Below are 57671 nucleotides of genomic sequence, written 5' to 3'. Positions count from 1 at the left end.
TAGTACCGATTTCTTCTTGTACTTTCTGCGGTCGAGGTTTCACTGGAATATCCTCTTTATGCATTTTTGGTTCTCTCTGGACTACCGTCGCTTCATCCGATAACATCGCCGCAACAATATCATTGACGACATCAAGATTAAAGACTTGCATAATCTCGCTCTCAATCAAGCCTTCTACTGTTAAAGAGAAAGAGATGCGATATAATTCTTCATCTTCATCCCAATCATCTAAGTTGACATTTTCCGTACTTTTCCAAACATTAACGACTGGTGGTAGAATGTCTACTTTTCGATTAATCATGGTCGCCATCGACGTCGAAGCAGAACCAATCATCTGATTCATCGCTTCAGAAACAGCACTAAGTTCCAACTCGCCAAATGTTTCATTTTTTGTTGTACCATCTCCACTCATCATTAAATCAGCGATAATAATAGCATCTTTAACTTCTAAAAGCATTAGGTTAGAACCAAACAACCCTTCTTTAAATTCAACTGCTGTCGCAACTTTCGGTGCAGATAAACCAGATAGAATTTCCGAAAATTCAACTTTTTTTACTTTTGGTGTCGTAATACTCACACGCCGATTAAGAATGGAAGATAAGGTAGTGGCAGCCTGGGACATCGAAATATTACCGACTTCTCCAATTATATCGATCTTTGTTCGCTCATCTACCGAAGGACCTGTTATAGTTGGTGCCTCTTGCGTTGTTGTTCCATTTAACATCGCATCAATCTGTTCTTGTGTTAAGCTTTCACTCATAAGAGTTGGTCTCCTTCCATTCGTTCAAGTAATTCAACTGCCATTTGTTGATCTGTTTGACCTGGTCGAACAAAATAATATGGCTTCCCTTCAACATAGGTTTCTAAAGGTTCCGTAATCTTTTTATCTAATTTGATTACATCCCCTATCTCTAACTGTAAGAAATCAGCAAGTTTCATCGAAACATTTCCTAACAGAATTTCTAATTCGAGTTGTACTACATTCATTCCCTTTTGTATCTCTAGTTTATCTTCTTCAGATGGTGCTTGATTTGAGTCAAACCAGTTATGGAAACTCAACTTATCCGTGATAGCTTCAAAAAATACATATGGAATACATAGATTGATAAACGTGCTTGTTTCTAAAATACGAACTGTAAATGTCACTAACACTACTGGTTCATTTGGTGACATATTCTGCATAAGTTGTGGATTTACATCTAAACCTTCAAGTACAGTATCTATTTGAATAATCTCTTTCCATGAATTTTGAAATACTTGGGCCAATCGTGCCACCACATCTTCCAAAATAGCTAGTTCAATTTCGGTAAAATTTTTCTTTTCATTCAAATCTGGTAAATCTACTTTATTGGATTGGCGAACTTCTAATCCTCCGCATAGAAGTTCGACCAATAACATACAAAGTTGCGGATTCAATTCGATTATTTGTATTCCGTTTAAAGGTGCAGACTTCAATAATCCTACCAACGTAAACTTGGGAATAGAGTGGATAAACTCATCATAACTAATTTGATCAATAGTTGCTAATTGCAAGGAAACATTGGTTCTCAGTAATGTTGACAAAACACTACTTGATATTTTAGAAAAATCTTCAAAAATCATATGTAATGTATTGATATACTCTTTGGATAGCTTGGTGGGTCTTCTAAAATCATAATTTCTTATCTTTTGTTCTGGTTCTCTGGTGGTCTCTTCTTGGTCAATTTCGCCACTTGACATAGCATTCAAAAGCATATCAATTTCTTGTTGTGTCAACACTTGGTCCATTTTTTTCCCTCACTTACTAAAAAATCAAATGATTTACGTCGATAATATTGGCTACTTTATCTGGGAAAGAAATCACTCCCGCATAGTAATCTTGGTCATCTGAACTAGTTAATTGGATGTCTGCAGGTTCAATATCAACTACTTCGACTACCTCTTCAATTAGTAGTCCTTTTTTTTCTTCATCATTTTTCATAATCAAAATATTCCGATTCTCTTTGGATCTAGTCACACCAATTAGTTCAGCCAACCCAATAACAGTCATCACTGTTCCTCTTAAATTAATTAATCCTTCAATCCAGTGATATGCAAGTGGCACCTTAGTGATTGTCACAGTATCAATCACCTCTTCGACTGAGGCTGCTGAAATTAAATAATATTGTTGATTCATGGTAAATAAAATCATTTGCATCATACTAATTAGTTCCCCTTTCTAGGAAAGAGCTTTATCGACTGCTTTAATTACCCGATCTGTATCAAATGGTTTTACAATAAAATCAACTGCGCCAGCTCGAATTGCATCCATAACCATTCCTTGTTGTCCCATAGCACTGCACATAATTACTTTGGCATTACCATCAAAATTACGAATCAGTTTTAACGCTTCTAAACCATCTACTTCAGGCATAGTAATATCCATTGTAACTAAATCTGGTGTACTCGCTTGATATTTTTCAAATGCTTCTTGACCATTCTGTGCTTCTCCTACGACTTCATAGCCATTTTTTTCTAGAATATCTTTTAGTTTCATTCTCATAAATACTGCGTCGTCTACAATTAAAACTTTTTTCATATTTGTGGTCTCCTTTATATTCCTAATGATTGAAACAGTGTCTCAAGTGCTCCCACACCTGGCACTAAAAATAATGACGTATCTAATTCTTGATCTTCATAGGTAAACTCATTACGGATGCATAAAACTTGTTCATCGTATTGATCAAACGCTAGATAAATACTGCTAATAATAGCTCCAAAATAATCTAATGAAGCTGATGGTAATGCTCCATACAAATTTACACCTATAAATTCAGTGATTGCATTCAAAAATGAATTCGATACAATATTCGTTAATTCTTGCATGGCTGAAATCTTGATTTCTTCAGCTAACGCATCATCCGTTCCCGTCAACCAACATGTCATTTGATCAGCAGCTTTTTTAGTCATAATGAATAAAAAAATACCATCGATTTCCCCTTTGATTGGACAAGCAACTGCATAAACTTCTTCATCATCTTGCCAAAGATGTTGATACAATTCATTGTAAGTCCGGATAGCTACTTCGGGAACATGCATATCAACACGCTTCTCTACTAATTGTGAGATGCTAGTTGCCGCATGTCCACCTCCGATATTAATAATTTCCTTTAGAGCATCCATTTCTAAAGCCGTATAGGTCATAATTGCTCCCTTTTTTCGTGACATATTGCATTAATATCAAGTATCAGTGCAATCGAGCCATTACCTAAAATTGTCGCTCCTTGATACTTATTAATCTGTTGCAATACACTATCGATTTTCTTGATAACTATTTCCTGTTGACCAATTAATTCGTCTGATAAAATACCATAGTATTTTTGATCAATATTTACAATAATCGCAAACTTCTTTTGCTCTTCATATGGTTCTAACTGTAATAATTCATCGGTTCGAATAATTGGAATTAATTCATCTTGAAATTCATAAACTTCTTGATTTGCTGTTTTTATTATGTCAGATTCATATACCATAACTACTCGTTCAACGATATCTAATGGAATAGCAAAAATTTCTGAACTAATACGGACCATTAATGCCTGAATAATTGATAAAGTTAACGGCAGTTTAATTAGAAAAGTTGTTCCTTTATTCACTTCACTCCTTAGTTCAATCGTTCCTCCGAGCTGGTTAATTTTTGATTGAACGACATCCATCCCCACTCCACGACCAGAGATATTGGTTACTTCTTTTGCTGTTGAAAAACCAGGATGAAAAATTAGTTGTTGAATTTTTTCATCTGATAGGTTGCTCGTATCAATCCCTTTGCTTTCAGCACTCTCTTTGATGATAACTGGATCCAATCCTTTTCCATCGTCGGTAATCGTGATAACTACTCTATTCCCTTCCTGTGCAGCGGCTAATGTAATTGTCCCTTTGCGCGATTTCCCCATTTTTTCACGAATATCTGGTAACTCAATGCCATGATCAGCTGAATTTCGTAATAAATGGACGAGCGGTTCACTTAACTCAGAGACAACGGTCTTATCTAATTCCGTCTCTTCTCCAAGAATCACTAATTCCATTTCTTTATTCAACTCGTTTGCTAAATCTCGAACCATTCTCGGGAACCTGCTGAATACTACACTAACTTGTTGCATACGAATTTTCAAAACTAAATCTTGTAGCTCCGAAGTTAAGCGTGAAACTTGTTCCAACGAATCTTTAATTTCATTTAGCTTAGAACGATTACTTGCATCTTCCAATTGATTACGATAGACTACTAATTCCGATACAAGATTTAAGAACAAGTCCAAACGGTTTAGATCTACTCGAATGGACTGATTATGTGTCACTGTATGCGTAGCCACACTTTCAACAGCTTTAGTTGCTACACCCCCCGATTGGACACTTTGCGTCATTGCTGTTGGTGCAGAATTGGTTGTTGCTGATGATTGTACCTCGCTTACCGTATTCAGAGTAATTCCTGAACTTGCTATATCAGTTACATCTTTCATATGCTCTTGAGCATCGAATGATTCAACAAATACTTCATCAATTTCACTATTACTCAAAATATTAGCTATCGTTTGTTCTTTTGTTTCTTTGGTTAAATATAATACATAAAAGTCAGACTGAAAATTGCCTTCTTCTAATTCATCTGTTGGCGGTTCCGTATGTAAGATATCCCCTTCTCGTTCTAGCTTCTCCATTACCAAGAAAGCTCTGGGCCCTTTCAACATAGATTCAGAATCAATACGGATACCAATGATAAAGCTATTGTAACCTTCTGCTTGTGCCTTGTTTACAACCAATTGATCAGCTGACTCTAAATTGAGAAAGTAATGCTGTAATTCATTGGTCACTTCCTCCTGGGCTACTACCTGCTCTTCAGTTAATGTCAAGCCAACTTCTTGCTTTACGCCAACATTTTCTACTTGATCAAGTTCAGCCAATAAATCAGTGATTTGGTTCTCTTGTAATTCTTGTTCCTCACGTAGATTTTCTACAAGCAAACTCAAACGATCCAAACAGCGAAACACTAAAGAAATATGATCGCTCGTTACTGGGATAGTTTTCTTTTTAAATAAATCAAATATATTTTCCATTTTATGGGTTAATTTTGTCATAACGTCATAACCCATAGTCGCTGCCATACCTTTTAGTGTATGTGCGGAACGAAAAATATCATCTAATAGTTCACTATCTTCAGGGTGACTTTCTAATTGTAAAACGTGTTCATTCAACTGTTGTAGATGATCATCCGTTTCTTCGAAAAAAAGTGTACGGTAAACACTGTTATCATCCAATTCATTCAACTCCCTTACTTACATTTTTTGATAAATAAATGAATCAATTTTCCTTAACCCAATTCTTTCGGGGTAATTGATGGTTTCGGTGGCTCCAGTAAATAGTATTCCTCCTGGTACTAAGGCATCACTGAATTTTTGGTACACTTGATCCCGAGCATCCACTTTAAAATAAATGGTAACATTCCGACAGACAATGACTTGCAGACCATCAGTATAGCGTTCTTTCAATAAATCGTGTTTACGGAAAGTAACTTTACGTTTAATCTCTGGTACGACTTCGTAGCGTGTCTCTTTGCTAGTGGTTTTTTGCGAAAAATAACGAATACTCATCTCTTTTGGAACATTACGAACTTCTTGTAAACGATACACACCTTGTTTGGCTCTGCTTAAAATCTTATCATCTAAATCAGTCGCTAAAATGGTTGCTTGTTTAAGCTTATTTTTTTCTAAAATCATTGCTAATGTATAAGGTTCCGCTCCAATTGAACAGGCTGCACTCCAAATTTTAATTGATGAAAACTTCGGTACAATTTCTTTTAAAAAAACTTTTTCGAATGTGTCAAACAACTCTTTATTACGATAAAATTCACTCACGTTAATAGTAATATGTTCTAAAAACGCTTGTTTAATCTCACTGTCTCTTTGAATTTGTTCACTGTATTCTTTTAAATTCTTAGCTCCAGTTGTATTCATAATATTTAAAATACGACGTTGCATCTGGCTTTCTTTATAGGACTGCAGTTGAATTCCTAAGTTTTTTTCTACCCAATGATTAAACCATTCAAAGTCTTTTTCCATCCTGTCACCTTACTATATCCCGAATTTTTTTCGCAATTTTATCTAAACTTAACACTTCATCCACAACCTTCTGTTCAATAGCGTATCTAGGCATTCCGAATACAACAGACGATTCTTTATCTTGAGCAATAGTATAGCCATCATAATTTTTGATATCCTTCATGCCTGCTGCGCCATCACGTCCCATGCCCGTTAATAAAACAGCTACAAGATTTTGACGATACCGGCTAGCAGCTGATGAGAAAAGATAATCAACGGCTGGTCTTGTTCCATGTAATTTAGGCTGCTGATTTAATTGCAGTAAATTATTTTTGATAGTCATATGATAATCCCCTGGACACAGATACACACAATTTTCGATGACCATTTGATCCGTCACTTCTTTTACCGTTACTCTTGTTTCAGCATCTAACCTTTGAGCAAAAGAAGCAGTAAATCCTTTTGGCATATGCTGCACAATAAATACGGGTATTTGTAATCGTGGTGGCAAGTGTTGAATAACTTTTAACAGCGCTCGCGGTCCTCCGGTAGAAGCTCCAATGACTAGTGCATCAATCTTTGTAGGTAACTTCTTATCACTAACAGCGGATTGTTTAAACGCATTGATTACAGATGAGTGCTCATAATCTGTCCCTCTATTTTTTTGATAAATACTCCGAATTTTTTCAGAAAAATCAGCTACCCACTCTTGATTAATAGACATCAAATTTAATGGTTTCTCAACAAAATCTGCTGCTCCTAGTGCTAAAGCTTCAATTGTTATTTCTTTGGTGCTTAATGAACTTAACATGATAACAGGAACTGCATAAGCTTGTTTAATTTTGGTTAATGCTTCAATCCCATTCATTACTGGCATTTCAACATCCATTAAAATCATATCTGTTTGATTGGTTTCTAACCATTGCAAAGCGTACTTGCCATTTCTAGCGGTACCCACCACTTCCATATCTGGAAAATCAGTAATCAAATCTGTGACAACTTTACGCATAAAAGCAGAGTCATCCACTACTAAGATTTTTATCATTTATGCGTCCCCCCTTTTAGATTATAACTACTTGGTGATTAACGATTCGAACAGCGGTCTCAAAGTTGGTTAAATCAACAATCATCGTTCTTCCTGCGCTACCACCCACTTCTTTAGCAATAATTGGAATTCTTAATTCCTTTAAGACAACCTCAACTGCTTCAATATTTCGTGCTCCCACGGCTATAGAAGTCGCTTTTGTATGAAAACCAAACATATTTGCCCCCCCAACGATTTTCGCTTTTAGTCGAGCGTTAGGTGCTTTTTTCCTAATTTCTTCTACCATTTGAGGAATAGCTAAATCAGCAAATTTTTCTATTTTTAATGTTTTTTTATTACTAAATGGTAAGCTATCTGGTAGCATAATATGACTCAAACCGCCAATTTTACTACGTTCGTCATATATAATAGTACCAATGCATGATCCTAATCCCACGGTGACTAGTTTATTTGGCGCTTGACTAATTTGATAATCCGAAATTTTTACTTTAATTTCTTCAGCATTCACCATGCATGTCATCCTTTATGTTCTCTAATTGTGTCACTAATGCTTGCTCTTGTTTCGCACTGAAAAAATAAGATAGATCTAATAACATAACTAGCGTATCATCCATTTTTAGGAATGATTGAATATAAATTTGTTTAATTGAAGCATTTAAACTGTTTTCTTCGTAAACAGCAGGTTCAAGTGAGGAAATCCCTAGAATATCTTCAACATATAACCCTAACGTCTGCTCTTTCCAACGACATAATATAACTTTAGTTTCACCTGTTGATTCAGTAAATTTTTGGAATAATTTTTTTCGAACATCAACAATAGGAACCATTTTTTCCTGAAATTCATAGACGCCTAAGATATATGGAGCTACTTCTGGCAAGGCAATAAATTGCTTTGCTTCAATTACTCGGGCCACATTTTGAACGACTATAGCAAATCGTTGATGGTTTGATTGAAAAATGACATATTGTTCCATGCGCTTCGTTTCCTTCTCTTAGATTTTAAAACTAGATACTTGAAATTCCATAATAGAGATCAAGCTTTCCATTTCCTCGACGTTCTTATTGAAATCTGTTACAACTTGAGCGAATGCATCAAGATTCGCAGCGATTTCTTGCGTACTTGCAGATGTATTATTAGCTGTATATGCTACTTGTTCAATCGATTGCCCAACTTGTTGGTTCTTTTCAGTGATTTCATTCATATGTTTTTGAACTTCTGTAATACTTTGAACAAATTTCTCAACAAGTTCAGAAATCACTTGTGCTGATGCCAATGCTTGTTCAATTGATTGCGATTGAGCTTCGCCGTTCGTATACGATTGTGTCACTTCTGAAACGACGTGTTCTGATTTTTTTTGAATGATGTCAATAATTTGTCGAATACTCTTAGTCGATTCACTACTTTGCTCTGCCAAACTACGAACTTCTTCGGCTACAATCGCAAATCCTTTACCCGCTTCACCGGCCCTAGCTGCCTCGATTGAAGCGTTTAATGCCAATAAATTAGTTTGCTCTGAGATATCGTTAATCAATTGCACGATTTTTCCAATACTTTGAATATCGGTATTCATTGCATTCATTTCTCTTACCAATTGAGATTGCGCCTTGCGCTCAGTTTCCCAACTGCTCGATATTTGATTCACCAAATCAAAGTTATCTCTATTTGATGTTTGTGATTTCTTAACATAGACATTCATTTGTACGATATTCTTACTAATAGCTTCAATACTTGTGGAGAGTGAAGACATCTCTGCTACCGTTTGTGAAGCTTCTTCTGCTTGATTGTATGCATCTTCTGTAATATTTGCCATGGATGATTTAATATTTTCCATGGTATTGACAGATTCATTAGTCGCTTTTTGTAAATCTTTCGCAAGAACGCTCATACGGGTCTCTTCATCCTGCATGCCAATAATCATTGCCCTAAATGTATTTAACAGTTTAAAAAATGCTTCTCGCAAAGGTGTGTTCTCCGAATTCTCGTTGGTTAAAGTAGAAAAATCTCCCTGTGCTGCGTTTTCCACCAGTGTCAACAAGTCACCTGAATTATTCGTAGTCTTTGAACCTGTTAAAAGGTAACTAAATACAAATAAAATCAAAGCTACTCCTACTAGAAATATCATGAACTTAGCTATACTGAAAGAACCATCTTGAAATAATAGATAAGAAATCATGCCAATGACTACGATACTTGCTAAATAACCCCTTACTACATACTTTCTCTTCAAATACAAAACCGCCCTTCTAAATTATCTTCATTAACTATCATCATTTTTCTCCACACAAAATGATGCAAGCCACAGTGTTATTATCGGTTACTTTATGTAATTTTTAAGTAGCAATTACCAGATGTATACATCTTTGGGATCATCAAATTCAGAATAGCCACCTTCTTTTGCATCGCGGACAATTTGACCATTTTTCAATTCAATGACACGATTACGTACAGTATTCACCATCGTGCTATCATGCATAGATACAATCACCGTTGTCTTTCGCTGATTAATTCGAAAAAAGAGGCGCATCATTTCAACAGCTGACTTCGTATCCAGGTTAGCTGTTGGTTCATCTGCAATTATAATTGGTGGTTTAGTGATCAACGCACGTGCAATAGCAATTTTTTTACTTTGTCCTACAGAAATTTCATGAGGATAATATTTTTGATAATTTTCCATTCCAACATCTTCTAACGCTTCAGTAATAAGATACTCTTGTTCGTTACGAGAAATCTCAAGTACATCTAGACAGTACGCTAAATTTTCGTAAATTGTTCGATTGGGTAAAAAGAGATCCGATTGATTGATCATGCCAATTTTTCTACGCAACAAATATAATTGGTCTGTACGCATTCGTTCCAAACGATAGTTTCCTACTCGAATAGCTCCCGACGTAGCTGTCCATTCTCGTGTAATTAGTTTAAACAATGATGTTTTTCCAGCTCCACTTGGTCCAACTAAATAAACAAATTCACCCTGTTTAATCGAAAAAGAGAGATCTTTAATCGGAGTATTCACCTGTGTAAAATATTTTGTTACTCTATGAAACTCAATCATTTGCCACTCCTCCATATTACGCTACTCTGTGAATCGATTAATGACACTGGACATTTCATCACTGGTTTCCAAAGCTTTTAAATTAATCGAATACGCTCTTTGTGACACTATCAGATCGGTCATGCTATCTGCTAAATTTACATTGGCGTTTTCCAACTGATAATTATGTGTCCTTCCAAATGCTTCCTGTTGATTAGTTGACTGTATCAATTCTTGACCATCTACAGCTTGATATAAATTGTTGCCGACACTTCTCAGATTTTCATTATTCTCTGGCTTATACAAAATAACTCTTCCTACAGTAACTGACTGCCCATTTGACTGAATAATTATTACTCCATTTGCTGAAACACTTGCATCTCCATTTGGCCATTGATTTTGTGGTATGGTTTCTTCCACTTCGACCTGAAGCCCTTCATTCGTTCTCAGGTATCCTTGCGCATCTCGCTGAAAATTACCCGCACGAGTCAAATATAATTGATTATTTGCATCACGGACACCAAAAAAACCTTCTCCATCAATCGCCATGTCCCAAGAAGATGTTGTTGATGATAGGCTACCTTGAATAAAATTGACACTTTGATTACTAACAGCAACTCCACGATTCACTGATTGGTTCGTGGCAGCATTTGCTATTCGAACTTCATCTGGTGTATTAGCATTGTGCAACAGTTCTGTAAAAGTTGTATCATTTTTCTTATAACCAACCGTATTGACATTTGCAATATTTGCAGCAGTTATATCTAATTTTTTTTGTAATCCATTGATTCCGGATTTATTGATGGTTAATAGATGGTTCATGTTCATCTGTTGCTGCCCCCTCTAAATTCTACCTAATTCATTAGTTGCTTTTTTTAATGTATCATTAATGGAACTCAATGCTTTTTGATTAGCTTCAAATTCTCGAGAAGTTTGCAGCAGTGCTACCATTTCATCTGAAGCAGACACATTTGACTGTTCTAAATAACCTTGTTTAACTTGTGCCGCATTCACTAATTGTCCCGCGTTGGTTGATGTAAAATAAGTATTTCCAACAGCCGTCCAACCATCTGTATTTTCAAATGCTCTTACCTGTAAATCTTGCCACTTATCAATAGTGACTGGCTGATTATTTTGACCTAAGACTTGATAACCTTCTTGAGTTACTAACTGATTCAAATCATTTAATTTAAAGTTACCATTTCGTGTATACGCTTGTGTTCCATTATTTAAAAGAACGACAAAATAGCCACCATTACTTGTAGCAAAGTCTGTCAATCTTTCGGTTTCTCTAGTGGCGCCCGAAACTGTAGAAATCACAGTGTCATCAATTTGATTGGCAAAAGGGAATCCACCTATTTCCAGACGGCTATTAGCTTCAGGTCCTCCTTGATAATTATGAAGTTGAACTTCGGCTAACGTAGACTGAAAATTTTTTGTTGCCTGATAACCAGATGTATTGATATTTGCCAGATTGGCACTGGTCGTTTCTTGGCGCTTTTGCAGCAAATGAATGCTACTTGACAGCGTATCTATCGCACGAATCATTGATTTTCCTCCTCAATTAACTTCCTCAATTTGATTAAAATCTTCCCATGTAATTGGGAAACTCTTGGAATAGAAATATCTAGAACAGCTGCTATTTCCTTTAAAGTTAGTTCTTCTTGATAATAAAGGCTTAAAATAATTTGCTCTCTCTCTGACAATTTTCGGATACACTGACCTAAGATGCGTTCTTGCTCTTCTTTTAACACTTTTCCTTCTGCTGATTCTATTGAAATATCTTGAACAGTATTCAAAGCAGAGTATGATTCGCTATCTTTAACGAACAATGTATCTTCTAATGAAACATTTGCCAAGTAATGTAGGCTTTCATGAATATCACTGAGTTGTTCCATGGTAATGTTCATAAACTTAGCTACTTCTAAATCTGTTACTTCTCGCTTTTGCGTTTGTTCTAATTCTCTTCTAGCAGAGTAATATTCATTTAGAGAAGCTATTTTATAACGAGATATTTTTGAATGTTTACGTACTTCATCGATAATTGCTCCTTTGATTCTTACTCTAGCATAATTATCAAATGGAACTTTTTTTTCTGGATTGAATTTTTTTAGAGCATCCATTAAGCCAATAACTCCCATGTTAAATAAATCGTCATAATCATAATCAACATTCTTAATAGATAACCGATAGATTACTTGATCAATTAATGGTAGATATCTCATAATTTCTTCTTCTCTTGACACTCCATACATCAAAAATCCCCTCCTTTGCATATGCTTTTAACCAATCATTTTTTATTCAGCGAATGTTACCCGAGAAGGTAACTTAAATCTCTATACTACCGATTGTTTCAATAATAATTTCATTAGGTACCTCATTTAAAGAAAGAACGGCAATCGTTGGAAAGTTAAAGGCAATTAATTTCCGGAAAGCCAATCGAATTTTAGGTGATGCAAGAATAACAAATGGTAGATTATTACTCAACGCCTGTGTTTGAACAGATGCTAAAGAATCTAAAATACGATTAACATGATCAGGTTTTAGGATTGGATAAGAGCCTGTTGCTGTCTTTTGGATGCTTTGCACAACCATTTCTTCTACTTTTGGTTGGATTACAATAACATTTAGATGATGATTTTCATCTGCATACTTGGTAGCAATTGTTCGTTTCAAAGCTTGACGTACATATTCAGTTAGTACCTCGGTATCTTTGACTATTAGTCCATAGTCCGCCAAGGTCTCCAAAATAGTTGCCAAGTCATTAATCGGTATTTGTTCTTCTAATAAATTTTGCAGGACTTTTTGAACTTCTCCCAATCGTAAGATCTCCGGAATTAGCTCATCAATGACAACGTTGTACTTTTCTTTAATTCCTTCAAGTAATTTTTTAACTTCTTGTCTGCCAAGCAACTCTGGCGCATGTTGGTAGATTACTTCCTTTAAGTGCGTTGCAATTACTGTTAATGGCTCAATCACTGTAAAACCTTGTAAATCTGCCAGTTCTTTTTCTTGTTCGTCTACCCACATTGCGTCTAATTGAAAAGCAGGCTCTTTGGTCAAAATTCCGTTAAAAGGTATCGGTTCATTGGTTGGGCTGATGATCATCCATTTATTTGCATAAATGTCTCCCTTAGCTACCTCATTTCCTTTGATTTTAATAGAATAATCATTAGGCTCTAAGTAGAGATTGTCACGAATACGAACAGGGTTAACTAAAATTCCTAGCTCCTTTGCGCTTTGTTTACGAATAGCCACAATACGGTTCATTAAACTATTCTCTATCGAACTATCTACTAACTGAACTAGACCATACCCAATTTCAATAGCAATTGGTTCTACTTGGAAAGAAGCAACTGAATCATCTTCTTCTAACTGTTCTTTCTTTCGTTGTAAAACAAGTGTCTGTTCTTCCTTACGCTGTTTAATAATATGTTTTTCTTCTTGTTGGGTGATGAATTGGCTAAGGAAGAATAATAACGCCGCCATCCCTAGAAAAGGAATCGTTGGAAATCCCGGAACCAAGGCTAATATCACTAAAATTCCACTAATAATCTGGAACAGCTTTGGATTGCGCGTCATATCTCCTACGATATCCATTCCAAATGAACTATTGTTATCAGAACGAGTTACTATAACCCCTGAAGCAATTGAAATTAATAATGAGGGGATGGAGCTGACTAATCCATCACCAATGGCCAATTTACCAAATTGCGACAAAGCTTCAGTGACTCCCAAGTCACCAGTTACCGAAAAAATGATTGTTCCACCAATTAAGTTAATCAATGTAATCATAATTCCTGCAATTGCGTCACCTTTAACAAACTTACTGGCCCCATCCATTGAACCATGGAAGTCAGCTTCTCTTTGTAAATCTTTTCGGCGAACACGAGCCTGCTCTTCAGTAATTAATCCGGTGTTCAGATCGGAGTCAATCGCCATCTGTTTCCCTGGCATTGCATCTAAGGTGAAACGAGCTGAAACTTCAGATACTCGACCAGCACCATTGGTCACAACTACGAGCTGAACAACAGTGATAATAATGAATAGGATAATTCCAACAATATAATTTTGTCCGGCAACAACATTAGCGAATGCATCAATAACATGCCCACCATTTCCTTTTGTCAAAATAAGACGCGTAGAAGACAAGTTTAACCCCAAACGAAACATTGTTGTTATTAATAATAGCGTAGGAAACGTAGCAAATTCTAAAACTGTTTTAGTAAATAAGGTCACTAACAGAATATTAATTGCCATGATTAAATTGATAATAATCAATAAATCTAATAAAAACGTTGGTAATGGAATGATAATAAGTCCAATAATCCCTACTACAATTAGAGAAACTAGAATATCTGCTGTTTTCAGCTTATTCTTTTTGATAGACATATTCTCGTTCATTTTATTCCTCCAATTAAACTTTTCGTTTTGCTTGTTCTTCTAATTGATATACTGTAGCGATAATTTCAGCCAAAGCTTCATAAAGGTCTAAAGGAATTGGCTGCCCCGGTTCAACTTTGGCATACAGCTCACGAGCAACGGGTCTATTTTCAATCATTGGGATTTGGTGCTTCTTCGCTTCTTCTTTCATTTTCTGCGCAATTAAATCGGCCCCTTTTGCCAAAACTGTCGGCACTTCATCTAATTCTTGTTCATATCTAATGGCAATCGCATAGTGGGTTGGGTTAGTTATTAGTACCGTTGATTTTTGGACATTGGCAATGGCATTACGAAGCATAACTTGATACTGAGCACGTCTTTGTGCTTTGATTTTGGGATCGCCTTCCATTTGTTTATATTCATCTTTAATTTCTTGTTTGGACATTTTTAACGTTTTTTGATGTTGGGATCGCTGATAAACGTAATCAACTATACTAAGAATGACTAAACAAATGGCTACTTTTAAAAATAATGTATGAGCAAATTGCAATAAGTACACAAGTAAATTTTTGGTCCCTAATGTAGCAATATTTAATAGTTTAGGTAGACTTTTTGTCACTTCTTGATAACAAAAATAGATAATAATACCCAATTTACCGATAATTTTTATCGTGTTCATGATGGCACGCAAACTAAACATTTGTTTGAAATTCGTTAAAATGTTTAGTTTCTTAAAATCAGGTTTAAGTGGTTTCCAAGTAAATAACAGACCTACTTGTAAAATATTAGCCAGAATGCCTAATACAATAGCTATGATATAAAATGGTGAGCCTACTATAAAAAACAAAAAAATGGCTTGTATTAAAGCACGTGGTAAATCACGATAGACTGCTGAAAAGTTATTTAAACTTTCTAAATTATTTATTAAAAATGGTACGAGCTTTTCCACTAGAAAAACCATGAAAGGATTGATTAAAAAAGCAAATCCCACCAATGATAACGCAATAGCAATATCAGGTGATTTAGCAACTTCTCCGCGTTTACGTGAATCTTTTATTCGCTTCGGGGTGGCTTTCTCTGTCTTTCCATCTTTATCCATATCCTTTAATCACCTCTCTATCACGAAAAAGAATGAAGCATTTCTTGTATAAATTGAATACTAGTAGGTAAGATTTTATTCAAAAAACTAGCTATATTAGGTAACAATAACAACGCAAAGAAAAAACTAACTCCCGTTTTTAATGGCAAACTCAACAATAACAAATTAATTTGCGGAACTGTTCGCGCTAGTATCCCGAGAATCAAATCAATGACTAGCAAAGCAATAACAATTGGCGCAGCAAGATTCACTGCCATTTCGATTGTTTGCGAAAAAACTTTAACAATCCCTTCAATTGTGACTCCTGGAAAAGTGACTGTACCTACTGGAACAAGTATAAACGATTCCACAATTCCCCTGATTAGTTGATGATGTAAGTTGGTAATAAAAAAAACACATGTTGCCAACCAATAATTCAGCTTACCATATTGTGAACCGCTGATTTGAAAAGTAGTATCATAGACTTGTGCCATAGAAAAACCTACTTGGAAATCAATTAGCTGCCCTGCTATCTCTACAGCAGTAAACATAAGTTGCCCTATAAACCCCATAGCAAATCCCAACATCATTTCCTTTAATAGTAAAAATAAAAATGTTACTCCCCAAGTTAATTCTGGCAACGAAGTTATCGAGATAGTACTTAGAGATATGATGGTCAAAAAGATTGCTAACGCTACTTTTAGTACAGCTGGGAAGGTTCTGGAACTTAGTACAGGACTAAAGGCAATAAAAAAGACGATTCGAAAAAAAACAAGTAGAATCACTTCCAACATGGTTCTTCCTCACAGTTTTGCAATTATTTTAAATATTTCCTTGGTAAAACTAATCAAGATGTTTAGCATGAAATTCCCTACCAATATTAATGTAATAAAAATCGCAATTAATTTTGGTACAAAACTAAGCGTTTGTTCTTGAATTTGTGTAGTTGCCTGAAAAATACTAATAATCAAGCCCACTATCATGCCTACAATCAATGCCGGTCCTGCTATCAATAATGTGCGAATCAGTGCATCTTTCACTACATCAAGGACAAGTGTCATTGTCATCGCTTATCCCTCCTTTAATGAAAACTACGAACTAGTGATTCAACAACTAAGTACCAACCATCGACTAGCACAAACAGCAAAAGTTTGAATGGTAATGAAATCATAATTGGCGAGAGCATCATCATCCCCATCGACATCAAAATACTCGAAACAACTAAATCGATAATTAGAAATGGTAAAAATAACAAGAATCCTATACTAAATGCTGTTCGTAATTCACTAATTATAAAGGCTGGTATCATTACTGTTATAGGAATATCTTTATAGGATTTATAAGGCACTTCTTTTTTATCATCTGATAGTTCAATAAATAAACGAATGTCTTTTTTCCTTGTTTGATCGTACATAAATGACTTAATTCGGTTTTCCGATTTTTCAAAAAATTCGGCTTGTGTTATCTCATTCTTTTCGTAAGGTTGTAAAGCTTGTTGATTGATATCCACATAGACTGGACGCATCACAAAAAAAGTCAAGAACAGTGCTAAGCCAAGTAATACTTGATTGGGTGGATTTTGTTGAGTTCCCAAAGCACTTCTTACAAATGAAAGTACCATAATGATTCGCGTAAATGAAGTTGTCATAATTAGCAACACTGGAACAATGGATAATGCCGTAAGTAGCAAAAAGGTACTGATTGTTTGGTTTGAGCTAAAATCAGATGAAAACAGATTTTTAATAGTTGGAGTTAGCTCATCGATTGTTACAGCATATGTCGTTTGGGGAAATAACCAGCCTACAGTTAGTAGCATTGTTGCTTTTCCGGTAAATTTCAAAATTTTTTTCATCTTTTTGACCCCTTCTTTAATATACGGTCAGATGTTTCCTTAAGTAACTTAGCAAAATCTTGTTTAATCTCCGGAGTGGTTGTTGACGTTTGTAAATTTTGCAAAAATAATTTACCCTCATCGACAGTTAATTCTTTCATAATTTGATTGTGTGTCTCAGAAAAACTCATTACATAATATGTTCCTGCAATTTGTACGACACCAATTGACGAATTTTTAGTTACACCTACTTTTTGCAAAACAACGATACCTTTAGCTGTTTGAGTAGTATAACGATTTAAAACTTTCATAGATAAACTAATAAGATAAATGACAACTCCTAAAATTATCAACATCTTTATGCTAGCTAAAATTGCTTCCATCGATTCTCCACTTTCTCTTATTGAATGACTAAATCTGTTATAAAGACTTCTTTAACAATATTCGTTCCATATTCAGTGTTAATTGCTTCTTTCAACTGTTTTTTCAGATTAGAAACACTATCCGCTGCACTAAGAATATCTTCTGATTTTTTTTGACGTAAGATATTTACTACACTATCTCGTGCTACGGCAATATTTTTCGTCAATTTCTCACTATCTGTTTCATTATTTGTCAATAGAGACATTTTCACTCGAATATATTGTTTCGTATTTGATTTCCCTTGTGCTAAATTCACTAAAAATTCGTCCATTGCTACAATTACTTCATCTTCTGAAATTTTTCCTGAAGATGTTGTACTTTCTTTTGTACCCGCCGTATTTTTTGTTACCAAGAATTGATTGGCTATTACGGTTCCACCAACACTTCCACCGATAGCTAAAACAGCGACTATCACAATCAAAAGGATCGATAATTTTGTTTCTTTTTTTGGCTTTGTTTCATTTGCTACCATTTCCCCACGTTACTCCTTAAATTTATTTGGATGTGCAATTTTTTGCCTATAAATTAACACTAGTTCAGCGATTTGCGAAGCTTGATTTGCTACATAGAGTGTTTTGCCATCGACCAGTGTAATCATCGTATCTGGCAATTCCTCTACTCGATAAATTAAATCCGGATTTAGAAAAAACACATTACCATTTAATGAGCATACTTCAATCACAAAACACTCCCCCTAGCTTATTTTATCTATTACTGAAAATTATCGTTTCAAATTAATCAATTCTTGTAACATTTCATCAGAAGTCGTAATACTTCTAGAATTTGCTTGATATGCTCGGCTAGCGATAATCATTTCCGTAAATTCTGTAGATAAGTCAACGTTAGACATTTCCAATGCACCCGGTTGTAATTTCCCTGAACCATTGTCTCCTGCTCCACCGACAATAGCTGCCCCTGAATTATTCGAAACGATATAATTATTGCCACCAGCATGTTCTAACCCTTCAGGATTATTGAATGTAGCTATTGAAACTTTCCCCATGGTGTACGTTTTATCACCGTATTTTGCTGTAACTAATCCATTGGCGTCAACTGCCATTGTACTAAAATTGACTACTTGCCCTTCCACTTTAATTGAACTTGGAATTACTAAGGCTCCAGTCGTGCCTTCTGCTGATATCCCAGCATCCGGAGTATTGCTGTTATATTCTGTAGGTGTTGTTAGATTCGTACTTGTACGGCCTAATACTTTCATTCCTGCGCTATTCGTTAAATTCCCTTTGCTGTCACGTAGGAAGGCACCATCTCTCGTATAGTATGTGACTGGATTAGCACCTGAACCTTGTACCATAAAATATCCTGAACCTGCAATATAGAAATCTAATGCTCGTCCTGTTGTTTGTGATGCTCCTGTACCGGTCATTGTATCAATTGAACCTACTTGAACGCCTAGTCCAATTTGCTTGCCATTTACCCCACCGATATTCCCTTCTGGCGCAGTCGCATTGGCAACTGTCTGGTTCATCATATCTTGAAACATTACTCTACTTGACTTAAAGGCTGTTGTATTTACATTGGCAATATTATTTGATACCACATCCATTTTTACTTGTAGATTTTTCATTCCGCTAACACCTGAATATAATGATCGTAACATTTTTATTTCCTCCTCATAATTATTGGGTAACCTTTCTCTGTCATTCGAAAGTGCCATTAGAATCTCCTTGCGGTCCAATTCTATTTTTATTTAATAAACTTTGTACTATCAATATTGGTAACTGTTGTTAAATCATTCATATCCATTGCTGTAATGATTGTGCGATTATGAATATTGGCTATCAACCCCATATCTTTGTAAATTAATAGGGATTCTCTACTTCCTTTATCGGCTAAATCATCCATTGCTGCTGAAAGTTCTCGATAATCACCAGAATCTAAATACAGATTTCTTGATTTCAATCGTTGCTCTGCATGCTTTGAAATTTTAAGTTGTTCTGTTTGTTTATCATTAAGTAATTGGTGAAAGTTTTTCACTTTTTTGTTACTTGTTGTTACATGGTAATTGTTGACGGATTGCGTGGAGCTGAGCCCAGCTAATTCATCCATGATTACTCACCTACTTCTTGTAATGCACTCATCTTATATTCCCTACCATTAACAACTAAGGTCGCATACCCATTTTGAAAACGTACTTTTTCTACTTTTCCAGATTCATTTCCCTCTTCGCCATTCATAGTTACTTGTTTTCCTATTAATTGAAAAGCTTGTTGTTGTTGTCCAATCAACGTTGAAGTAGTCAAAGTATCGCTTAATGTATTTAGCTGTTCTAATGTTGTAAATTGAACCAATTGTGAGATATAATCTGTTCCTCCTGATCCAGAAGATGAACTATCTGCGCTCATTGAAGGATTACTCATTGATGCGGCTAAAATTTTCAAAAAATCATCCATTGAAATATCTGAACTTTTTTTTGTTTGTTGCAAGGCTGTTGAACTGGATAGCGATGCTACTGCATTAATTAAATCTTGATCCATTTTCTCTCTTCCTTTCTATGCTAGGATACTTACCGACCCATCTTTTTGAAGTTCACTGAGGTGAATTTCGTCAACTATCTTTTCTAAACTAGCTGTAAAGGCTTTTCCTTTATTTAAATACGTATTGGCTTGACTTGGGTGTTGTTGTCCATGACCTTGTTGGCTAAAAAAATCAAATGATACTTGTTGTGGCTGGATAGTTTTAATTGTTATTTCTGGTGTAACATCATTTTCTTGAGTAACAAAATGCGTTGCCATCTGCATTTTTCCATGTTCATTTGATTTTACATTATCCAATATCTGGATAAACCGTTCAGTTACGTTGGCAAACATTTCCTTTGTTTGAAGCGTTTGTAACTTAAAGACTAGATCTAATTTTTGATCGGTTATTTTCATTTGAATCTTAATTGGTCCTAAGTTAGTAGGGTTCATTTGAATAGTAAATTTCTTAGCTGAATCAAGAGTTGTCGTGATATTTTTTGTCAGAGTTTGCAGAATGCGTTGTTCATTTTCACTGCCTAATGCAACTTGCTGCGTACTAGTAGGAAATGAATTAACCGGTGGCAACATGCTATTTTCTGATTTCACTAGCATTGTTGTCACAGAAGAAAAAGAACCTACTGTTTCTCCATTACTAATCGTTGACAATTTCTTTTCTGATGGTTCTATTGTCACCGTTGAAATCCCCTGCGAATTTAAGTGTGTTGTCCATGGCTCTGTTGTTTCACTACTTTGATTTTTTTCAAAAAAGGGCAGTTTCGTTACTTCGGCCGCTTCTATACTCACTGACACTTCTGATTGGTTAGTTTCTTCATTGCTTAATTGTGCTTGCATTTCGAGTGGTATTTTTTGCTGATTTACTAATGGTACATTAGAAATCACATCTAGTTGTGTACTCGGCGGGCTTGCTGACGCTACTTTTCCTAGCCTTGAATCACCTGCGTTGTTAGCAATAACAAGTTCAGCATTCTCTATTGATATAGTTTCATTTATATTAACTTGTGCTATCTGCGGTTCTTTGCTAATAGCTATCAACTGTTGGTTTCGACTATTAGCATCTATTGGCACTGTTTGTATCGGTTGTTGATGATCTTCCACTACTATTGTTGCTACGGAAGAAACCATTGTAGGCAGCTCAAATGAGTGCTCTTGCCCGTTTAAGGCATCCGTTTTTAGCTGGTTCACTGTTGTAGGAGTATCTTGGTGTGTACCTTTGAGCAATTGAGTTAGCAAGGCTGCGCCAAATTCTTGTCCCTCATCAGAACTCTTTTTGACTTTTTTTCCTACTTGTACTTCTTGGCCTATACCAGTATTTATTTGTAAGTTTTTCATTTTTCCACCCCCTTTCAATAATCTTCATTGCCTATAATAAAGACTGTCGAATTCGAAATTCATCTAATTGTTTTTGTTCCTCTTTTTTCATTTCACTGACATATTCTTGATGTTTTTTTTCGTGTAACTTCTCAATGATTTTTCGTTCTTTCTGAGCTACCATATATTTTTCTAAACTATCAGCAAGTTGTTGCTTAATCCCTAATAATTGCTGATGCTCGTCCATTATTTGCTGATCCAATCTTGCCAGATAACGGTAATGCACCTGCATCTGTTCAATGCTCACTTGATTTCTGTCACTCATAGCTACTTTTTCTTGCGTCATTTGTTGGATTTTTTGTTCTTTCTGATTGACTAGCTTTTGAATTTCACCATAAGCACGCTTCATTTTTTTTTCTTCTTGCGTGCGTAATTCATAAATTTTTTTCAAAGAGAAATGAAAAATTTTCATACTGTGCCGACTTCCTATTTAATTTATAAACGATCTTTTAAATCAAAAATTTGAGCTAATGAGGTTAATGTATCCTCAAATGATGAGTACTCATTCACACTTTGCTTCAAGAAATCTTGAATGGGATAATGAACCGAAATGGCGTAATCTGTTAACGGATTACTTCCCTGTTTATACGCACCTATATCAATTAAATCCTTAGCTTCTTGATAAATGGCAATATTTTCTTTTAACTCACCAGCTAATTTTTTTTGTTCGTCTGTTATTAAACTGCTCATTAATCGACTTAAACTATTCTGTATATCTACTGCTGGATAGTGATTCTGAGCGGCTATCTTTCGAGAAAGTATCAAATGACCATCCAATATTCCTCGTACCGCATCAGCAATTGGTTCATTCATGTCATCCCCTTCAACTAAAACTGTATAAAAGGCGGTGATAGATCCTTTGTCTGACATACCACTTCGTTCTAACAACTTAGGTAGAGTAGCAAAAACAGAAGGTGTGTAGCCTCTTGTAGTAGGCGGCTCTCCAATTGACAGCCCAATCTCTCGCTGCGCCATAGCAAAACGAGTAACCGAATCCATCATCAACACCACTTTTTTTCCTTGATCTCTGAAATATTCCGCAATAGCAGTAGCCACATGAGCGCCTTTTAGTCGAACTAACGGTGGCATATCAGAAGTTGCACATACTACAATTGATTTTTGATAGCCTTTCTCACCTAAGTCATTTTCAATAAACTCTTTTACTTCTCTACCACGTTCACCGACTAAACCGATGACGATTATATCTGCATCACAATACTTAGCTAACATACCTAGTAGTGTGCTTTTCCCTACACCACTTCCGGCAAAAATCCCCATCCGTTGACCTTGACCAACTGTTAGCAGGCCATCAATTACTCGAACCCCTGTGGTCATCGCATTCACTATTTTCTTTCGCAGAAAAGGGCTAGGAGGTTCTTGAACAACAGGATACTCTTCATACCGTTCCGTAAGTTCAGCACCATCCATCAATCGTCCCAAACCATCCAATGTATGTCCCAATAGTTGCTCGTTTATTTTAACAGTTAGGGTTTTACCAGTAGGCTTAACTAAGCATCCTGGACCAATACCTTCTAAATAGTCTAATGGCATCAATAACACTTGATTTTTAGAAAAACCAACAACTTCTCCTAACGTTTGCTTATTTTGCAAAGGTAAAAGAATCTCACAAACTTCACCAATAAAGACTTGAATACCTTCCACACGAATAGTTAAACCAACTACCTCTGAGACCTTCCCATATTTTGTATAAAAATTGCGAGACTCCAATCGCTTCATATATCGGCCAATAGGTAGTTTAATCATTCCATATCATCCTTCACTAACTCATCTATAAAATTACTTAATTCTGCTTTTAAATCGAATAATGTAAAATCATCATCTGTCTCTACTGAATAATTGGTTTGTGTCAAACTAGTCTCTTTCAATACAGTGATGCGCACATGATGCCAGTCAGCTTTTTTCGACTCAATAAATTCTCGTACTTTTGCTATTTGTTTTTCATGGACACGCACGATAATTAATTCTTTTGGGTAATCAATGTTCTCGATAAAATTCCCAATTTTTTCGGCAATGACGGTTTCTTTCGTGTCAATGATTGTTTCTGTTAATTGCTCAGCTAACGCTACGCTGAACTTTACCAATTCTAGTTTTTGTTCTCGAATCATCGTTTTTATTTCAAAATCAGCATCAAATAAATTATTTTTCGCTTCTTCAATATACTGTTTTGCTTCGACTTTTGCTTGTTCAATCCCTTGACGATAACCAGATTCTTGCCCAGCTTTTTGGCCTTCAATAAAACCTTTTTGATAGGCATCCGCCTCAATCTGCTTGGACTGTTCTCTAATTTCTGCTAAGGTTTCGCTTTTTATTTTTTCTAATTTCCGTACTTCTGTTTGATAATTAATTGCTATTTTCATAGCTTCAGGAGTACTAATAGACAGTTCTGGCGCTATCACTTCTTCTATCTTTTTTTCTTCTATTTTTGTAATAATCTCTTTATTAGCAGAAGATTGCGTGACTTGACCATTTTTTAATACTTTTTTATTTAACAACTGCATCTTGGTCGCCTCTTCCAATATATATTTCTCCGGCTTCATCCAGTCGGCGAATAATCGCAACTACTTCATGTTGTGCTTCTTCAATAGCAGATAGTCGTGTTGGCCCCATAAATTGTAATTCTTCTTTCAAATTGTCTACCGCACGTGAAGATAAATTAGAGAAAACAAATTCCTTAATTTGATCTGATGAGCCCTTCAACGCAAGAACTAATACGTTGTTTTCAACTTCTCGTAATACTTTTTGAACATCTAGATTGTCTAAACCAATAATATCTTCGAACGTAAATAGACTTGCTTTTACTTCGTTTGATAATTCTGGTTGTCGTTTTTCTAAATCTGACAAAATATTCTTTTCAGTACTACGACTAACTGAATTCAGAATTTCAACTAATGTATGAACACCACCGACATTTTCTGATGCATTTTCGACATAATTTGAGAATTTGTTTTCAATTACTTTTTCAATTCTTTCAATGATGGTTGGTGAAGTGCTTGAAATTTTACCGATTCTTTCAGCAATCTCTACTTGGAGATGGTTTGGGAATTGCGATAAAATATTGGCAGATTTATCCGGTTGCATATAGCAAAGTATCAAAGAAACTGTCTGCGGATGTTCATTTAGTAGCAAGTTTGTTAGTTGTTGAACATCTGATTTACGAGCAATGTTGAATGGTTTTTCTCTCAACTGGATTTGTGTCAATACATCGATGACTTCTTTCGCTTTTTGTGGACCTAACGCCTGATTCAAAAGCCCTTTGGCATAATCTAAACCACCATCGAGAACATATTCTCTAGCTGTCGCGGTGTTTACAAACTCTCCTAATACATCATTACGTTCTTCTGGACTAACGAAATCCGTATTAGCAATTTCATAACTTATTTTTTGAATGTAACTGTCTGGCAATAGTTTCATGATTTTGGCAGAAGTATCTGAACCAAGAGAAATCATTAATATTGCAGCTTTTTTTATTCCTTCCATCGATTCCACATATCTCTCCTAATTGTTTTCCTTTAACCATGCCTTAATCAAATCCGCTGCAGCTTCAGGGTTCTTATCTGCAAATTCTTTAATTTTCTTTTCTTCTATATCTTCAATAGGTACTTTTAGATTTAATCCACTATTCCTATCTTCTGTTGTTTGACGTGAATCTGATTCATTTGCTCTGGCTGAAGTCATGTTTACTGGTTCATCTTCTTCGAGAAACTCATCCTCTTCATAATTTTCAAATTCACGTTCTTTAGGTCGTTTTCTAAATAAAATAAATCCTACAATTCCCATGACTGCTATCACTAATACAACAGTAGCAATCACTATGTAGGGTAAATAACGTTTTAATAGAGATGTATTGTTTGATTCATCCACAGCTACAGCATCGGTTGTTGTATCCGTTTGATTTGTAAAATCTATTCCCTGAATAGACAAGACATCTCCACGTGCTTCATTATATCCAATTGCCGATTGGATAATATTTTGGAGGTTTTCTTGTTCTTCTACAGATAGTGCTTTGCTAATTACGACTGAACTTGTTAACCTTCTAATAGATGAAGGAGCATTTATTGTTTTAGTAGTTTCTTGATCAACCTCATTATTTACACTTCGATCGAAAGCTTTATTGGCATTCCCATTGTCACCCGTTACATTAGTAACGTTGTCTTCCACTGTCCCATTTTGAGCTTGCTGTACATCTTCTTGTGTCCCACTAGCCTGTACATTCTCGCTTCGTATTGCTGTGTCACCATACGTTACTTTTGTACTTTCTGTTGAGTCAAAGTTTAAATCTAGATTAATTGATAATTGATAATTTCCAGTCCCGTATATTTTCTGCAATATGGTATCAAGCTTATTTTCCAAATCTTTTTCATAATTTTTCTTGATTTCTATGTATCGATTGCTCACAGAAGATACTTGCCCATTTTCATCAGTCGATGTCGTTAATGTGCGACCGTTGCTATCAACTACTTTAATGTTTTCTGGTGACAAATCCTCAACAGCACCTGAAACAAGATTAACAATACCTTGAACAGCGGTTTCTGAAATACTAGCGCTTTTTAACGTTAAAACAACTGATGCGGTACTATCTTTGCTTTTTTCTGAAAAAACACTATTATCTGGCATTACCAATAATACTTTTGCTTTTGAAACAGTACTTAATGACTCAATTGCCCGCTGTAACTCACCCGTTACTGCGCGTTGGTACATAATTTTCCGATCTTCATCTGTGGTCATAAGACCTGTGTTATCAAATAACTCAAATCCCGTTGAAGAATTAGGTAATTTATTATCTACAGCTAAACTAATCCGATATTCGGCAATTTTATCTTGTTCCACTAAAATTGTTTTTCCGTTATCTGACAATTTATAGGTAATATTTTGTTCTTGTAGATTTTGCGTAATTGTTCCGGCATCTTGTTCGCTAAGGTTAGAGAATAGTACTCCATATTCTGTACGATTCATCAGGTAATAAGCTGAACCGCTTACAGCTATAATAGTTAAACTTCCGAGAATGAAAATAACACGCTTAAGCGTGCTAAGATTTTGCCATCTGAACTTTACATTTTCTCCAAACTTTTTTATCTTCTCGTTCACATTTTTTTGCTCCTCTGGCTATTTGCTTTTCTATCCATATACATCCCCTACTGAATTAAATCTTGCATCAACTCGTGAAACTGGGACTATTACGAAGATAACTGTCGATATTTGAAAATACGCAATTTCAGCTTCAGCGTATTTTTGAGTATTGAGCTATCTCCATTTTTTTATTTTTGTAATTAAAATTGCATATTTTTCAAATCATTATAAGCTTCAAGGGCTTTATTTCTTACTTGAACAGCAGTTTGTAATGCTAGTTGAGCTTCAGTCATCCGTGTCATGACGCTACCTAAATCTGTTTCTTTCCCTGTGATCACATTTTGCGTATCTTGACTAACAACATCCATGTTTGAATTTAGATTTCCGATTGCTTGTGATAACACGTCTGAAAACTTGCTAGCATCTGTTGGAGTAACACTTGCACTAGTTAAGCCTTGTGCCTGTTGAATAGCTTGTAATGTTGATTGATACTTAGCTAACTGATTTTCGATCGATAGACTGTCCATATTCATTCACCTCTTAATTTTTTGAAATTTCTAGTGCTTTTTTCAAAATTGTTTTATTACTTTCAGCAGCAGAGGCATTCGCTTCGTATGTTCTTACAGCTTGTAACATTGCTACCATTTCATCAGCCATGTTTACATTTGATTGTTCAACATAGCCATTTTCATCAGCTTCTGGGTTTTCTGGATCATAGCTCATCTTTATTTCTTGATTTTCGGTAATACCAGTTGAACGTACACCATAACTACGTTCCAAACGATTCGTTCCGATTGACTGACGAAGGTTTTCAGCAAAAGTAACGGTCTTTTGCTTATAGGCCCCTCCCTCAGCTGTTTTAGTGGTATTAACATTGGCAATATTTGTGGAGATTGTATCTAGTTTAAACCGTTCTAATGCTAACCCACTCGCATTAATATTCAGTCCATTAAAAATACCCATGATTTTCTCCTTAATTTTAAGATGATGTTACTGTGTTATACATTGACAATCGACCATTCAATTGCGCAGTCAGTGCACTATAATACAAGGCATTTGTTGATTGATTTAACATCTCGACATCTAAATCAACATTGTTCCCATTTTCTTTTACTGATAAACCGGTTCGTTCAGTTATTCTACCTAGAGTATGGTTAGGTGCCTGCATATGTCTCTCATTAGTTTTTTTTAGTTGTCCAGCATTATCAACAGATTTATTCAGCAAATTTTCAAACTCTATCCGTTTCACTTTATAATTGGCTGTATTTACATTTGCAATATTATTGGAAATTAAATTTGCACGTTCATTTGAAACAGTCATCGCATCTTTTATAGTGTTATAATTATCCATAAAAACTCCTTTATACGATATTTATTCATTTTTCCTAAATTAATTTCTATTTTATAATACATATTATCTCATTACGACGATTACGTCCATATAATTGTGTAAAAGTGAAGCATCAAAAAAGCCATTGATCTCAGTTAGGAGTACAATGTTTTTTGCAGAAAACATACTCGAATAGGACTGATACCAATGACTCAAGTACATTTTACTTTTGAAAGCGAAGAAATTCAAGCAACTATAAACGAAAGCGGTGCGGATGATACCGCAAAAACACTTATGACTATCATGTTTAATCAGCTGATGGAAGAACAACGAAATCAATATATTCAGGCAAATGCCTATGTATGAACGTTCAGAAGATAATCTTAGATTTAAACCAGTCTTGCCAATCGGTCGAGGAACTGGCTGAGCAATATGGTATCGCTACACAAACGATTTATCGCTGGAAGAAGCTTTATAAAAAGAATGAAGCAACCGGCATGACTGAGGCAGAAATCCTAGCAATGAAAAAGGAAATGGCCCGCATGCAGGAGGAAAACACCATTCTAAAAAAGGCTTTAACCATATTTGCTCAAAAGTAAAATCGAGTGATGTCTTCGAGTTTATTCAATCAAATGCTAATGATCATGACGTAAAACAAATGTGCACAGTTTTGGAAGCCCCGAAGTCCAGCTATTATGACTGGGTGAACAAGAAGCCTTACAAGCGTCAATCAGAAAACGCACGCTTAAGCCGCTTGATTTCGGGAATCTACTTTGAAAACAAGGGTATCTATGGTGCGCCCAAAATTCATAAGATTCTTATCAGTTGTGGCGAGAACCTGTCCCTAAAGCGAGTACAAAAACTGTTTAGAAAGTTGGGCTTACGGTCAATCACCATGAAAAAGTATAAACCAGGAAAACAAGCGAAAGTTAATAGCGAAGGACACAAAAACCTGTTAAACCAAGATTTCGCAACTACGTCGATCAATCAAAAGCGGGTGACAGATATCACCTGTATCCATACCCTAAAAGATGGCTGGACCTACCTCTCCACCATCCAAGACCTCCACACAAAGAAAATCATCGGTTGGAAGTTTGGCAAGCAGATGACCAAGGAACTAGTCATTGAAACTCTTGACCATGCACTTTTGAACCACACGCCCTCCGAGAACCTGATCATCCACTCAGACCTGGGTTCTCAGTACACCAGCGAAGCCTACGAGTCAAAGCTGAAAGAATTGAATATCCGGCACTCATACAGTCGCAAAGGTTGTCCCTATGATAATGCCGGTATCGAATCATTTCACGCATCACTCAAAAAAGAAGAAGTGTACTCATCAAAAGCATATGAAAGCTTTGAAGCTGCTCATATGGCGTTGTTTCAGTATATTGAAGGCTTTTACAATCGCAAGCGAATTCACAGCAGTATCGATTATTTAACACCAAATCAAATGGAGGAGTTGGCATTACAAGCTTAGCCCATGCCATCCACTTACATTTTTTTGCGAGATTCCCGCGGGCGAGTATCTCATCGCTTCGACCAGCGGTCAAACCAAGACCGTTTGACCGCTGATCGAAGTGATGAAGTGGAAGCCCTGTGGAAATCTCGAAAAAAACTCTCGCAAATCGTGTCCGAGGTATTGACTCAAATCCATGCTTTCCCACGAACAATCGGCCGGAGTCAAGGTTGATGAAAGCTGACGATACGAGCTGGGACACTGTGCATGTTGTAGTTGCTTTTTGCCTTTTTAAACTGTCATAATGGAATATACTAGACTAAGTGTATTTATTACCTTTTTTGTGATATAATTTATGTGTTTTTGCTTATTATGATTCTGTGTTTATTTGGAGGAAATTGATAATGAATAAAAGTGTCGCTCACTTTCAGCCAGTTTTACTGGGTAGCGATTTTAATGTATATGGTATGGCGCGCTCTTTCCATGAAGCATATCAAATAAAATCTATTTCGTTATGCTCTATACAGCTTGCCCCTATTAAGTATTCAAAAATCATTGACGTCCATATCCTACCTGATCTGGATCAAGAAAATCAATTTACCCAGTTACTTACTTCGTTTTATAAAAAAAACTGCACCAACAACTGTACATATTTACTGATTCCTTGTGGCGATGCGTATGCAAAACTTCTTTCAAAATTTCAAGATGAATTAAAAGAAATGTATCATTTCTCTACTATTCCTTTTGCTACCTATGAGAAATTAGAAAATAAAGCTACCTTTTATGAAGTTTGCCAACAATTCAATATTCCTTATCCTACAACTGTTGAAATCACCAAAAATCAGCTATCTAGTTATCAAGAAAGTATTCAGCATTTGCCTTTTTCATTTCCCGTTGTTTTAAAACCAAGTGACAGTATTAGTTATTTGCCACTTCAATTTGAAGAGAAAAAGAAGGCCTATATTATTGAAGATTCCGATACCTTATTACATATTATTCAAAAAATTTATCACGCTGGTTATAAAGAATCCATATTAATTCAAGATTTTATCCCGGGATCAGATGCAAATATGCGCGTATTAAATGCTTATGTGGATCAGGAACACCAGATACGGATGATGTTCTTAGGTAATCCAATATTAGAGGACCCTAGCCCAGCAAATATTGGAAACTATGTAGCAATTTTACCTGATTTTCAACCAGCTATATTTGAGAATATCCAACGACTTTTAACCAGCATCAACTATACCGGTTTTGCCAATTTTGATTTAAAATTTGATCACCGTGATCAACAATTCAAATTATTTGAAATTAATCTTAGACAAGGTCGAAGCAGCTTCTTTGTTACACTAAATGGCTATAATCTCGCTAAGTATTTAGTAGATGACTTAATTTTAAAAGTACCTTTTCAACAAACTGAACTTGGCGAAGGGAACAAACTATGGCTAGGTGCACCACGGCAAGTTATTCTACGCTATCTTTCAGATAATTCTCTAAAAACACGTGTTAAACAGTATATTTCTCATCATCAATATGGTACAACAAGTTTCTATAATAAAGATATTTCGATTCGTCATTTTTTGCTACAATGCTATACATTTTTCCGTTATCGGATCAAGTTCCGTAAAAATTTTAAAAGGAAGATAGACTAACTAATGAATAATTTTTTTGCTATTTTAGGTGGTATGGGAACATTAGCTACAGAAAGTTTCATCCATTCATTAAATAAAAAAACGCCTTCGGCCAAAGATCAAGACTATCTTAATTATGTTGTTGTCAATCATGCCACTATTCCTGATCGAACTGAATTTATTAAAGATTCGCAAGCTGCAGATCCACGACCGTACCTACTTAAAGATATTCAGGACTTTGCTAAGTTAGAACCGAATTTTTTTGTCTTAACTTGCAATACGGCTCATTATTTTTTTGATGAATTGCAAGCAAGTACTACTATTCCACTACTTCATATGCCTAAAATAGCCACTAATTCTCTTAATACTCGCTACCACATAAAAAAAAACAGTACTATTTTTTTTCTTGGGACTGAGGGAAGTTTGTTTTCACAAGTATACAAGAATCTTATCGAATCTGAAGGTTACCAATACCGTACACCCGCTCTCTCTGTTCAAAAAAAAATCAATCATTTAATTTATGAAGACGTCAAACAAAAAAAATATCTCAACTATCCACTATTTTATGAAATACTTTCCGAGCTTTTGGAAATTGACCCACAAGCTCATATGCTTTTAGGCTGTACTGAACTATCCTGTTTGTTTGAACAATTTACTACGAAATTGGATTTTCCGATAATTGATGCTCAAAATGAATTAATTGATTTTATTTTAACCCACTCAAACCAATAGAAATGAACAATTGAGGTGTAATTCTATCCTTCATCCACATTCTTTTTTTTATAAATTTATTGATTTCGAATAAGAATATTAAATATAATGGAAAATTATATTTAATATTCTTATTCTTTCGCCGATATCTACTATGACGAGTAGAAAAATGGACACAGTAATCTTTTTCAAAGATGGTTTTTGTTAGTATTGAAGATTCAATGGCCGTTATCCCTTTAGTTCCTCAACGGAAATAATTCTTGTAAGCTACCATACCTCAACCATTTCACTTTCCCATCAATAGAAAATTAATTGATCAATAGACCCTATACATATTGGGATTGTTAGCTATTCATCATCTTTTTTAGACGGTAAAAACTATTTTGAAAAATTTTACTATGAACTTCTTCTACATAAATATACAGTACCAATTAATGGTGCAATTTTTTGAACAGATAGAAAGGATGATTATAAACGTGGATATATTTTTGTTAATTGGGATAATCTTAGGGTTAGTTTCTGTTATTGTAGGGATGATTGTAAAAGGAGCTAATGTGCTAGTATTATTAAACCCCGCTGCTGCCATCATTATTTTTGTGGGAATTATTGCAGCTGTTGTCAACTCATACCCTAGTAGTGACATTAAGAAGATACCCAAGCTCTTTGTTATTTTATTTAAAAACAAAACATATGATGCACCTGCAACGATTACCCAAATTATTGAGATGGCTAATGTAGCTCGACGAGAGGGGCTTCTTTCTCTAGAAAAAATAGTCCAAGATTTGGATAACCCTTTTTTAAAAAAGGGCTTAGAAATGGTAGTAGATGGTTTACCACCAGAACAAGTTCAAGAGATTATGGAAAATGAAATTATCGGAATGGAAGACCGGCATAAAATTGGTAGTGATATTTTTAAAACAGCCGGAACTAGCTCACCAACATTAGGAGTTCTAGGAGCTGTTATCGGACTAATTGGGGCCTTGGGGAACTTGAATGATGTGGAAGCCTTAGGTCATATGATTTCTGCTGCGTTCGTTGCTACTCTATACGGAATTTTTTTTGGTTATGTTCTATTTATTCCTTTCAGTAATCGCCTAAAGCTCAAATCAGAAATGGAAGTATTTCAAATGGGGCTTATTATGGAAGGTGTCTTAGCAATTCAATCAGGAAGCTCTCCTAAAGCCATTGAGAAAAAATTATATAGTTTATTAGATCCTAAACAACGACAAACTGATTCTAAACAAAAGGAGTAGCTAGTTTATGAAACGAAAAAAGAAGCATGAAGATCATGTTGATGAAGGATGGCTATTACCTTATTCAGATATGCTTACTCTTTTACTAGCTTTATTTATCGTGATGTTTGCTATGGCTAAAATTGATGATACTAAATTCCAACAAATACGTAATGAATTTGGTTCTATTTTATCAAGTCATTCTGAGAGTGGTGGCTCGATTATTGGTACTGTTATTGATATTAAAGATAACGGTAACTTAGAAAAAACTGGTGATTCTGCTACAACTGCTGATGGTGCTAAGAATCAGGAAGCGGTAGTGAAGGCGCAGTTAGAGTCACAACAAATGAAAGAAACTAGCGCACGTATTAGTAAGGAATTAGCTGACTCTAAACTAAAAGATACTGCACAAGTTAAACTGGATTCGGAAGGAATTCATATTACTCTGGACGGAAATATCTTATTCGCTTCTGGTAGTGCATCACTGACGGAAAACATGAATGAAACGTTATCTATTCTGGATAAATCTTTGAAATCTTTACGCGGAAACCCTGTTGTGATTGCTGGACATACAGATGATGTACCTCAAATTGGTGGACTTTATAGCGACAATTGGGAATTAAGTGCGGCTCGAGCTATCTCTGTAATGAACTACTTCGTTTCTAAACAAACCATTCAAGCCAATAATACATCCATTCAAGCTTATGCAGACACTAAACCTAAAGCTTCTAATGCAACTCCTGATGGACGAGCTAAAAATCGCAGAGTCGAATTATTAATTCAACGAACAGAAGAAGATACTTCAAAAGAAAAATAAATTAAAAACTCTTTGACTGTTAGTATGGATAGAAGCTCACTCTATAAACGTTGTATAGAAAAATACTTGTTCATCCATATTCCTTTCAACTAGATTTCACTCATTGAGATAGTTGGAAGGATTTTTATGTCACAAAATATTATATCCATTCAAATTCAGTTACTCTGTCAATAAATAGCGCTGCAGACAATAAAGTCTACAGCGCTATTTTTTGTTTTTGTTGACTACGCTTCATCATGTAATTATGAAGCAACAGAAAAGTCTAATTGTTTTATTTTTACAGTATATTCTCGTCCTATTGTACTTTGCCACTGACGCTATCAGCAACAACTTTCGCTACATTTGGTTGGAAAGCATCTGGAATAATATTGGTAGGTGACAATTCACTTTCGGGTACTAGACTAGCAATTCCATGAGCGGCTGCGATTTGCATCTCAACTGCAATTTTAGTTGCTCGTGAATCTAGCGCTCCTCGGAAAATCCCCGGAAATGCTAATACGTTATTAATTTGATTTGGAAAATCACTGCGTCCAGTCCCTACGATATAAGCCCCTGCCGCAATCTCTTCATCTGGAAAAATTTCAGGAATCGGATTAGCCAATGCAAAAATAATTGGTTGTTCATTCATCTCTTTTATCCATTCTGCATGCAATGCACCAGAAGCGGATACACCAATAAAGACGTGGGCACCTACTAACGCTTCTTTTAACAATCCAGATCGGAATTCACGGTTGGTTACTTTTGCAATTTCAGCATGGTGTGGGAATAATTTATCGCTTTCTTTTTCATTAATAATACCGTCCTTATCCACTACTGTAATATCTGTAGCCCCTGCCGCAAAAAGTTTACGCGTAATCGATAATCCTGCTGAACCACCACCGTTAACAACAATTTTCGCTTCTTCTAATGGCACACCGATTAATTTTAAATTAAACGGCCAACAATCACATCAGGTGTCCAACCTTGAACAACCCTCTTTTGAATATATTCTGTTTGTTCATCTGATAAGACAATAGGAAGTCTGCCACAGCGAGTTTTATTCTTCTTGTATTGATTGAAATAATCCAGAGCATTGTGCCCTGTTTTGAAAAAATTGGTAAACTTTATGAATCGTTTGTCTAAATCTATTCAATAGTACTGCGGTTTTGGCTACAGATTGATGATTATTATAATACGCCTCTATCATTGCAAGTTCATTTGATGTAAGATGGGTATAGGTCATTTGTCTTCACTCCTTATAATTCTTTCGCGGGAACTATCTTGAGTGTAGCACAAATGACTTTTTTATTTGTCTAGCTTAATTTTACAATCGGTGTATAAAGAAAAACACACTTAATCATTGCTTGACGTTGTTTTCTATTTATGAGACGATAAAAAGAAAATGAACCGAGGTTCTTAACTATTTATGAATTATCCCCTACTTACTCATCAAATGCCTAAGAGAATCCAAGCAGTATGGCGGAAAAGCCTTTTTGCATCAGTTAGTAGTCTTTTGCTCATTGAACTGATTGTATTTGGTGGAATGTCGCGATTTTTGGACTTGACTTTACTTATTTGGGTCTGTTTCGCTTGTTTGATACTTGTCACATTTATTCTTGGGATTTCGCTTTATCTCTTGATCCCTTACCGTTATACCTTTCATCGCTACGAAATTACTGAAGAGGATGTCGCATTACAAAAGGGCTATTTTTTCCGTACAACTACGTATGTCCCACTCAATCGCATCCAACATATCGAAACCAATCAAGGACCATTTTTACGTCGTGAACAATTGATGGAATTGATCATCCATACAGCTGCCACCGCCCACAAGCTCTCTGGTCTTGATACCGTTCAAGCCCAAGCACTAAGAGAGCAACTCATCGCCCTAGTAAAGGTGGCGAAAGAAGATGTCTGAAGCCAAACACTTTCATCCGCTCGCTTTTTTCTTGCTCTTCTTCTCTCAGGTCAAAACATGGTGGTTTATCTTTTTGCCACTCCTTCCACGTATCGTTGCCGGCGAAAAATGGACGTGGTGGCTGATTCTGGGTCTATTGACATTAGCAAGCGGTCACGCTTTTCTTAGCTATTGGTTTGCTCGCTATCAATTAACCACGACCCATCTAGACATTATGCAAGGAATTTTTATAAAAAAACGACGTACCATTCCATACGAACGCATTCAATCAGTCCACCAAAGACAATGGTTTTTCTTTAAGCCTTTTGATTTGGTCCATTTAAAAGTCGATACAGCAAGTGGCGGGGCTGCCGAAGCCGAAGCGAATTTACTCGCTGTGCCTACTCTCGTGTTTCAGCAATTAGAAGCATACCGTGTTCATGATGTCCCCTCTGGCCAAGCAGTAGCGACACTAGACGAACCAGGCTACGCGGTCACGCAGCGAGAGATTTTTTTGTTTGCTGCTACTGACCTTGGTCTGATCCCATTATTTTTTGCGGCATTATCCTTACTAGATCAGCTGATACCTTCTGATTGGTTAGAAAAATCCTCAACGGAAGGTCAATTGCTTTTCCGTTCAGGCTGGATCGTAGCATCTGTGTTAGCTATCTTGCTTTTACTTTGTCTCGTTTTTGTCTCTTTTGCCAAACAATTTATCCTGTTTTACCAGTTCCAAGTTACTCGCACTTCCCAAGAGTTACATATTGAACGGGGCTTATTTGAAAGACGAACCACCATTGTCCCAATTGCCAAAATCCAGCAAGTCCAGCTCAAGCAACAATTATTCAGACAAGTATTAGGCTTAACGACGGTCCAAATTATTTTAGCTGGCGAGCAAGAAAAAGAAGATAGCGTCCTTGGAAAAATCTATCTCTTACCGATTATTTCGCAAAAAATTGTGTACAAAAAATTAGCAGAGCTACTACCGGAATTGCAGCTAACTAAGCCTGACTTACACTACGTAACGGCGAAAAATCACCACTTACTTTGGTACTTCTGGCGCTGGCCACTAGCATGTTTCGTTCCCGTAAGTTTGTTGGTTGCTTACTTTTTTCATTGGTTTGCTCTGATCCCTATCGCTTTCTTGCTCTTCTTTTTGGTTGCTGGTCTGTACAAGCGAGAAGTGCAAGCCTATGTCTACCACGATAAGCAACTCGTCATCCAAACGGCTCACTTTTTAACCAAAGAACTTTCTTTTGTGGCCCACCGACGTGTCCAAAATTTTGAAACAACTACGAGTCGCTGGCTATACCCCAAACATCTAGGTCATGTTGCACTTGCTTCTTTAGCCGGCTCCTACTCCGAGCAATTGCACTTGCGATTTATCGCCCAACGAGACATCGACAAACTGTACGCATTTTATGGTCAACAGAGTCAGCGCCATGACATAACTGTCCATTCACAGCTTGATGACTAGTTTAAGAACACTGTGACAAAAATTTTGGCTGCTCCAACTAAATAGAATCAATCACAACAAAAAGCCGTAAAAACCAAAAGTTATTTTTCAAACTTTTGGTTTTTACGGTCTTTTTTTCAGCTGAACCATTCTGTCTCAGCCTCTTGCCTATGTTACGGTCGTTCAAAAGTAGCGCTCTTTGAAATAAGTCAAAACTTATCACTCATAGCTAACTACTTTTGACACGCCCTCATTGCTTATTGATTAAAACTCATGGTTGTTCAATGCATCTTCAACAGCCATTTGTGCTTCAATATCTGAAATACTATAAACATTTTCGCTAGCAACAGTTACTTCTTTTGGTTCCATGTTGCGGTAGCGAGCCATACCTGTACCAGCAGGAATGATTTTTCCGATAATAACATTTTCTTTCAATCCTAGTAATGGATCTTTTTTACCTCGGATCGCAGCATCGGTCAAGACACGAGTTGTTTCTTGGAAGGAAGCAGCAGATAAGAAACTATTTGTTTCCAATGATGCTTTTGTAATTCCAAGTAAGACTGGTCGCGCTGTGGCTGGAACACCACCAGAAACCAATGTTTTGTAGTTGCGGTCTTTGAAATCAGCAATATCTAATAATGTACCTGGTAAAATATCTGTATCACCTGGATCCATCACACGTACTTTACGTAACATTTGACGAACCATTACTTCGATATGTTTGTCGCCGATTTCTACCCCTTGCATACGGTATACACGTTGAACTTCTCGTAATAAGTAGTTTTCAACAGATAAAACATCGCGCACTTGTAATAAGTGTTTTGGTTCAATTGATCCTTCTGTAAGTGGTGCTCCACGATGAATCATGTCCCCTTCAGCCACTTTCATACGAGCTGTAAACGGTACGGTGTATGTCCGTGTATCAGTTTTACCTTTGATCGTGACTTCTTTCGTACGAGTCGCTGCATCTTCAGAGATATCAATGACATCCCCTGTTACTTCTGTAATGACAGCTTGCCCTTTCGGATTACGTGCTTCAAAAATTTCTTGAACCCGTGGTAACCCTTGTGTGATATCGTCTCCGGCTACCCCACCCGTATGGAATGTACGCATGGTTAACTGAGTACCGGGTTCACCGATTGATTGAGCCGCAATTGTTCCAACTGCTTCACCCACTTCAACTTCATTCCCTGTAGCAAGGTTACGTCCGTAACAATGTTTACATACACCATGTTTGGTATTACATGTAAAGACTGAGCGGATTGACACTTCTTCAATATCAGCATCAATAATTTGTTTAGCAATGTCTTCTGTAATTAAATCATTTTTACCAATGATTACTTCACCAGTAACAGGATTTTTGACAGATTTATGTGTGTAACGACCAATCAAGCGTTCTTCAAGTGACTCGATCATTTCATTTCCTTCACGAATTGCTTTGATGTTTAGGCCACGATCGGTGCCACAATCATCTTCGCGGATAATCACATCTTGTGCTACGTCAACCAAACGACGAGTTAAGTAACCTGAATCGGCTGTCTTCAAGGCGGTATCGGTCATCCCTTTACGCGCACCATGGGTTGAGATAAACATTTCTAAGACGGTTAATCCTTCACGGAAGTTCGAGATGATCGGCAATTCCATGATACGGCCATTCGGAGCGGCCATCAATCCACGCATCCCAGCAAGCTGAGTAAAGTTGGAAATATTACCACGGGCTCCTGAATCAGACATCATGAAGATTGGGTTTTTCGCATCTAATGATTCCATTAATTTTTGTTGGATTTGATCTTTTGCATCGTTCCATACGCCGATTACTCGTTCGTATCGTTCATCATCTGTGATCAAACCACGACGGAATTGTTTGGTAATCGTTTCGACTTGTTTATGTGAAGCATCGATAATATCATGTTTTTCGTGTAATACCATGATATCGGCAATCCCTACAGTAATACCCGCAGTCGTTGAATGCTTGTATCCTAAGTCTTTCATGCGGTCTAGCATATGAGAAGTTTCTGTTACTTTAAAGCGTTTGAAGACTTCTGCGATAATGTTTCCTAAGTTTTTCTTCTTAAATGGATGAACCAATTCTTGCTCTTTAATAAAGGCAGGAATATCTTGACCACGCTCAACAAAGTATTTATCTGGTGTTTGTACAGTTAAGTTAAAGTCAGTTGGTTCATTTAAGTAAGGGAATTCTGGTGGCATAATTGAGTTGAAAATGATTTTCCCAACTGTTGTTACCATCAAGCGACCTTTTTGTTCATCCGTAAATGGTTTTTCACCAAGTGTATTCGGATTAACGGCAATTCTTGAGTGCAAATGGACATAGCCATTGCGCCAAGCTGTAACAGCTTCATCCATATCACGGAAGATCATACCTTCACCTTCGCGACCTTCTTCTTCCATCGTTAGGTAATAGTTACCTAAAACCATATCTTGGGAAGGGGTAACGACTGGTTTGCCGTCTTTTGGATTCAAGATGTTTTGAGCGGCAAGCATCAACATACGTGCTTCTGCTTGTGCTTCTTCATTTAATGGTACGTGAACAGCCATTTGGTCTCCATCAAAGTCGGCATTATACGCTTCACATACTAATGGATGCAAACGAATCGCGCGGCCTTCAACTAAGACTGGTTCAAATGCTTGGATACCTAGACGGTGAAGCGTAGGTGCCCGGTTCAATAGGACAGGATGTTCTTTAATAACATCTTCTAATACATCCCATACGTCATCTTCTTGGCGTTCAATTTTACGTTTGGCATTTTTGATATTTGATGCCAATTCGCGTTTAACAAGCTCACGCATCACGAATGGTTTAAATAATTCAATAGCCATTTCTTTTGGTAGTCCACATTGATACATTTTCAAGAATGGTCCTACAACGATAACGGAACGACCAGAATAGTCAACCCGTTTTCCTAGTAAGTTTTGACGGAAACGACCTTGCTTCCCTTTCAACATATGAGAAAGTGATTTCAATGGACGATTTCCTGGGCCAGTCACTGGACGGCCACGGCGACCATTGTCGATCAATGCGTCAACTGCTTCTTGCAACATGCGTTTTTCATTTTGAACGATAATATTTGGTGCGTTCAAATCTAATAAACGTTTCAACCGGTTGTTACGGTTAATTACACGACGGTACAAATCATTCAAGTCAGATGTAGCGAAACGGCCACCTTCTAATTGAACCATTGGACGCAAGTCTGGTGGAATAACAGGAATGACATCCATAACCATCCAGCTTGGCTTGTTACCTGACGCGCGGAATGCTTCTAAAATATCCAGACGACGGATTGCACGTGTCCGCTTTTGACCAGAAGCTGTTTTTAATTCTTCTTTTAATTCAAGAACTTCACCATCTAGGTCAACATTATCTAACAACTGACGAATAGCTTCTGCACCCATTGCCGCATTAAATTCTTGGCCATATTGCGCACGTTTGTCGCGGTATTCGCGCTCTGTTAGTAATTGTTTGGCTTCTAAGCTCGTATTACCAGGCTCAATCACTACATATGAAGCAAAATAGATGATTTCTTCCAAAGCACGTGGGCTCATGTCTAACACTAGACCCATACGAGATGGAATACCTTTGAAATACCAGATATGAGATACTGGTGCTGCAAGTTCGATGTGACCCATACGTTCACGACGAACTTTTGAACGTGTGACTTCTACGCCACAACGGTCACAAACAATCCCTTTGTAACGGATACGTTTGTATTTTCCACAAGCACATTCCCAGTCTTTCGTTGGGCCGAAGATACGCTCGTCAAATAACCCTTCACGTTCAGGTTTTAAAGTACGATAGTTAATGGTCTCAGGTTTTTTTACTTCCCCGTAAGACCAGCTTCTAATTTTTTCTGGAGAAGCCAAACCTATTTGCATACTTTCGAATTTATTTACATCGATCAAAAGGGGTTCCCTCCATTTCATTTCATGGCTGTAGCAAAAGCAACTCGCCACCTAAATAGGTGACGGTCACTTCATTAATCTAAAGGATTTTCGACTGCTTCTTCGTCTTTCGGCGTAAAAGTAGGTTTTTGGCTTTGTGCATCACGTGCACTTTGTTGTTCTGCAAATTTCGTTAATGCATCAACAGTGATTAGATCATCATCTTCATCATCCATATCGCGTAATTCAATTTCTTGATCGTCGATATCTAGGACTCTCATGTCTAAACCAAGTGATTGTAATTCTTTTACTAATACGCGGAAAGATTCCGGAACACCTGGTTTTGGAATTGGTTCGCCTTTGACGATGGCTTCGTATGTTTTCACACGACCAACAACGTCATCTGATTTGTACGTTAAGATTTCTTGTAAAGTATAAGCAGCACCGTATGCTTCCAGTGCCCATACTTCCATTTCTCCGAAACGTTGTCCACCAAACTGAGCTTTTCCTCCAAGTGGTTGTTGTGTTACCAATGAGTATGGTCCAATTGAACGAGCATGCAATTTATCATCAACCATGTGGGCCAATTTAATCATATACATGACACCAACAGAAATACGTCCATCGAATGGTTCACCTGTACGGCCATCATAAAGAATAGTTTTCGCATCTTTGGCCATACCAGCTTCACGAACTGTTTCCCATACGTCTTCATCGGAAGCTCCATCGAAGACCGGTGTTGCTACGTGAATACCTAATTGACGGGCAGCCATTCCTAAGTGTAATTCCAATACTTGTCCAATGTTCATCCGAGAAGGTACCCCTAGTGGATTCAACATGATGTCGACTGGTGTGCCATCTGGTAAGAAAGGCATGTCTTCTTCTGGCATAATGCGCGAAACGACCCCTTTGTTTCCGTGACGACCGGCCATTTTGTCACCTTCGTGAATTTTACGTTTTTGAACGATATAGACACGAACCAACATATTAACACCTGGAGATAATTCATCGCCTGCTTCACGAGTAAAGATTTTCACATCGTGGACGATCCCGCCACCGCCGTGAGGAACGCGTAGTGATGTATCACGTACTTCACGTGCTTTCTCACCAAAGATTGCATGCAATAGACGCTCTTCAGCTGAAAGCTCGGTTACTCCTTTAGGTGTTACTTTCCCAACTAATAAGTCACCATCTTCAACTTCCGCACCGATGCGGATGATACCCATTTCATCAAGGTTCTTCAAGGCATCTTCACCGACGTTTGGAATTTCACGAGTGATTTCTTCAGGTCCTAATTTTGTATCACGTGCTTCTGATTCGTATTCTTCGATATGAACAGATGTATAGACATCATCTTTTACAAGACGACGGCTCATGATAACCGCATCTTCATAGTTGTACCCTTCCCAAGTCATGAAGGCTACTAATACGTTTTGACCTAAAGCCATTTCGCCGTTTTCCATTGATGGTCCATCGGCTAATGTATCGCCTTTTTCTACTTGCTCACCTAAGCCGACTAATGGGCGTTGGTTGTAGCTTGTACCTGAGTTTGAGCGACGGAATTTCGTAATTGCATACGTATCAAGTGTGCCGTTGTCACGACGAACGCGAATTTCTTTTGCGTCTACGTATTCAACAACACCATCTGCTTTACATAAAAGAGCTGCACCTGAGTCATGGGCTGATTTGTATTCCATACCCGTTCCTACCCAAGGTGATTTTGGATTAATTAACGGTACTGCTTGACGTTGCATGTTGGCACCCATCAAGGCACGGTTGGAGTCGTCGTTTTCCAAGAAAGGAATACAAGCGGTAGCGACTGCGACTACTTGTTTTGGCGATACATCCATGTAATCGACTTTATTTACATCGATTTCTAAGTTTTCACTTGTTGCACGCGCCATTACGACAGAGTTTTTGAATGTTCCATCTTCATTTAATGGGCTATTTGCTTGGGCAACAACATAATGGTCTTCTATGTCTGCTGTTAAGTAATCAATCGTATCTGTTACACGACCACTTTCACGATCAACACGACGATACGGTGTTTCAATAAAGCCATATTTGTTTACTTTCGCGTAAGAAGCCAAACTATTGATTAACCCGATATTCGGTCCTTCAGGTGTTTCAATCGGACACATACGACCATAGTGAGAGTAATGCACGTCACGCACTTCATAACCGGCACGGTCACGTGTTAATCCACCAGGTCCTAAAGCTGATAGACGACGTTTGTGCGTCAACTCACCTAGTGGGTTGGTTTGATCCATGAACTGTGACAACTGAGAAGAACCAAAGAATTCTTTGATACTTGCTACCACTGGACGAATATTGATTAATTGTTGTGGCGTTAGTGTTTCTGTATCTTGGATAGACATACGTTCACGAACAACACGTTCCATCCGTGCTAAACCAATGCGGAATTGATTTTGTAATAACTCTCCAACTGAACGGATACGACGGTTACCTAAGTGGTCGATATCGTCCACTTTGCCGATACTTTCCATTAAGTTAAAGAAGTAGCTCATCGCTGAGATAATGTCTGCTGGGCGTACAGTACGTACTTCAGGTCCAGGGTAACCATTCCCAATCACATTGATTTCGCGTTCTGGATCAAGTGGTGAGAAGACTTTGATAACTTGAACTGTCATCGGGTCAGTCACAACACCGTCTTCAGATGGGTAATAAGTCACAGCGTTTAAGCCGTTTGTTAAGTATTCACCCAATGTTTCATCCATTACTTGATGCGTAATCACGGTACCTTTTTCAACAATGATTTCGCCTGTTTCTGGATCGACTAATGTTTCTGCTAATGTCAGATTCAATAGACGTGTACGCAAATCTAGCTTTTTATTAACTTTATAGCGACCTACAGCTGCTAAATCGTAACGACGGGGATCGAAGAAGCGAGCATTTAGTAGATTTCTTGAACTATCTGCTGTTTTTGGTTCACCTGGACGTAGACGTTCGTATACATCCTTCAATCCTTCTTCCGTTCGAGAATCACTCGCATTTTTATGCAAGTCTTTTTCGATCGTGTTACGTAAAGATTCGCTTTCGCCAAAAATGTCAAAAATCGTATCATCTGAGCCAAACCCTAATGCCCGAACAAGTACGGTCAATGGAATTTTGCGTGTACGGTCGATTCGAACGTACGAAATATCTTTGGCATCAGTTTCCATTTCTAACCATGCGCCACGGTTAGGAATCACTGTTGAGCCAAACCCTTCTTTTCCGTTTTTGTCTACTTTTCCATGGAAATATACACCTGGAGAACGAACCAACTGAGAAACGATTACTCGTTCTGCCCCATTAATGATAAAGGTTCCTTGTTCTGTCATCAGTGGGAAATCACCAAAGAAGACTTCTTGCGCTTTAATTTCGCCTGTTTCGCGGTTGGTTAAACGCAATGTGACATGCAACGGTGCCGAATAGTTGGCATCATGTGCGCGTGCTTCTTCCACCGTATATTTCGGTGTTTTCAATTCATAATCCACAAATTCTAGTGATAGGTTTCCATTAAAATCATCAATTGGCAAAATGTCTTCAAACATTTCTCTTAAGCCTTCATCTAAAAACCATTGATAAGAGTCCGTTTGAATCTCAATTAAATTCGGTAATTCCAATACTTCACTGATCCGTGCGAAACTTCTACGTTCGCGGTGCTTTCCGTATTTTACTACGTGTCCAGCCAAGCTCTTCACCCCTCTAAATTTTCTTCCAAGAATTGCATTCGCGATTCTTTACAGTATTGTTACAAAAATTAAATTTTAGTGACAGCGAACATTTTTTGCGGGTTTAGGACAAAAAAAAACCAAAAATAGAGACTCTTCAAAAAGGAAGCTTTCTACTTTTGTTTCTTATCCCGAAGCCGAAACGGACAATATTTCGTTTCTGCTCTTTGCACTTGCGATAGTTTTTGCATCTCTTAATTATATACACCTCTTCCTATTATGTCAAGGAATGTACCGCATCATTTCCTTTTCGACCAAATAGACAGGCCACCGCGTGAAAGCTATACTAATCCATATGAATGATTGCGAAAGGAGCATCTTTGTGTCGACAAAAGAAAAAGTTCTATCTGTACTAAAAAACGCACCTACGACTATTTTTTCAGGGGTCGCTTTAGCCAATCAACTGCACGTCTCTCGAACAGCCATTTGGAAAGCCATTCGCGAGTTGGAAAAAAGTGGCTACACCTTTGAGCATTTGCCGAATGGCTACCGCTACTTACCTAGCGACGTATTAGCCATCGACGAGCTAGGTTCTTCCTTTATCCCACAAAGCAATATCTCATTGAAGGAAGAAACCATCTCTACCATGATGGATGCACGCCAAGCCGCAGCTGCAGGTTGCCAAACGCCAGCTTTGTTTCTGGCAGAGACCCAGACTGGTGGTCACGGTAGATTTGGGCGGCCTTATTTTTCACCAAAGGGGCAAATCTATATGAGCCTATTGCTAGAGCCAAATCAGACCTTCGATGAATTGCCGCAATACACGCTACTTGCCGCTGTCGCTGTCGCTCAAGCAATCGATGAAGTGACCAAAAAGACATCTGAAATCAAATGGGTGAACGATATTTATTTAGATGGTAAAAAGGTCTGCGGCATTCTCTCAGAAGCAACTAGTGACATCGAGATTGGTAGAATTAAGCATGTCGTTATCGGCATGGGTCTAAATGTATCAATCGATTCTGCGGCTTTTCCAGATGACATTAAAGAGCGTGCCACTTCCCTATTTGGTGGTAAGCGACCGCCTATCCTTCGCAATCAGTTGATTCAATTAATTTGGCAAAATTTCTTTCATCTCCTTCACGCATTGCCTGATCAAACATACATGGATTTATACCGTCAAAAATCATTTGTTATCGGAAAGCAAGTGAGCTTTACTCGCCAAGGTCATACCTACACGGGCATCGCCAAAGAAATCACGGCAACAGGTGAACTCGTTGTGCAGACTTCGACTGAATCCATTAGCCTTTCCTCAGGAGAAATTAGCTTAACAGCAATTGAGAAAAGCTAAAAAACTGGACTACTAAGAACGAGCTGTTCTCAGGTAGTCCAGTTTTTTATTGGAGAAGAAGTTGCAAAACGAAAGTCGCTGCATAGACACTATTAAATAAAATCATATTTTTTATCGCATAACCAAAGCTTTGGGGATGTGGCAAGCTTTGACGATGTGCTCGTAAGTTTTGGCGAATCTTTGGAAATGTCAGTAACACCAATAACTGTGGCCAACCAAACACACCAAAAGGTAGACCAATTAAAATCATCAAATAGCTGGCAAACATCAAAAAGCGAAACAAAAAAATCCCTTGATCTCGACCGATATAATAAACAAGCGTGTAGCGATGATTTTTAACATCAGTCTCAAGGTCCCGCAAATTATTCGCTAACATAATATCCGCAATCGCAAACATAAGCGGGGAGGCCGCTAAGACAATCGCTGCTATTTGCCAGAGATGCCCGGTTAAGGCAAACACGCCACTTTTCAAATCAAACTGCAAGAAAAAAACAGGTGCTGAGACGGTATTTATGTAGACCGTAATCACAAAGATACCTAGTCCCATCGTTACACCACTAAATAACTCACCCAGTGGCATGCGAGAAAGCGGGATGGGTCCAAAGGTATAAAATACTCCGATAAAGCAGACAATACCGCCTAGAACTAGCAACAGCCAACCAGTAAACCAACTAAGCAACAAGCCTATCACCGCAGTAAATGCGAGCATGCTGAGGATCATTGTCCGAACGGTCTTAGGACTTAGTTGCTCGCGACCAATCACATTTTCTTGGTATTTGTAAGTATCTGACTTGGCTTTTTCAAAATCCATGTAATTATTGATGGCCGTCGTGGTCATATCAAAAACAAGCATCGCAAGGAAAAAGAGTAACGTATACCCAAATTGAAATTGATGAAAATAGCTCATCGAAAACAACGTTCCAATTATAAATGGAAACACACTTGCAATTTTGGTGCGAATTTCAACGACTTCTAAAAATGTACGCATGGTCATCGGCTGCATCTTTTACTCTCCCATCATTTTAAATCATTTCGATCTCCCATAGTAAATCCTGAATCTTCACCTAGCTCAAAATTATCTTTTAGTCCATCAGTCACATAGACCACGCCTTCTCTAGTCACAAAGATGGCATCTGTTCCTTTTGGTGTTTCGTTCTCGATATACGCGAGTCCTTCTTTAACACCTTTGTCAAAAGCGACCGTCGTTAGCCCATCGCCATCAATCGATTTATCTGTCACGACCGAAACGCTGGCGATATCATTTTTATACGGATAACCCGTTTTTGAATCAAAGATGTGATGGTATTTTTTGCCATCTACTTCCAAATAGCGCTCATAAATACCTGATGTAACGACTGTTTTATTGGTTTCTTTGATTGTACCTAAGACGGTTCCACGCGCGCTATTTGGATCTTGTATTCCAATCGTCCAAGGTTCGTCTTCTCCTCTTGGGCTATGACCCATGACAAATACATTTCCCCCTAAGTCAATAATCGCAGTTGTGACACCTTGTTTTTTCAATACTTTCACTACTTCATCGGCAATATAGCCCTTCGCAATTGCGCCAAGGTCAATGATCATGCCTTTCTCTTCTAGGTAAACTGTTTTATCTTGGTCGTTAAATTGCACTTTGTTGTAATCAATATGCTTTAAAGCTTCATCAATTTCTGATTGTGCTGGCTTTCTTGCATCATCAAACCCAATACGCCATAGCTGGGTAATGGCACCGATTGTCATGTTGAAGCCACCATTGGATTTTTTGCTGTAGTCATATGCTTCTTTCAAAAGATAATACATATCTTCTGTGACTTTGACAGGCTTAATCCCTGCTTGAGCATTGATGGCATCTATTTCAGAGCCACTCGCATTAATGGTGATTTCATCCCCTAATTTTTCAATGCGCGCAAAAGCTGGTTTTAATGCTGCTCCTTTTCCTTTATCATATATACGAATTCTTGTGTAGGTGCCGATTAAAAATTTTTCTTGTGCATAAGGTTCTTTCAAAATCGTCGTACTACTTTCAGAAGTAGTTGAACTTGTTTTTTGACCATCCGAAGAACCACACCCTGTTAACAACAGTAAAGCTACTGTCATAAATATTGTTATGTTACGCCAGTTTTTCATTTCTTTCTCCTAGTCTTGCTCTCATTCCTTATCTATCATAGCCTATGTGCTATATTTGAGGCAACGCAAATTTTATGTATAGGTCTGTTTCTTTTTTGTCGGTATACTTAGCCAGATTTTACCAAAGAAAAAAACTTGACGTTGTTTTGCGCCAAGTTTTTCTTTGAAACCATCTTTGAAATTATTGTTCAACGTAATTATCGATTTCAATTGTTTTCGTGTCGCCTTTTTCTGCTGCGTTAACTAATTGTTCTGCATAAAGCACGAATGAATGGAAACTATGCGTTGCACCTGTTACCACGTCGATGTTACCTGGAGTACCATCTTCTTTGTTCATTTCTGATACTAAATCTTCATTGAATTTTTCAATGTATTCTTTTGGTGAAATACCTGATTTTGCCTTCATGTTTTTATTGTAATCCGCATCGTCTTTTTTCGATTTTCCATCTGCATTTAGGTAATCAAAATTCGATTCAGTAATCTTTCCATCTTTAACTACAATTGAGAAAACAGCATGGTAACCATTGCTATCATTTAATTCTTTTAATGTATACGTACCATCTTTTAATGTTGCTCCGTTGTCAATCTCAATTTCTTTTGTATCGCCACTTTGAGCTGCTTGAATAAGTTGTTGTGCATAATTTTGGAATGAATGGAAGCTATGCGTTGCCCCAGTCACTACTTCAATATTGCTTGGATTTTGTGTAGACACTAATTCTTCATTGAATTTTTCAATGTATTCTTTTGGTGAAATACCTGATTTTGCTTTCATATTTTTGTTATAATCAGCATCATCTTTCTTTGATTTACCATCTGCATTCAGGTAATCGAAGTTTGATTCACTGATTTTTCCATCTTTGACTACAATTGAAAAATTAGCATGATAACCATTGTTATCGTTTAATTCTTTCAACTTGTATGTACCATCTTTCAGAGTCATTCCTGCACTTGCACTTGATTCCGTTATTTTGCTTGTTGAGCTAGTTGTTGTTGAACTTGATGATGTTGTTGATTTTTCGTTGTCAGAAGAGCAACCTGCTAAGACAAGTCCCGAAAGTACCAACATTGTGATTCCTGTAACAATTTTCTTCTTTTTCATTTGTTCCCCCACCTTTTTTCTTTTCTCACAAATCTATTTGTGATTATATTAACATTGTAATCCGTTTACATAGCATTGTCAATCGTTTCCACAATTGATTTTCTTTAATGTGAAGCCTTTTATCTTTTTTAAGTGAAATTTCATTTTACTCTTTAATTTGTGAAATATTGGGAAAACTCATTAGACAAATCTTAAAAAAAACTTTATACTATAATGGATTATATCGTAATCTATCGACTATTTTATTATAAGGAGAGATTTTCATGGCTAAGACGAACATTGTCGTTGTTGGGGCCGGCTATGCAGGTGTAGCTGCTACCAAGTTTATGGCGAAGAAGTTCAAAAAAGATTCAGATGTAGCAATTACGCTCATTGATCGTCATTCTTATCACACAATGATGACAGAATTACATGAAGTTGCTGGTGGCCGAGTAGAACCAACTGCTATCCAATATGATTTGCAACGGTTATTTGCACGTCAAAAAAATGTCACTTTAATCACTGATACTGTGACAGGCATCGACAAGGATCAAAAATCTGTTAAAACAGTACACGGCAACTATCCTTTTGATCACCTTATTTTAGGTATGGGTGGCGAACCAAATGATTTTGGCACACCAGGTGTAAAAGAAAATGGCTTTACATTGTGGTCTTTCGAAGATGCTGTACGCATTCGCGAACATATCGAGCAAACAGTCGCAAAAGCAGCCATTGAACCTGATGCAGCTTTGCGTCGTGCGATGTTGACGTTTGTTGTGTGTGGATCTGGCTTTACTGGGATTGAAATGGTCGGGGAATTAATCGATTGGAAAGATCGTTTAGCAACAGATTACAAATTAGACCCAAGTGAGTTCACATTAAAAGTAGTTGAAGCAATGCCTACGATCTTGAACATGTTAGACCGTAACGATGCCGCGAAAGCAGAACGTTACTTACACAAGAAAAATGTTGAACTTGTTTTAAATGCACCCATCGTAGCAGTTGAAACTGACCACATTAAGTTAAAAGATGGTTCAACGATTCCGACCCATACATTGATTTGGACTGCTGGAGTGAAAGCAACTTCTGATGCTGCTGACTTTGGACTCGAAAAAGCACGCGGCAATCGCTTAGTAGCAAATGAATACATGCAAGCAAAAGGTTACGAAACACAAAATATTTATGTTATCGGTGATTTGGTTTATTACGAAGAAACAGCAAACAAACCAACACCACAAATCGTTCAAGCTGCTGAACAAACTGGCCATACTGCTGCTGCTAACATCATTAGTGCTGTCAAAGGTGGCGAAAAACATGCCTTTAAAGGAAATTACCAAGGCTTTATGGTTTCAGTTGGTGCCAAATGGGGCGTTGCCAATTTATTTGACAAAATTCATTTAAGTGGCTTTTTAGCAATCATTATGAAACATATCGTAAACCTAAAATATTTCTTTGATATTCGTTCTGGCTATTATATGTTCCAATATTTGATGCACGAATTATTCCATATTAAAGACAATCGTACCGTGACGTATGGTCATTCTTCTCGTTATGGCAATGTTCTTTGGAGTGTCCCTTTACGTATTTTCTACGGATTGGTTTGGTTCATTGAAGCGTTCAAAAAAATTGTTGGCGATGGCAACTGGCTACAACCACATACTTGGTTTGGCGAAGGTTCTTGGTTCACTGGTTCAAGCGTTTTCCCTTGGACTTGGGATTATCAACAAACCGCTGATGTGGCAAGTGGTGCTTCACAAGCAGCTGAAGCAACGAGTGCTGCTAGCGGTGTGGGGGCAGATGCGGCAGCGACGACAGCTGAAACAGCTACTCAAGCTGCACACTTTGGCTTGAGCTATGCATATGGTGAGCAACCAATGGCTGTCATTGAAAAATCACCTGATTGGTTCACAAGCATTATGAAAGTGATGATGCCAAACATGGAAGTAGCTATGTTCTTCCAAAAAATGATGGTTTTCGTTGAAATCGGAATTGCTTTAGCAATTATGGCTGGCTTATTTACTTGGTTGTTTAGTGCTTCGACAATTGTTTTAGTGTTAACATTCTGTATGTCAGGTATGTTCTATTGGGTAAACATTTGGTTTATTCCAGTTGCATTTGCATTAATGAATGGTTCTGGTCGTGCTGTAGGTTTAGATCGTTGGGTCATTCCTTGGTTGCAACGCACACTAGGCAAATGGTGGTACGGTACACCCAAATCCATATATGGACAAAAATAACCGTCCTTAACTGAACAAGCTTACTTATCCGAACTGCGCTTGATTGATTGCTTTCATCCAATGTGATGAGACAATACCAGTCCTGCCAGTTCGGATAATTTATTGCTACTAAGAACAATGTCATCTCTGTTCCAAATATGATACACTACTATCAAAAACAAAGGAGCCCGCTCATGTCATTCAAACAATTTTTTCGCAATAGTCGTATGAAACCATGGGACGGTGTCATGATCTTACTATTAATTTTACTTTCCTTTCTCCCACTTATCATTTTCAGCTACCAGCAAACACCTACGACCGATACGAAAAAAACTACGGCTGTTTTACGAGTGGATGGCAAAGAAATCCGCACGTTTGCGCTGGCCAGTGATGGGAAAACTTATACATATCGCTACGAAGATGCAGATGGCGACTACAATATCATTGAAGTATCCGGGGATAAAATTCGGATTACTGATGCCAATTGTGGCGATCTTATCTGCGTACAACGAGGCTGGATTTCAAAAAAAGGGGAGAGCATCGTCTGCCTACCTCATAAATTAGTCATCGAAATCCAAACGACTACAGGAGGTGACGATGGCGAGTTAATTTATTGATGCTTGCCCTACCTATGCCTTCAACTCGTTTACGAAAACTCATTTTCATTTCACTACTCGTTGCTCAAGGTGTCATTATTGGCTTGATTGAAAATATGATCCCTTATCCATTTGGCTTTGCTCCTGGTGCCAAACTTGGTCTAGCCAATTTAATTACCATTATTGCTTTGTTTACCATGCCAAAAAAAGACAGCTTCACCTTAATTTGGCTACGATTGCTATTGACGACTCTTTTAGGGGGGACCCTATCTACCTTCTTATACAGCATGAGTGGCGCATTACTGAGCTACTTTGGTATGTTACTAGTTAAGCAATTAGGACCAAAGCGCGTCAGTATTGTCGGTATCAGTGCTGTCGGAGGATTTATGCACAATGTCGGACAATTAGTGACCGCATCTTTTATCGCCCAGTCTTGGACTGTGATGCTCTATTTGCCAATTTTGTCTTTTCTAGGTATTTTATCGGGAATTGCGATTGGGATTGCCGCCAATTACCTTTTACAGCGCGTCGAAACGTTACAAGCGTTTCGACGTGAATACGAACGTCAAACAAACCAAACGTGGTTTACAGAATAATCGAAAGAGGAATCTACTATGGAACTTCATCCCATGTGGCATGCCTATCCGACGTTAGAGACTGAGCTAGAAGAAACGTTGGTTTTAATGGAAGATGCCATTCATTTAAAAAACAAACCGGTCGAACAAGCCGTCTTACAAATGATTCACGCTGGTGGAAAAATGTTGCGCCCGGCTTATCAGTTATTATTTTCAAGCTTCGGACCAGAGCAAGATCAAAAAAAAGCTACCGCCATTGCTGCTGCAATCGAAATGCTGCATACCGCGACGTTAATCCATGATGATATTGTCGATGAAGCTGAATTGCGCCGTGGACTATCAAGTATTCGCTCGCAATTTGGTAATAGCGTAGCTGTCTATGCGGGAGATTACTTATTTGTTTCTTGTTTTAAGCTGATGGCTAATTATGCTTCTTCCATGAAAAGTCTCCAAATGCACTCCAAAAGTATGGAATCAATTTTAAATGGCGAGCTTGGGCAAATGGACAATCGCTACAATATCAATCTATCGGTTGCTGACTATCTCGAGGCAATCTCAGGTAAGACCGCAGAGCTCTTTGCGCTGAGTTGTGCCATTGGTGCCTATGAAAGTGGCACGAGTCGTAAATTTGCCGAGCAAGCTGGAAAAACCGGCCTAGTAATCGGCATGGCATTTCAAATTATGGATGATATTTTAGACTATACACAAGACCAACAGAAGCTTGGCAAGCCTGTCTTAGAAGATGTGAAGCAAGGCGTCTATTCTTTGCCGCTAATTTTAGCCTTAGAAAGTGATGCGACACGTCTCAGACCTTTACTTGAAAAACGTGGGAACTTATCCCAGGCAGAACAACACCTGATTTTTGAATTGGTGCATGACTTGGGCGGCGTTACTCGGGCGCAAGATTTTGCCAAAGAGTATACTGACCAAGCGCTAAAGCTAATTAAAAAATTGCCAGCTACAACCGAGCGCGATCAACTCGCTCAATTGACAGAGACGATCTTATCGCGACAATCATAAAATTTGTGACAGACTAGCTACAAGAAAAAAGACCATACCATCCAGAGGTTGTTTCGCAACTGTTTGGATGGTATGGTCTTTATGCTTGTCCTCTTTCAAAATCAAGTAAGGCCTGCTTGCGTTGAATGCCTCCAGCATAGCCTGTTAGCTTACCATTTTTCCCAATCACACGATGGCAAGGAAGTAAGATAGCTACTGGATTATGACCGATTGCACCGCCTACTGCGCGTGCCCAGTTCTTTGCATTTGACTGGTCTGTCAGCTTTTTAGCAATGTCTAGATAGCTCCAGACTTCACCGTATGGAATTTCTTTCAACACTTCTAAGACCGCTTGGCGAAAGGGTGTCACTTCTGGTGCAATGCGTAGCTGTCGTATCTGTTCGATTGATGGCTGATGTCCTGAAAAATACTCATCGAGCCACACACGCGTCTGGTCGATGATTTCATTCGTCCCTGTCGGAATCTCTTCAAAGGAATACGACGCAAAAAAGTATTTTTGATCAGAAAACCAGATACCAACAAGAGACTCTCCCTTAGCCAAAAGTGTTAACTGACCTACTGGGGATGCATAGTCGTTTTTTAGATACATCTTGTTCCCACCTTTCAATTTTTAGCGCATTGTCACAAATTCTTCTGCGCCAGTCGGGTGAATGGCTACAGTATTATCAAAATCAGCCTTGGTTGCGCCCATTTTGATTGCCACAGCAAAGCCTTGCAACATCTCATCAACTCCGCGACCAATCGCATGTAAGCCAATGATTTTTTCTTCTTTGCCAAGACAAATCAGTTTCATTTCGCATTTTTGGCGGTACTCATTCAAAGCAAAGTACATCGGCGTGAAGCGACTGCGATAGATGGTCAGCTCCTCTTCACCATACTGCTCTTTTGCTTGCTGTTCGGACAGTCCGATGGTCGCAATAGGTGGATGGGTAAAGACCACAGTCGGAATCAAATGGTAATCCAAAAATAATTCAGTTTGTTGATTAAATAATCGTTCAGACAAACGTCTGCCCGCTGCAATCGCGACAGGTGTTAACTCTACCGCACCCGTCACATCGCCGACAGCGTAAATGTTTTCACTTGTCGTCGTTTGAAATTTGTCAACTTGAATAAACCCTTGGTCATCCAATGTGACGTCGGTTTTTTCTAAGCCTAAATTCCCAGTGTTCGGTTGGCGACCACCGGAAAAAATGACGCACTCACTCACCACAGTACGACCATCTTCAAAAGTCGTTTGATACGTTGAACCGACTTTTTCGATTTTTTTCGCAACGGCATCTTGCCACATCCCAATACCCATCTCTTGATATAGCTCAACTAAATTGGTTGAAAGCATCTGATCAAACGTCCTTAGTGGCAATCCCTTGCGATACGCCCACGTCACTTGACTACCCAAGCCATGAATGACGCCACTTAACTCCGCCGCAATATAGCCGCCGCCAAGTACAAGTACCGCTTTTGGCAATTCTCTTAAGGCAAAGAAACCATCTGAGTCAATCACATACTCCCCACCTGGAATGGCCAATGGTTTTGGCCGTCCTCCCGTCGCAATCAAAATATGCTTGGCTTCAAACAATTGGTTATCCACAGAAATCGTATAGTTATCCACAAATTGTGCATAACCTCTACAAACTGTTACGTTATTTCCGTCTAATCCCTTTTGATACGCGCTATGAAGATAGGTAATGTATGCTTCACGGTTATCCACAAGCTCCGTGAAATCAACTTTGTCCACATGTGCATAAATCCCATAGCCGGAAGTGTCTCGGCGAACACTCTCCAGTAAATCACTTGCTTGCCACATAACTTTTTTGGGCACGCAGCCCACATTGACACACGTCCCACCTAGTTCATTTCCCTCTACTAATAACACCTTTGCTCCATGCATTCCCGCACGATTAGCAGAGGCGATCCCACCGCTACCTCCTCCGATCACAATATAATCATACGACTTCACTTGGCTCATCTCTTCACTCCTCATAGAATAACTTATCATTAAGCTACCACGCGTCTGACAGTCGGTCAAGACAAGTAACTTGTGGAAAAGGTGTCACATACTTTTTCGCTGATTTCAAATAAACCAGCGCGACCGAATTAGCAAGCAAACAACCAGAATACCCACAAAGTTTGCGAAACAACTTCTGGATTTTCTGGTTGCTTGAATCTATCTCGGCCTCTTCGTTCTTATTTCTTCTTCCGCATCATATCACCGACTTGAACGGGTTCAACGACGGGCATCGTTAGTATCATCATTGGATTCGGCGCACGATCAATGGCCTCGCCCTCTTCATTTTTCATCTCTAAGACAGTCTGTTCAAAGTGATGGAAGCCTGGGCCATAAAATTCGATTTCATCGCCGACTGAAAAGTAGTTACGCTGACGAATGGTGGCTACTTTGGTTTGTTCATCGTAAGCCATTACTTCACCGATGAATTTGTATTCCGGAATTTTACGACGCTCACCGAATAATTGCTCATTTTCGGTAGGAACATGATAATAAAAACCCGTTGCTAACTCTCGTTGCGCTACTTTCCACAACTCATCAACCCATTCTTGCTTGCAGACGTAGTGTTCGGGATCAGCCATATAGCTGTCGACGGCTGCCTTGTACACATTGGCCACTGTCGATACATAATGAATCGACTTCATCCGCCCTTCAATTTTAAAACTATCGACGCCATTTTCGATCAAATCAGGAATATGTTCAATCATAGACATATCTACCGCGCTCATCGAAAACTCTTCTGCCACCGCTCCTTGATTGGTTAATGACCGGCGCTCAGAGCCAAATGGCATGTCGTATAAGTCGTATTTCCAACGACAAGACTGCGAACAGCCTCCACGATTGGCATCACGCATCGACATGTGATTGGACAAGGTGCAGCGGCCAGAATACGAAATACACATCGCACCGTGAATAAAGGCTTCAATCTCAATATCGGTCTTGGCACGAATAGCAGCAACTTCCTCCATTGACACTTCACGCGCCAATACGACGCGTTCCAAGCCTTCTTCTTTCCAAAATTCTAATGTCTCGACATTTGTGGCCGATGCTTGCGTCGATAAGTGCACTGGCAATCCTGGCGCTTCGGTAATACAGATCTCGATTAACGCTGGATCAGATACAATAACTGCTGAAATACCGACATCCCGTAGTTGGCGGAAAAATTCACCCGCCCCTTCTTGATTGCCTTCATGGGTAACCATATTTGCTGCCACATAGACTTTGGCTTGATGCGCTTTGGCGTACGCGACACCTTCTGCCATTTCTTCATAAGAAAAATTTCCCGCACGGCTACGTAATCCATATGCATTGCCGCCAATGTATACAGCATCCGCTCCATAATGAATCGCTGTTTTTAATTTTTCCAAGGTCCCAGCTGGCGCTAAAATCTCTGGACGTTTCAGTGGTTTTTTTACTTGCATGGTAAAAGAAACCCTCCTTGAGTTATTTTATTTTTGTTGGATCGAGATGGTAAAATCCTGTATCGAGTTTGCGTGACTGGGGATGAATTGCCGCCAGCTTAGCAAATAACGCTTGCCCTTGGTGCTCATCCCACGTACCAGCTAGTATGGCTTGGCGTGCTTGATGGTATAAGCTTGTGACTTCAACGAAGCTATCCCCCGGTGTGAAAAGACCATCTAGCTTCCACGTGCCGTAGCCAGTAGCCACTAGCTCAGCTAGCTCGTCAGTCAGACATAGGTCATTATTGGCAAAGATATGTGTGCCGTGACTATCTTCAAAAATGGAATAATGCGTATCGGGTTTTTTTGGTTCTGAAAGAAAGAGACCGCGCTCTTTGCTGGCCTGCTCTTTTTGCTTGGTGAAGTGATAGTAATT

At 37.8% G+C, this 57671-nt stretch carries 56 protein-coding genes and 3 pseudogenes (2 of these 59 only partly in view); 13 read left to right on the top strand and 46 right to left on the bottom strand.

Features of this window, described 5'->3' with window-relative positions; translation table 11 throughout:
- The 35 genes from fliY to flgB all read right to left on the bottom strand — a co-directional run.
- A protein-coding gene (gene fliY, locus NE257_RS07310; RefSeq protein WP_251886119.1) for a flagellar motor switch phosphatase FliY crosses the window boundary here: on the bottom strand, positions 1-760 show its 5' portion. Its footprint begins 353 nt before the window's first position; the window shows 760 of its 1113 coding nt (coding positions 1-760); its start codon is at positions 758-760; its stop codon lies off the left edge, out of view.
- Entirely contained in the window at positions 757-1767 is a 1011-nt protein-coding gene (gene fliM / locus NE257_RS07305) for a flagellar motor switch protein FliM (RefSeq protein ID WP_251886118.1), read from the bottom strand. Before fliM ends, fliY begins: the two co-directional genes overlap by 4 nt.
- A gap of 16 nt (positions 1768-1783) precedes the next feature.
- Positions 1784-2176, bottom strand: a complete 393-nt coding sequence (locus NE257_RS07300; RefSeq protein WP_251869419.1) for a chemotaxis protein CheW — start codon at positions 2174-2176, stop codon at positions 1784-1786.
- 21 nt (positions 2177-2197) lie between these two features.
- A complete protein-coding gene (locus NE257_RS07295; protein WP_251886117.1) occupies positions 2198-2557 on the bottom strand; it encodes a response regulator in 360 nt (119 codons plus the stop codon).
- A gap of 14 nt (positions 2558-2571) precedes the next feature.
- Entirely contained in the window at positions 2572-3162 is a 591-nt protein-coding gene (locus NE257_RS07290; protein ID WP_251886116.1) for a chemotaxis protein CheC, read from the bottom strand.
- On the bottom strand, positions 3159-5267 hold the full coding sequence (locus NE257_RS07285; protein WP_251886115.1) for a chemotaxis protein CheA: 2109 nt from the start codon (positions 5265-5267) through the stop codon (positions 3159-3161). The genes NE257_RS07290 and NE257_RS07285 overlap by 4 nt, the downstream gene beginning before the upstream one ends.
- An 18-nt stretch (positions 5268-5285) precedes the next feature.
- Complete coding sequence (locus tag NE257_RS07280) at positions 5286-6068, bottom strand: CheR family methyltransferase (RefSeq protein ID WP_251886114.1); 783 nt, start codon at positions 6066-6068, stop codon at positions 5286-5288.
- 4 nt (positions 6069-6072) lie between these two features.
- Positions 6073-7092: a protein-glutamate methylesterase/protein-glutamine glutaminase gene (locus tag NE257_RS07275; protein ID WP_251886113.1), complete on the bottom strand. Its 1020-nt coding sequence runs from the start codon at positions 7090-7092 to the stop codon at positions 6073-6075.
- 16 nt (positions 7093-7108) lie between these two features.
- On the bottom strand, positions 7109-7603 hold the full coding sequence (locus NE257_RS07270; RefSeq protein ID WP_251869391.1) for a chemotaxis protein CheD: 495 nt from the start codon (positions 7601-7603) through the stop codon (positions 7109-7111).
- The gene (locus NE257_RS07265) at positions 7590-8066 is read right to left on the bottom strand and encodes a chemotaxis protein CheW (RefSeq protein WP_251869390.1); all 477 of its coding nucleotides are present in this window, start codon (positions 8064-8066) and stop codon (positions 7590-7592) included. The genes NE257_RS07270 and NE257_RS07265 overlap by 14 nt, the downstream gene beginning before the upstream one ends.
- 18 nt (positions 8067-8084) lie before the next feature.
- Complete coding sequence (locus tag NE257_RS07260; RefSeq protein ID WP_251869389.1) at positions 8085-9320, bottom strand: methyl-accepting chemotaxis protein; 1236 nt, start codon at positions 9318-9320, stop codon at positions 8085-8087.
- Between the two features lie 114 nt (positions 9321-9434).
- Entirely contained in the window at positions 9435-10145 is a 711-nt protein-coding gene (locus NE257_RS07255; RefSeq protein ID WP_251869388.1) for a cell division ATP-binding protein FtsE, read from the bottom strand.
- Positions 10146-10166: 21 nt separating this feature from the next.
- The gene (locus NE257_RS07250; protein WP_251886112.1) at positions 10167-10952 is read right to left on the bottom strand and encodes a flagellar hook-basal body protein; all 786 of its coding nucleotides are present in this window, start codon (positions 10950-10952) and stop codon (positions 10167-10169) included.
- A gap of 15 nt (positions 10953-10967) precedes the next feature.
- Entirely contained in the window at positions 10968-11672 is a 705-nt protein-coding gene (locus tag NE257_RS07245) for a flagellar hook-basal body protein (protein WP_251869385.1), read from the bottom strand.
- Positions 11669-12379 carry a sigma-70 family RNA polymerase sigma factor gene (locus NE257_RS07240; protein WP_251869417.1) on the bottom strand — a complete coding sequence of 237 codons (711 nt, stop codon included), beginning with the start codon at positions 12377-12379 and terminating at the stop codon, positions 11669-11671. The genes NE257_RS07245 and NE257_RS07240 overlap by 4 nt, the downstream gene beginning before the upstream one ends.
- A gap of 73 nt (positions 12380-12452) precedes the next feature.
- Complete coding sequence (gene flhA / locus NE257_RS07235) at positions 12453-14516, bottom strand: flagellar biosynthesis protein FlhA (protein ID WP_420871140.1); 2064 nt, start codon at positions 14514-14516, stop codon at positions 12453-12455.
- 25 nt (positions 14517-14541) lie between these two features.
- A complete protein-coding gene (locus NE257_RS07230; protein ID WP_251886111.1) occupies positions 14542-15606 on the bottom strand; it encodes an EscU/YscU/HrcU family type III secretion system export apparatus switch protein in 1065 nt (354 codons plus the stop codon).
- Between the two features lie 20 nt (positions 15607-15626).
- The gene (gene fliR, locus NE257_RS07225) at positions 15627-16379 is read right to left on the bottom strand and encodes a flagellar biosynthetic protein FliR (RefSeq protein ID WP_251886110.1); all 753 of its coding nucleotides are present in this window, start codon (positions 16377-16379) and stop codon (positions 15627-15629) included.
- A 9-nt stretch (positions 16380-16388) separates the two neighbouring features.
- Positions 16389-16652, bottom strand: a complete 264-nt coding sequence (gene fliQ, locus NE257_RS07220; protein WP_251869382.1) for a flagellar biosynthesis protein FliQ — start codon at positions 16650-16652, stop codon at positions 16389-16391.
- A gap of 14 nt (positions 16653-16666) precedes the next feature.
- Positions 16667-17437 (bottom strand): flagellar type III secretion system pore protein FliP, encoded by a 771-nt coding sequence (gene fliP / locus NE257_RS07215; RefSeq protein WP_412338531.1) that lies wholly within the window; start codon positions 17435-17437, stop codon positions 16667-16669.
- On the bottom strand, positions 17434-17799 hold the full coding sequence (locus NE257_RS07210) for a flagellar biosynthetic protein FliO (protein WP_251869381.1): 366 nt from the start codon (positions 17797-17799) through the stop codon (positions 17434-17436). The genes fliP and NE257_RS07210 overlap by 4 nt, the downstream gene beginning before the upstream one ends.
- 17 nt (positions 17800-17816) lie before the next feature.
- Positions 17817-18311, bottom strand: coding sequence for a flagellar basal body-associated FliL family protein (locus NE257_RS07205; protein ID WP_251869380.1), 495 nt, complete (start codon positions 18309-18311; stop codon positions 17817-17819).
- A gap of 9 nt (positions 18312-18320) precedes the next feature.
- The gene (locus NE257_RS07200) at positions 18321-18521 is read right to left on the bottom strand and encodes a flagellar FlbD family protein (protein ID WP_251869379.1); all 201 of its coding nucleotides are present in this window, start codon (positions 18519-18521) and stop codon (positions 18321-18323) included.
- A gap of 39 nt (positions 18522-18560) precedes the next feature.
- On the bottom strand, positions 18561-19457 hold the full coding sequence (locus NE257_RS07195; protein ID WP_251886109.1) for a flagellar hook-basal body complex protein: 897 nt from the start codon (positions 19455-19457) through the stop codon (positions 18561-18563).
- Between the two features lie 86 nt (positions 19458-19543).
- Positions 19544-19906, bottom strand: a complete 363-nt coding sequence (locus tag NE257_RS07190) for a flagellar protein (RefSeq protein WP_251886108.1) — start codon at positions 19904-19906, stop codon at positions 19544-19546.
- Positions 19907-19908: 2 nt separating this feature from the next.
- Positions 19909-20334 carry a flagellar hook capping FlgD N-terminal domain-containing protein gene (locus tag NE257_RS07185; RefSeq protein WP_251886107.1) on the bottom strand — a complete coding sequence of 142 codons (426 nt, stop codon included), beginning with the start codon at positions 20332-20334 and terminating at the stop codon, positions 19909-19911.
- A 15-nt stretch (positions 20335-20349) separates the two neighbouring features.
- The gene (locus NE257_RS07180) at positions 20350-21666 is read right to left on the bottom strand and encodes a flagellar hook-length control protein FliK (protein ID WP_251886106.1); all 1317 of its coding nucleotides are present in this window, start codon (positions 21664-21666) and stop codon (positions 20350-20352) included.
- 31 nt (positions 21667-21697) lie between these two features.
- Positions 21698-22117, bottom strand: coding sequence for a flagellar export protein FliJ (gene fliJ / locus NE257_RS07175; RefSeq protein ID WP_251886105.1), 420 nt, complete (start codon positions 22115-22117; stop codon positions 21698-21700).
- Between the two features lie 23 nt (positions 22118-22140).
- Positions 22141-23469, bottom strand: coding sequence for a flagellar protein export ATPase FliI (gene fliI, locus NE257_RS07170; protein WP_251886104.1), 1329 nt, complete (start codon positions 23467-23469; stop codon positions 22141-22143).
- On the bottom strand, positions 23466-24224 hold the full coding sequence (locus NE257_RS07165; RefSeq protein ID WP_251886103.1) for a FliH/SctL family protein: 759 nt from the start codon (positions 24222-24224) through the stop codon (positions 23466-23468). Before NE257_RS07165 ends, fliI begins: the two co-directional genes overlap by 4 nt.
- A complete protein-coding gene (gene fliG, locus NE257_RS07160) occupies positions 24208-25203 on the bottom strand; it encodes a flagellar motor switch protein FliG (protein WP_276532309.1) in 996 nt (331 codons plus the stop codon). Before fliG ends, NE257_RS07165 begins: the two co-directional genes overlap by 17 nt.
- A gap of 18 nt (positions 25204-25221) precedes the next feature.
- Positions 25222-26811, bottom strand: coding sequence for a flagellar basal-body MS-ring/collar protein FliF (fliF, locus tag NE257_RS07155; RefSeq protein ID WP_251886102.1), 1590 nt, complete (start codon positions 26809-26811; stop codon positions 25222-25224).
- 182 nt (positions 26812-26993) lie between these two features.
- The gene (fliE, locus tag NE257_RS07150; RefSeq protein ID WP_251869369.1) at positions 26994-27320 is read right to left on the bottom strand and encodes a flagellar hook-basal body complex protein FliE; all 327 of its coding nucleotides are present in this window, start codon (positions 27318-27320) and stop codon (positions 26994-26996) included.
- 13 nt (positions 27321-27333) lie between these two features.
- Positions 27334-27756 carry a flagellar basal body rod protein FlgC gene (gene flgC, locus NE257_RS07145; protein ID WP_251869368.1) on the bottom strand — a complete coding sequence of 141 codons (423 nt, stop codon included), beginning with the start codon at positions 27754-27756 and terminating at the stop codon, positions 27334-27336.
- Between the two features lie 16 nt (positions 27757-27772).
- The gene (flgB, locus tag NE257_RS07140) at positions 27773-28144 is read right to left on the bottom strand and encodes a flagellar basal body rod protein FlgB (RefSeq protein ID WP_251886101.1); all 372 of its coding nucleotides are present in this window, start codon (positions 28142-28144) and stop codon (positions 27773-27775) included.
- A 186-nt stretch (positions 28145-28330) separates the two neighbouring features.
- Between flgB and NE257_RS07135 the strand changes: the two are divergent.
- From NE257_RS07135 to NE257_RS07110, 6 genes and pseudogenes are all read left to right on the top strand, one after another.
- Positions 28331-28483 (top strand): annotated as a pseudogene (locus NE257_RS07135) (transposase); the annotation flags it as partial.
- Between the two features lie 2 nt (positions 28484-28485).
- A protein-coding gene (locus NE257_RS07130; RefSeq protein WP_251886100.1) for an IS3 family transposase occupies positions 28486-29600 on the top strand; the annotation gives its coding sequence in 2 pieces (ribosomal slippage) (positions 28486-28687 and positions 28687-29600; 1116 coding nt in all).
- Between the two features lie 383 nt (positions 29601-29983).
- Entirely contained in the window at positions 29984-31231 is a 1248-nt protein-coding gene (locus tag NE257_RS07125) for a carboxylate--amine ligase (protein ID WP_251886099.1), read from the top strand.
- A 3-nt stretch (positions 31232-31234) separates the two neighbouring features.
- A complete protein-coding gene (locus NE257_RS07120) occupies positions 31235-31942 on the top strand; it encodes an amino acid racemase (RefSeq protein WP_251886098.1) in 708 nt (235 codons plus the stop codon).
- A 455-nt stretch (positions 31943-32397) separates the two neighbouring features.
- Positions 32398-33174, top strand: coding sequence for a flagellar motor stator protein MotA (motA, locus tag NE257_RS07115; RefSeq protein WP_251886456.1), 777 nt, complete (start codon positions 32398-32400; stop codon positions 33172-33174).
- Positions 33175-33181: 7 nt separating this feature from the next.
- Positions 33182-33970 (top strand): OmpA/MotB family protein, encoded by a 789-nt coding sequence (locus tag NE257_RS07110; RefSeq protein ID WP_251869363.1) that lies wholly within the window; start codon positions 33182-33184, stop codon positions 33968-33970.
- 295 nt (positions 33971-34265) lie between these two features.
- Here NE257_RS07110 and NE257_RS07105 read toward each other — a convergent pair.
- Both NE257_RS07105 and NE257_RS07100 read right to left on the bottom strand, forming a co-directional pair.
- Positions 34266-34901 (bottom strand): annotated as a pseudogene (locus NE257_RS07105) (NAD(P)-dependent malic enzyme); the annotation flags it as partial.
- A gap of 2 nt (positions 34902-34903) precedes the next feature.
- A pseudogene (locus tag NE257_RS07100) lies at positions 34904-35192 on the bottom strand (IS30 family transposase); the annotation flags it as partial.
- A gap of 300 nt (positions 35193-35492) precedes the next feature.
- Here NE257_RS07100 and NE257_RS07095 point away from each other — a divergent pair.
- Entirely contained in the window at positions 35493-35867 is a 375-nt protein-coding gene (locus tag NE257_RS07095; protein ID WP_251869361.1) for a PH domain-containing protein, read from the top strand.
- On the top strand, positions 35860-37323 hold the full coding sequence (locus NE257_RS07090) for a PH domain-containing protein (protein WP_251886096.1): 1464 nt from the start codon (positions 35860-35862) through the stop codon (positions 37321-37323). Before NE257_RS07095 ends, NE257_RS07090 begins: the two co-directional genes overlap by 8 nt.
- Positions 37324-37566: 243 nt before the next feature.
- Here the strand turns inward: NE257_RS07090 and rpoC are convergent, their stop codons facing one another.
- Both rpoC and rpoB read right to left on the bottom strand, forming a co-directional pair.
- Positions 37567-41220: a DNA-directed RNA polymerase subunit beta' gene (gene rpoC / locus NE257_RS07085; RefSeq protein WP_338127551.1), complete on the bottom strand. Its 3654-nt coding sequence runs from the start codon at positions 41218-41220 to the stop codon at positions 37567-37569.
- A 74-nt stretch (positions 41221-41294) separates the two neighbouring features.
- A complete protein-coding gene (gene rpoB / locus NE257_RS07080; RefSeq protein WP_251851935.1) occupies positions 41295-44894 on the bottom strand; it encodes a DNA-directed RNA polymerase subunit beta in 3600 nt (1199 codons plus the stop codon).
- Positions 44895-45255: 361 nt separating this feature from the next.
- Here rpoB and NE257_RS07075 point away from each other — a divergent pair, with 361 nt between their 5' ends.
- The gene (locus NE257_RS07075; protein WP_251886094.1) at positions 45256-46221 is read left to right on the top strand and encodes a biotin--[acetyl-CoA-carboxylase] ligase; all 966 of its coding nucleotides are present in this window, start codon (positions 45256-45258) and stop codon (positions 46219-46221) included.
- 46 nt (positions 46222-46267) lie between these two features.
- Here NE257_RS07075 and menA read toward each other — a convergent pair whose 3' ends face one another.
- From menA to pplA, 3 genes are all read right to left on the bottom strand, one after another.
- Complete coding sequence (gene menA, locus NE257_RS07070) at positions 46268-47215, bottom strand: 1,4-dihydroxy-2-naphthoate polyprenyltransferase (protein ID WP_251886455.1); 948 nt, start codon at positions 47213-47215, stop codon at positions 46268-46270.
- A gap of 23 nt (positions 47216-47238) precedes the next feature.
- A complete protein-coding gene (locus NE257_RS07065; protein ID WP_251886093.1) occupies positions 47239-48345 on the bottom strand; it encodes an FAD:protein FMN transferase in 1107 nt (368 codons plus the stop codon).
- 181 nt (positions 48346-48526) lie between these two features.
- The gene (gene pplA, locus NE257_RS07060; protein WP_251886092.1) at positions 48527-49444 is read right to left on the bottom strand and encodes an extracellular electron transfer flavoprotein PplA; all 918 of its coding nucleotides are present in this window, start codon (positions 49442-49444) and stop codon (positions 48527-48529) included.
- Between the two features lie 263 nt (positions 49445-49707).
- Between pplA and NE257_RS07055 the strand changes: the two genes are divergently transcribed.
- From NE257_RS07055 to NE257_RS07040, 4 genes are all read left to right on the top strand, one after another.
- Positions 49708-51660 carry an NAD(P)/FAD-dependent oxidoreductase gene (locus NE257_RS07055; RefSeq protein WP_251886091.1) on the top strand — a complete coding sequence of 651 codons (1953 nt, stop codon included), beginning with the start codon at positions 49708-49710 and terminating at the stop codon, positions 51658-51660.
- Positions 51661-51833: 173 nt separating this feature from the next.
- The gene (locus NE257_RS07050) at positions 51834-52256 is read left to right on the top strand and encodes a NusG domain II-containing protein (RefSeq protein ID WP_251851933.1); all 423 of its coding nucleotides are present in this window, start codon (positions 51834-51836) and stop codon (positions 52254-52256) included.
- Positions 52256-52831, top strand: coding sequence for a Gx transporter family protein (locus NE257_RS07045; protein WP_007207738.1), 576 nt, complete (start codon positions 52256-52258; stop codon positions 52829-52831). Before NE257_RS07050 ends, NE257_RS07045 begins: the two co-directional genes overlap by 1 nt.
- 18 nt (positions 52832-52849) lie before the next feature.
- Entirely contained in the window at positions 52850-53830 is a 981-nt protein-coding gene (locus tag NE257_RS07040; RefSeq protein ID WP_251886090.1) for a polyprenyl synthetase family protein, read from the top strand.
- Positions 53831-53909: 79 nt separating this feature from the next.
- Here NE257_RS07040 and NE257_RS07035 read toward each other — a convergent pair whose 3' ends face one another.
- The 4 genes from NE257_RS07035 to NE257_RS07020 form a co-directional block, all read right to left on the bottom strand.
- A complete protein-coding gene (locus NE257_RS07035) occupies positions 53910-54419 on the bottom strand; it encodes a methylated-DNA--[protein]-cysteine S-methyltransferase (protein WP_251886089.1) in 510 nt (169 codons plus the stop codon).
- 21 nt (positions 54420-54440) lie between these two features.
- The gene (gor, locus tag NE257_RS07030; RefSeq protein WP_251886454.1) at positions 54441-55787 is read right to left on the bottom strand and encodes a glutathione-disulfide reductase; all 1347 of its coding nucleotides are present in this window, start codon (positions 55785-55787) and stop codon (positions 54441-54443) included.
- A 227-nt stretch (positions 55788-56014) separates the two neighbouring features.
- Positions 56015-57256: a peptidase U32 family protein gene (locus tag NE257_RS07025; protein ID WP_251851930.1), complete on the bottom strand. Its 1242-nt coding sequence runs from the start codon at positions 57254-57256 to the stop codon at positions 56015-56017.
- 22 nt (positions 57257-57278) lie between these two features.
- A protein-coding gene (locus NE257_RS07020; protein WP_251886088.1) for a peptidase U32 family protein crosses the window boundary here: on the bottom strand, positions 57279-57671 show its final stretch. 528 nt of this gene lie beyond the right edge of the window; 393 of the gene's 921 nt are visible here — the last part of the coding sequence; the start codon falls outside the window, past its right edge; the stop codon is at positions 57279-57281.

It is taken from the genome of Enterococcus italicus (genome assembly GCF_023743875.1).
GTDB lineage: Bacteria > Bacillota > Bacilli > Lactobacillales > Enterococcaceae > Enterococcus_G > Enterococcus_G italicus.
Note: the sequence above shows the minus strand (reverse complement) of the source record. Positions and strands in the feature narration are given on the sequence as shown.

Bases quoted from the DNA above. Each gene is read 5' to 3' on its own strand.
- menA (WP_251886455.1), bottom strand. From the start codon at position 47,215: ATGACCATGCGTACATTTTTAGAAGTCGTTGAAATTCGCACCAAAATT.
- fliJ (WP_251886105.1), bottom strand. From the start codon at position 22,117: ATGAAAATTTTTCATTTCTCTTTGAAAAAAATTTATGAATTACGCACG.
- NE257_RS07280 (WP_251886114.1), bottom strand. From the start codon at position 6,068: ATGGAAAAAGACTTTGAATGGTTTAATCATTGGGTAGAAAAAAACTTA.
- fliE (WP_251869369.1), bottom strand. From the start codon at position 27,320: ATGGACAGTCTATCGATCGAAAATCAGTTAGCTAAGTATCAATCAACA.
- pplA (WP_251886092.1), bottom strand. From the start codon at position 49,444: ATGAAAAAGAAGAAAATTGTTACAGGAATCACAATGTTGGTACTTTCG.
- NE257_RS07180 (WP_251886106.1), bottom strand. From the start codon at position 21,666: ATGAAAAACTTACAAATAAATACTGGTATAGGCCAAGAAGTACAAGTA.
- NE257_RS07190 (WP_251886108.1), bottom strand. From the start codon at position 19,906: ATGGATGAATTAGCTGGGCTCAGCTCCACGCAATCCGTCAACAATTAC.
- NE257_RS07300 (WP_251869419.1), bottom strand. From the start codon at position 2,176: ATGCAAATGATTTTATTTACCATGAATCAACAATATTATTTAATTTCA.
- fliG (WP_276532309.1), bottom strand. From the start codon at position 25,203: ATGGAAGGAATAAAAAAAGCTGCAATATTAATGATTTCTCTTGGTTCA.
- NE257_RS07040 (WP_251886090.1), top strand. From the start codon at position 52,850: ATGGAACTTCATCCCATGTGGCATGCCTATCCGACGTTAGAGACTGAG.
- NE257_RS07195 (WP_251886109.1), bottom strand. From the start codon at position 19,457: ATGTTACGATCATTATATTCAGGTGTTAGCGGAATGAAAAATCTACAA.
- NE257_RS07270 (WP_251869391.1), bottom strand. From the start codon at position 7,603: ATGGTGAATGCTGAAGAAATTAAAGTAAAAATTTCGGATTATCAAATT.
- flgC (WP_251869368.1), bottom strand. From the start codon at position 27,756: ATGGGTATTTTTAATGGACTGAATATTAATGCGAGTGGGTTAGCATTA.
- NE257_RS07125 (WP_251886099.1), top strand. From the start codon at position 29,984: ATGAATAAAAGTGTCGCTCACTTTCAGCCAGTTTTACTGGGTAGCGAT.
- NE257_RS07120 (WP_251886098.1), top strand. From the start codon at position 31,235: ATGAATAATTTTTTTGCTATTTTAGGTGGTATGGGAACATTAGCTACA.
- NE257_RS07205 (WP_251869380.1), bottom strand. From the start codon at position 18,311: ATGGTAGCAAATGAAACAAAGCCAAAAAAAGAAACAAAATTATCGATC.
- flgB (WP_251886101.1), bottom strand. From the start codon at position 28,144: ATGGATAATTATAACACTATAAAAGATGCGATGACTGTTTCAAATGAA.
- NE257_RS07065 (WP_251886093.1), bottom strand. From the start codon at position 48,345: ATGAAAAACTGGCGTAACATAACAATATTTATGACAGTAGCTTTACTG.
- NE257_RS07110 (WP_251869363.1), top strand. From the start codon at position 33,182: ATGAAACGAAAAAAGAAGCATGAAGATCATGTTGATGAAGGATGGCTA.
- NE257_RS07295 (WP_251886117.1), bottom strand. From the start codon at position 2,557: ATGAAAAAAGTTTTAATTGTAGACGACGCAGTATTTATGAGAATGAAA.
- fliI (WP_251886104.1), bottom strand. From the start codon at position 23,469: ATGATTAAACTACCTATTGGCCGATATATGAAGCGATTGGAGTCTCGC.
- NE257_RS07095 (WP_251869361.1), top strand. From the start codon at position 35,493: ATGTCGCGATTTTTGGACTTGACTTTACTTATTTGGGTCTGTTTCGCT.
- NE257_RS07050 (WP_251851933.1), top strand. From the start codon at position 51,834: ATGTCATTCAAACAATTTTTTCGCAATAGTCGTATGAAACCATGGGAC.
- NE257_RS07230 (WP_251886111.1), bottom strand. From the start codon at position 15,606: ATGGATAAAGATGGAAAGACAGAGAAAGCCACCCCGAAGCGAATAAAA.
- NE257_RS07035 (WP_251886089.1), bottom strand. From the start codon at position 54,419: ATGTATCTAAAAAACGACTATGCATCCCCAGTAGGTCAGTTAACACTT.
- NE257_RS07275 (WP_251886113.1), bottom strand. From the start codon at position 7,092: ATGATAAAAATCTTAGTAGTGGATGACTCTGCTTTTATGCGTAAAGTT.
- fliQ (WP_251869382.1), bottom strand. From the start codon at position 16,652: ATGACAATGACACTTGTCCTTGATGTAGTGAAAGATGCACTGATTCGC.
- NE257_RS07165 (WP_251886103.1), bottom strand. From the start codon at position 24,224: ATGCAGTTGTTAAATAAAAAAGTATTAAAAAATGGTCAAGTCACGCAA.
- NE257_RS07045 (WP_007207738.1), top strand. From the start codon at position 52,256: ATGCTTGCCCTACCTATGCCTTCAACTCGTTTACGAAAACTCATTTTC.
- NE257_RS07265 (WP_251869390.1), bottom strand. From the start codon at position 8,066: ATGGAACAATATGTCATTTTTCAATCAAACCATCAACGATTTGCTATA.
- NE257_RS07245 (WP_251869385.1), bottom strand. From the start codon at position 11,672: ATGATTCGTGCGATAGATACGCTGTCAAGTAGCATTCATTTGCTGCAA.
- flhA (WP_420871140.1), bottom strand. From the start codon at position 14,516: ATGTCTATCAAAAAGAATAAGCTGAAAACAGCAGATATTCTAGTTTCT.
- NE257_RS07290 (WP_251886116.1), bottom strand. From the start codon at position 3,162: ATGACCTATACGGCTTTAGAAATGGATGCTCTAAAGGAAATTATTAAT.
- NE257_RS07210 (WP_251869381.1), bottom strand. From the start codon at position 17,799: ATGGAAGCAATTTTAGCTAGCATAAAGATGTTGATAATTTTAGGAGTT.
- NE257_RS07025 (WP_251851930.1), bottom strand. From the start codon at position 57,256: ATGCAAGTAAAAAAACCACTGAAACGTCCAGAGATTTTAGCGCCAGCT.
- NE257_RS07255 (WP_251869388.1), bottom strand. From the start codon at position 10,145: ATGATTGAGTTTCATAGAGTAACAAAATATTTTACACAGGTGAATACT.
- fliM (WP_251886118.1), bottom strand. From the start codon at position 1,767: ATGGACCAAGTGTTGACACAACAAGAAATTGATATGCTTTTGAATGCT.
- NE257_RS07240 (WP_251869417.1), bottom strand. From the start codon at position 12,379: ATGTATGGAGTGTCAAGAGAAGAAGAAATTATGAGATATCTACCATTA.
- fliP (WP_412338531.1), bottom strand. From the start codon at position 17,437: ATGAAAAAAATTTTGAAATTTACCGGAAAAGCAACAATGCTACTAACT.
- NE257_RS07185 (WP_251886107.1), bottom strand. From the start codon at position 20,334: ATGGATCAAGATTTAATTAATGCAGTAGCATCGCTATCCAGTTCAACA.
- NE257_RS07250 (WP_251886112.1), bottom strand. From the start codon at position 10,952: ATGAACATGAACCATCTATTAACCATCAATAAATCCGGAATCAATGGA.
- NE257_RS07055 (WP_251886091.1), top strand. From the start codon at position 49,708: ATGGCTAAGACGAACATTGTCGTTGTTGGGGCCGGCTATGCAGGTGTA.
- fliR (WP_251886110.1), bottom strand. From the start codon at position 16,379: ATGTTGGAAGTGATTCTACTTGTTTTTTTTCGAATCGTCTTTTTTATT.
- NE257_RS07090 (WP_251886096.1), top strand. From the start codon at position 35,860: ATGTCTGAAGCCAAACACTTTCATCCGCTCGCTTTTTTCTTGCTCTTC.